This window comes from Bradyrhizobium sp. SZCCHNR1017, from assembly GCF_032381375.1.
GTDB lineage: Bacteria > Pseudomonadota > Alphaproteobacteria > Rhizobiales > Xanthobacteraceae > Bradyrhizobium.
This window is the reverse complement of record NZ_JAUHIR010000018.1, coordinates 55,484-111,350: the sequence shown is the minus strand read 5'-3', so window position 1 is coordinate 111,350 and position 55,867 is coordinate 55,484. Positions and strand designations below refer to the sequence as shown.

53 protein-coding genes and 1 riboswitch are annotated in these 55,867 nt (G+C 66.1%); of the genes, 23 read left to right on the top strand and 30 right to left on the bottom strand.

Going from position 1 to position 55,867, the window contains the following annotated elements; genetic code table 11:
• Window positions 1-79: 79 nt before the first annotated feature.
• Window positions 80-298, bottom strand: a complete 219-nt coding sequence (locus QW863_RS31045) for a hypothetical protein (RefSeq protein ID WP_315717844.1) — start codon at window positions 296-298, stop codon at window positions 80-82.
• A 304-nt stretch (window positions 299-602) separates the two neighbouring features.
• Between QW863_RS31045 and ettA the strand changes: the two genes are divergently transcribed.
• The 3 genes from ettA (at window position 603) to QW863_RS31030 (ending at window position 4,292) form a co-directional block, all read left to right on the top strand.
• Complete coding sequence (ettA, locus tag QW863_RS31040; protein ID WP_315717864.1) at window positions 603-2,252, top strand: energy-dependent translational throttle protein EttA; 1,650 nt, start codon at window positions 603-605, stop codon at window positions 2,250-2,252.
• Between the two features lie 142 nt (window positions 2,253-2,394).
• Window positions 2,395-2,973, top strand: coding sequence for a TIGR00645 family protein (locus QW863_RS31035; protein WP_315717843.1), 579 nt, complete (start codon window positions 2,395-2,397; stop codon window positions 2,971-2,973).
• A gap of 131 nt (window positions 2,974-3,104) precedes the next feature.
• Window positions 3,105-4,292: a lytic murein transglycosylase gene (locus QW863_RS31030; protein WP_315717841.1), complete on the top strand. Its 1,188-nt coding sequence runs from the start codon at window positions 3,105-3,107 to the stop codon at window positions 4,290-4,292.
• Between the two features lie 87 nt (window positions 4,293-4,379).
• On the opposite strand, the gene QW863_RS31025 is transcribed toward QW863_RS31030, so the two are convergent.
• Together QW863_RS31025 and QW863_RS31020 are read right to left on the bottom strand one after the other, a co-directional pair.
• Entirely contained in the window at window positions 4,380-4,661 is a 282-nt protein-coding gene (locus tag QW863_RS31025) for a hypothetical protein (RefSeq protein WP_257169446.1), read from the bottom strand.
• Between the two features lie 215 nt (window positions 4,662-4,876).
• Window positions 4,877-5,197 (bottom strand): hypothetical protein, encoded by a 321-nt coding sequence (locus tag QW863_RS31020; protein WP_315717840.1) that lies wholly within the window; start codon window positions 5,195-5,197, stop codon window positions 4,877-4,879.
• Window positions 5,198-5,366: 169 nt separating this feature from the next.
• Here QW863_RS31020 and QW863_RS31015 point away from each other — a divergent pair, with 169 nt between their 5' ends.
• The 3 genes from QW863_RS31015 (at window position 5,367) to bfr (ending at window position 6,717) form a co-directional block, all read left to right on the top strand.
• Window positions 5,367-5,636, top strand: coding sequence for a hypothetical protein (locus tag QW863_RS31015; protein WP_315717839.1), 270 nt, complete (start codon window positions 5,367-5,369; stop codon window positions 5,634-5,636).
• Window positions 5,637-5,826: 190 nt separating this feature from the next.
• Window positions 5,827-6,111, top strand: coding sequence for a bacterioferritin-associated ferredoxin (locus QW863_RS31010; RefSeq protein ID WP_315717838.1), 285 nt, complete (start codon window positions 5,827-5,829; stop codon window positions 6,109-6,111).
• 120 nt (window positions 6,112-6,231) lie between these two features.
• On the top strand, window positions 6,232-6,717 hold the full coding sequence (gene bfr, locus QW863_RS31005; protein ID WP_315717837.1) for a bacterioferritin: 486 nt from the start codon (window positions 6,232-6,234) through the stop codon (window positions 6,715-6,717).
• A gap of 95 nt (window positions 6,718-6,812) precedes the next feature.
• On the opposite strand, the gene QW863_RS31000 is transcribed toward bfr, so the two are convergent.
• From QW863_RS31000 to QW863_RS30980, 5 genes are all read right to left on the bottom strand, one after another.
• The gene (locus tag QW863_RS31000; RefSeq protein ID WP_315717836.1) at window positions 6,813-7,124 is read right to left on the bottom strand and encodes a DUF3240 family protein; all 312 of its coding nucleotides are present in this window, start codon (window positions 7,122-7,124) and stop codon (window positions 6,813-6,815) included.
• On the bottom strand, window positions 7,121-10,195 hold the full coding sequence (locus QW863_RS30995; RefSeq protein WP_315717835.1) for a CusA/CzcA family heavy metal efflux RND transporter: 3,075 nt from the start codon (window positions 10,193-10,195) through the stop codon (window positions 7,121-7,123). The genes QW863_RS31000 and QW863_RS30995 overlap by 4 nt, the downstream gene beginning before the upstream one ends.
• Window positions 10,196-11,317 carry an efflux RND transporter periplasmic adaptor subunit gene (locus QW863_RS30990; RefSeq protein WP_315717834.1) on the bottom strand — a complete coding sequence of 374 codons (1,122 nt, stop codon included), beginning with the start codon at window positions 11,315-11,317 and terminating at the stop codon, window positions 10,196-10,198. It lies immediately after the preceding gene.
• Between the two features lie 187 nt (window positions 11,318-11,504).
• Window positions 11,505-11,858 (bottom strand): hypothetical protein, encoded by a 354-nt coding sequence (locus tag QW863_RS30985; RefSeq protein ID WP_409977983.1) that lies wholly within the window; start codon window positions 11,856-11,858, stop codon window positions 11,505-11,507.
• Window positions 11,859-11,879: 21 nt separating this feature from the next.
• On the bottom strand, window positions 11,880-12,941 hold the full coding sequence (locus QW863_RS30980) for an alpha/beta fold hydrolase (RefSeq protein ID WP_315717833.1): 1,062 nt from the start codon (window positions 12,939-12,941) through the stop codon (window positions 11,880-11,882).
• A 96-nt stretch (window positions 12,942-13,037) separates the two neighbouring features.
• Between QW863_RS30980 and QW863_RS30975 the strand changes: the two genes are divergently transcribed.
• Window positions 13,038-13,310 carry a DUF2277 domain-containing protein gene (locus QW863_RS30975; protein ID WP_315717862.1) on the top strand — a complete coding sequence of 91 codons (273 nt, stop codon included), beginning with the start codon at window positions 13,038-13,040 and terminating at the stop codon, window positions 13,308-13,310.
• A 30-nt stretch (window positions 13,311-13,340) separates the two neighbouring features.
• Here the strand turns inward: QW863_RS30975 and QW863_RS30970 are convergent, their stop codons facing one another.
• Window positions 13,341-13,868, bottom strand: a complete 528-nt coding sequence (locus tag QW863_RS30970) for a collagen-like protein (RefSeq protein WP_315717832.1) — start codon at window positions 13,866-13,868, stop codon at window positions 13,341-13,343.
• A 161-nt stretch (window positions 13,869-14,029) separates the two neighbouring features.
• Window positions 14,030-14,299, bottom strand: coding sequence for a helix-turn-helix domain-containing protein (locus QW863_RS30965; RefSeq protein WP_315717831.1), 270 nt, complete (start codon window positions 14,297-14,299; stop codon window positions 14,030-14,032).
• Between the two features lie 449 nt (window positions 14,300-14,748).
• Between QW863_RS30965 and QW863_RS30960 the strand changes: the two genes are divergently transcribed.
• Window positions 14,749-15,189 carry a hypothetical protein gene (locus tag QW863_RS30960; protein WP_315717830.1) on the top strand — a complete coding sequence of 147 codons (441 nt, stop codon included), beginning with the start codon at window positions 14,749-14,751 and terminating at the stop codon, window positions 15,187-15,189.
• Between the two features lie 996 nt (window positions 15,190-16,185).
• Here QW863_RS30960 and QW863_RS30955 read toward each other — a convergent pair.
• The gene (locus tag QW863_RS30955) at window positions 16,186-16,692 is read right to left on the bottom strand and encodes a mismatch-specific DNA-glycosylase (protein ID WP_315717829.1); all 507 of its coding nucleotides are present in this window, start codon (window positions 16,690-16,692) and stop codon (window positions 16,186-16,188) included.
• 109 nt (window positions 16,693-16,801) lie between these two features.
• Between QW863_RS30955 and QW863_RS30950 the strand changes: the two genes are divergently transcribed.
• Window positions 16,802-17,422: a glutathione S-transferase gene (locus QW863_RS30950; RefSeq protein ID WP_315717828.1), complete on the top strand. Its 621-nt coding sequence runs from the start codon at window positions 16,802-16,804 to the stop codon at window positions 17,420-17,422.
• A 33-nt stretch (window positions 17,423-17,455) separates the two neighbouring features.
• Here QW863_RS30950 and QW863_RS30945 read toward each other — a convergent pair whose 3' ends face one another.
• From QW863_RS30945 to QW863_RS30935, 3 genes are all read right to left on the bottom strand, one after another.
• A complete protein-coding gene (locus QW863_RS30945; RefSeq protein WP_315717827.1) occupies window positions 17,456-17,725 on the bottom strand; it encodes a hypothetical protein in 270 nt (89 codons plus the stop codon).
• Between the two features lie 194 nt (window positions 17,726-17,919).
• Window positions 17,920-18,174, bottom strand: a complete 255-nt coding sequence (locus QW863_RS30940; RefSeq protein WP_315717825.1) for a hypothetical protein — start codon at window positions 18,172-18,174, stop codon at window positions 17,920-17,922.
• Between the two features lie 226 nt (window positions 18,175-18,400).
• Window positions 18,401-19,660 carry an acyltransferase gene (locus QW863_RS30935; protein ID WP_315717824.1) on the bottom strand — a complete coding sequence of 420 codons (1,260 nt, stop codon included), beginning with the start codon at window positions 19,658-19,660 and terminating at the stop codon, window positions 18,401-18,403.
• A 662-nt stretch (window positions 19,661-20,322) separates the two neighbouring features.
• On the opposite strand from QW863_RS30935, the gene QW863_RS30930 reads away from it, so the two are divergent.
• Window positions 20,323-20,667: a hypothetical protein gene (locus QW863_RS30930; RefSeq protein ID WP_315717823.1), complete on the top strand. Its 345-nt coding sequence runs from the start codon at window positions 20,323-20,325 to the stop codon at window positions 20,665-20,667.
• 288 nt (window positions 20,668-20,955) lie between these two features.
• Here the strand turns inward: QW863_RS30930 and QW863_RS30925 are convergent, their stop codons facing one another.
• The 7 genes from QW863_RS30925 to QW863_RS30895 all read right to left on the bottom strand — a co-directional run bounded on the left by QW863_RS30925 (window position 20,956) and on the right by QW863_RS30895 (window position 27,792).
• Window positions 20,956-21,342 carry a RidA family protein gene (locus QW863_RS30925; protein WP_315717822.1) on the bottom strand — a complete coding sequence of 129 codons (387 nt, stop codon included), beginning with the start codon at window positions 21,340-21,342 and terminating at the stop codon, window positions 20,956-20,958.
• Between the two features lie 572 nt (window positions 21,343-21,914).
• The gene (gene thiC, locus QW863_RS30920; protein ID WP_315717821.1) at window positions 21,915-23,816 is read right to left on the bottom strand and encodes a phosphomethylpyrimidine synthase ThiC; all 1,902 of its coding nucleotides are present in this window, start codon (window positions 23,814-23,816) and stop codon (window positions 21,915-21,917) included.
• Window positions 23,817-24,140: 324 nt separating this feature from the next.
• On the bottom strand, window positions 24,141-24,749 hold the full coding sequence (locus QW863_RS30915; RefSeq protein WP_315717820.1) for a thiamine phosphate synthase: 609 nt from the start codon (window positions 24,747-24,749) through the stop codon (window positions 24,141-24,143).
• Entirely contained in the window at window positions 24,736-25,518 is a 783-nt protein-coding gene (locus QW863_RS30910; protein WP_315717819.1) for a thiazole synthase, read from the bottom strand. Before QW863_RS30910 ends, QW863_RS30915 begins: the two co-directional genes overlap by 14 nt.
• A 103-nt stretch (window positions 25,519-25,621) precedes the next feature.
• Window positions 25,622-25,819 (bottom strand): sulfur carrier protein ThiS, encoded by a 198-nt coding sequence (thiS, locus tag QW863_RS30905; RefSeq protein ID WP_315717818.1) that lies wholly within the window; start codon window positions 25,817-25,819, stop codon window positions 25,622-25,624.
• On the bottom strand, window positions 25,810-26,823 hold the full coding sequence (locus QW863_RS30900) for an FAD-dependent oxidoreductase (protein ID WP_315717817.1): 1,014 nt from the start codon (window positions 26,821-26,823) through the stop codon (window positions 25,810-25,812). Before QW863_RS30900 ends, thiS begins: the two co-directional genes overlap by 10 nt.
• Window positions 26,811-26,921, bottom strand: a riboswitch (TPP riboswitch). Its footprint overlaps the gene before it by 13 nt.
• A gap of 79 nt (window positions 26,922-27,000) precedes the next feature.
• A complete protein-coding gene (locus QW863_RS30895; RefSeq protein WP_315717816.1) occupies window positions 27,001-27,792 on the bottom strand; it encodes a lytic transglycosylase domain-containing protein in 792 nt (263 codons plus the stop codon).
• A 216-nt stretch (window positions 27,793-28,008) separates the two neighbouring features.
• Here QW863_RS30895 and QW863_RS30890 point away from each other — a divergent pair, with 216 nt between their 5' ends.
• From QW863_RS30890 to QW863_RS30880, 3 genes are all read left to right on the top strand, one after another.
• Window positions 28,009-29,523: a hypothetical protein gene (locus QW863_RS30890; protein ID WP_315717815.1), complete on the top strand. Its 1,515-nt coding sequence runs from the start codon at window positions 28,009-28,011 to the stop codon at window positions 29,521-29,523.
• Between the two features lie 122 nt (window positions 29,524-29,645).
• A complete protein-coding gene (locus tag QW863_RS30885) occupies window positions 29,646-29,912 on the top strand; it encodes a hypothetical protein (RefSeq protein WP_315717814.1) in 267 nt (88 codons plus the stop codon).
• 460 nt (window positions 29,913-30,372) lie between these two features.
• A complete protein-coding gene (locus tag QW863_RS30880) occupies window positions 30,373-30,903 on the top strand; it encodes a PRC-barrel domain-containing protein (RefSeq protein ID WP_315717813.1) in 531 nt (176 codons plus the stop codon).
• 68 nt (window positions 30,904-30,971) lie between these two features.
• Here QW863_RS30880 and QW863_RS30875 read toward each other — a convergent pair whose 3' ends face one another.
• From QW863_RS30875 to QW863_RS30860, 4 genes are all read right to left on the bottom strand, one after another.
• Complete coding sequence (locus QW863_RS30875) at window positions 30,972-32,384, bottom strand: ATP-binding protein (RefSeq protein WP_315717812.1); 1,413 nt, start codon at window positions 32,382-32,384, stop codon at window positions 30,972-30,974.
• A 24-nt stretch (window positions 32,385-32,408) separates the two neighbouring features.
• Window positions 32,409-33,149, bottom strand: a complete 741-nt coding sequence (locus QW863_RS30870) for a response regulator (protein ID WP_315717811.1) — start codon at window positions 33,147-33,149, stop codon at window positions 32,409-32,411.
• A gap of 319 nt (window positions 33,150-33,468) precedes the next feature.
• The gene (locus QW863_RS30865) at window positions 33,469-35,106 is read right to left on the bottom strand and encodes a DUF4403 family protein (RefSeq protein ID WP_315717810.1); all 1,638 of its coding nucleotides are present in this window, start codon (window positions 35,104-35,106) and stop codon (window positions 33,469-33,471) included.
• A 253-nt stretch (window positions 35,107-35,359) separates the two neighbouring features.
• Window positions 35,360-36,058, bottom strand: a complete 699-nt coding sequence (locus QW863_RS30860) for a L,D-transpeptidase (protein WP_315717809.1) — start codon at window positions 36,056-36,058, stop codon at window positions 35,360-35,362.
• Between the two features lie 357 nt (window positions 36,059-36,415).
• Here QW863_RS30860 and QW863_RS30855 point away from each other — a divergent pair, with 357 nt between their 5' ends.
• The 3 genes from QW863_RS30855 (at window position 36,416) to QW863_RS30845 (ending at window position 38,990) form a co-directional block, all read left to right on the top strand.
• Entirely contained in the window at window positions 36,416-37,471 is a 1,056-nt protein-coding gene (locus QW863_RS30855; protein ID WP_315717808.1) for a glycosyltransferase family 1 protein, read from the top strand.
• Window positions 37,472-37,522: 51 nt separating this feature from the next.
• Complete coding sequence (locus tag QW863_RS30850) at window positions 37,523-38,212, top strand: class I SAM-dependent methyltransferase (protein ID WP_315717807.1); 690 nt, start codon at window positions 37,523-37,525, stop codon at window positions 38,210-38,212.
• Window positions 38,213-38,357: 145 nt separating this feature from the next.
• Window positions 38,358-38,990: a hypothetical protein gene (locus QW863_RS30845; RefSeq protein ID WP_315717806.1), complete on the top strand. Its 633-nt coding sequence runs from the start codon at window positions 38,358-38,360 to the stop codon at window positions 38,988-38,990.
• Window positions 38,991-39,287: 297 nt separating this feature from the next.
• Here QW863_RS30845 and QW863_RS30840 read toward each other — a convergent pair whose 3' ends face one another.
• Complete coding sequence (locus QW863_RS30840; RefSeq protein WP_409977984.1) at window positions 39,288-40,952, bottom strand: aminotransferase class III-fold pyridoxal phosphate-dependent enzyme; 1,665 nt, start codon at window positions 40,950-40,952, stop codon at window positions 39,288-39,290.
• A gap of 35 nt (window positions 40,953-40,987) precedes the next feature.
• Here QW863_RS30840 and asd point away from each other — a divergent pair, with 35 nt between their 5' ends.
• The 6 genes from asd (at window position 40,988) to QW863_RS30810 (ending at window position 47,935) form a co-directional block, all read left to right on the top strand.
• The gene (asd, locus tag QW863_RS30835; RefSeq protein ID WP_315717805.1) at window positions 40,988-41,863 is read left to right on the top strand and encodes an archaetidylserine decarboxylase; all 876 of its coding nucleotides are present in this window, start codon (window positions 40,988-40,990) and stop codon (window positions 41,861-41,863) included.
• A 115-nt stretch (window positions 41,864-41,978) separates the two neighbouring features.
• Window positions 41,979-42,974: an NUDIX domain-containing protein gene (locus QW863_RS30830; RefSeq protein WP_315717804.1), complete on the top strand. Its 996-nt coding sequence runs from the start codon at window positions 41,979-41,981 to the stop codon at window positions 42,972-42,974.
• 153 nt (window positions 42,975-43,127) lie between these two features.
• The gene (locus tag QW863_RS30825) at window positions 43,128-43,643 is read left to right on the top strand and encodes a (2Fe-2S)-binding protein (protein WP_315717803.1); all 516 of its coding nucleotides are present in this window, start codon (window positions 43,128-43,130) and stop codon (window positions 43,641-43,643) included.
• Window positions 43,640-44,656: a xanthine dehydrogenase family protein subunit M gene (locus QW863_RS30820; RefSeq protein ID WP_315717802.1), complete on the top strand. Its 1,017-nt coding sequence runs from the start codon at window positions 43,640-43,642 to the stop codon at window positions 44,654-44,656. Before QW863_RS30825 ends, QW863_RS30820 begins: the two co-directional genes overlap by 4 nt.
• Window positions 44,657-44,660: 4 nt before the next feature.
• Window positions 44,661-46,865 carry a xanthine dehydrogenase family protein molybdopterin-binding subunit gene (locus QW863_RS30815; RefSeq protein WP_315717801.1) on the top strand — a complete coding sequence of 735 codons (2,205 nt, stop codon included), beginning with the start codon at window positions 44,661-44,663 and terminating at the stop codon, window positions 46,863-46,865.
• Window positions 46,866-47,041: 176 nt separating this feature from the next.
• The gene (locus QW863_RS30810; protein WP_409977982.1) at window positions 47,042-47,935 is read left to right on the top strand and encodes a DUF3313 domain-containing protein; all 894 of its coding nucleotides are present in this window, start codon (window positions 47,042-47,044) and stop codon (window positions 47,933-47,935) included.
• A gap of 113 nt (window positions 47,936-48,048) precedes the next feature.
• Here the strand turns inward: QW863_RS30810 and QW863_RS30805 are convergent, their stop codons facing one another.
• The 4 genes from QW863_RS30805 to QW863_RS30790 form a co-directional block, all read right to left on the bottom strand.
• Window positions 48,049-49,323, bottom strand: a complete 1,275-nt coding sequence (locus QW863_RS30805) for a DUF2130 domain-containing protein (protein WP_315717800.1) — start codon at window positions 49,321-49,323, stop codon at window positions 48,049-48,051.
• Between the two features lie 92 nt (window positions 49,324-49,415).
• Complete coding sequence (locus QW863_RS30800) at window positions 49,416-52,493, bottom strand: efflux RND transporter permease subunit (RefSeq protein WP_315717799.1); 3,078 nt, start codon at window positions 52,491-52,493, stop codon at window positions 49,416-49,418.
• The gene (locus QW863_RS30795) at window positions 52,490-53,566 is read right to left on the bottom strand and encodes an efflux RND transporter periplasmic adaptor subunit (RefSeq protein ID WP_315769637.1); all 1,077 of its coding nucleotides are present in this window, start codon (window positions 53,564-53,566) and stop codon (window positions 52,490-52,492) included. Before QW863_RS30795 ends, QW863_RS30800 begins: the two co-directional genes overlap by 4 nt.
• Window positions 53,563-54,684, bottom strand: a complete 1,122-nt coding sequence (locus QW863_RS30790) for an efflux RND transporter periplasmic adaptor subunit (protein WP_315717798.1) — start codon at window positions 54,682-54,684, stop codon at window positions 53,563-53,565. The genes QW863_RS30795 and QW863_RS30790 overlap by 4 nt, the downstream gene beginning before the upstream one ends.
• A 315-nt stretch (window positions 54,685-54,999) precedes the next feature.
• On the opposite strand from QW863_RS30790, the gene QW863_RS30785 reads away from it, so the two are divergent.
• On the top strand, window positions 55,000-55,638 hold the full coding sequence (locus QW863_RS30785; RefSeq protein WP_315717797.1) for a TetR/AcrR family transcriptional regulator: 639 nt from the start codon (window positions 55,000-55,002) through the stop codon (window positions 55,636-55,638).
• The last annotated feature ends 229 nt before the right edge of the window (window positions 55,639-55,867 follow it).

The window sequence follows — 55,867 nt, the reverse complement described above, 5'->3', positions numbered from 1 at the left end:
TCAGGAATGGAGCCATGCTTGCGCGCAACGCGGTGGTTGCGCAAGGCATCGTCACGCTCTCACGCGGAACCAGGAGACATCAGTCGAGGCGGGTCTTCAGCCTGAACGCGGCGTCATGGCCGTACTTGGCGCGCCAGGCGGGGCCGGGGCCGCGCATGTAGTGCAATTCTGGCCGGTACGGGTTGAAGGCGCGCGCGACGAATTCGCGCCAGAAGCCGCGGATGTCGTCCGCGATCCCAGATCGGTCTTTGCGGTGTGCCGCCGGAGCGGGCAGGGAGGCTGAGGTGAAGGCTGCCATGACGGGCTCTCGCTGTTGTCGGTCGCGGCTTTTGCCGCTTGGGCGCGCGGGGTCTTGCGGGCCGAGACCGAGTGTCCCGCCGAATTAATTAAAAGATGGTTGCAATTGTCGTGATCCGCCACACACAAGGTGATGGACCCGTATTCGTCCGTGGGCGGCAGGCCGGGCCGGCGCAGGAACGACCGTGATTCTCCCGGCATTTGTTCCCGCCGAGACCGGCTCGCCGGTTGCCCTTTGGGGACCGCGCGGTTACATCAGCGGCAACCATTTTCCGAAAATTCCGGCAGGCTTCAAGGGACACGCGATGGCGCGCCAGTTCGTCTATTTCATGCAGGGTCTGTCCAAGACCTACCCGACCCGCAAGGTGCTCGATAACATTCACCTGTCGTTCTATCCGGACGCCAAGATCGGCGTGCTCGGTGTCAACGGCTCGGGCAAGTCGACCCTGCTCAAGATCATGGCCGGCATCGACAAGGACTATACCGGCGAGGCCTGGGTGGCCGAGGGTGCCCGCGTCGGCTATCTCGAGCAGGAGCCGCAGCTCGATCCGAAGCTCACGGTGCGCGAGAACGTCATGCTCGGCGTCGGCAAGCAGAAGGCGATCCTCGATCGCTACAACGAGCTGGCGATGAACTACTCGGAAGAGACAGCCGACGAGATGACCAAGCTGCAGGACGAGATCGAGGCGCAGGGCCTTTGGGATCTCGACAGCAAGGTCGACCAGGCGATGGATGCGCTGCGCTGTCCGCCCGACGATGCCGACGTCACCAAGCTGTCCGGTGGTGAGCGCCGCCGCGTCGCGTTGTGCAAGCTGCTGCTCGACCAGCCCGAGCTGTTGCTGCTGGACGAGCCGACCAACCATCTCGACGCCGAATCGGTGTCCTGGCTCGAAGGTCACCTGCGCAATTATCCGGGCGCGATCCTGATCGTGACCCACGATCGCTACTTCCTCGACAACGTCACCAGCTGGATCCTGGAGCTCGATCGCGGCAAGGGCATCCCCTACGAGGGCAATTATTCGTCCTGGCTGCAGCAGAAGCAGAAGCGGCTGGAGCAGGAGGGCCGCGAGGATGCCGCGCATCAGCGCACTTTGGCGCGCGAGCAGGAGTGGATCGCGGCCTCGCCGAAGGCCCGCCAGGCCAAGTCCAAGGCGCGCTACCAGCGCTATGAGGAGCTGCTCAAGAAGGCCAGCGAGAAGCAGACCCAGACCGCCCAGATCATCATTCCGGTCGCCGAGCGGCTCGGCCAGAACGTCGTCGATTTCGACGGATTGTCCAAGAGCTTCGGCGACCGCCTGCTGATCGACAATCTCACCTTCAAGTTGCCGCCGGGCGGCATCGTCGGCGTGATCGGTCCGAACGGCGCCGGCAAGACCACACTGTTCCGCATGATCACCGGGCAGGAGAAGCCGGACGCTGGCACCATCACCATCGGAGAGACCGTGCATCTCGGCTATGTCGACCAGTCGCGCGACGCGCTCGATGGCAACAAGACCGTGTGGGAGGAGATCTCCGGCGGCAACGAGCTGATCCTGCTCGGCAAGAAGGAAGTGAACTCGCGCGGCTATTGCTCGGCGTTCAACTTCAAGGGCGCCGACCAGCAGAAGAAGGTCGGGGCGCTGTCCGGCGGCGAGCGTAATCGCGTTCATCTCGCCAAGATGCTGAAGTCGGGCGCCAACGTGCTGCTGCTCGACGAGCCGACCAACGACCTCGACGTCGACACCCTGCGTGCGCTCGAAGAGGCGCTGGAGGATTTCGCCGGCTGCGCCGTCATCATCAGCCACGATCGCTGGTTCCTCGACCGCATCGCGACCCACATGCTGGCCTTCGAGGGCGACAGCCATGTCGAATGGTTCGAAGGAAACTTCCAGGACTACGAGAAGGACAAGATGCGCCGGCTCGGCCAGGACAGCGTGATTCCGCACCGGGTCAAGTACAAGAAGCTGACGCGCTGATCCCTGATCTCGCGAGGCGCGACGCGGTCTCTGTTCCGAGACAAAGCGTCGCGCCCCGGCTGCGGCCAGTTGTCGCTTTTCCGCGTGCTGCGATTGCGTAGATACATGATCCGCAATCCCTCCCAGCCGCGAGATTCTTCACATGTCTTCCTCCGACGCGACCCTGTCCTCCAAGGGCGGAGCGCTGCGCCCCATTCCCATGCTGATCTTCGGCTCGCGCTGGCTGCAGCTGCCGCTCTATGTCGGGCTGATCATCGCGCAGGGCGTCTATGTCGTGCTGTTCCTGAAGGAGCTCTGGCACCTGTTCGCGCACGCGTTCGATTTCTCCGAGCAGCAGATCATGCTCGCCGTGCTCGGACTGATCGACGTGGTCATGATCTCGAACCTGCTCGTGATGGTGATCGTCGGCGGCTACGAAACGTTCGTGTCGCGGCTCAATCTGCAGGGCCATCCCGACGAGCCGGAATGGCTCAGCCACGTCAATGCCAGCGTGCTGAAGATCAAGCTGGCGATGGCCATCATCGGCATCTCGTCGATCCACCTGCTGCGCACCTTCATCGAGGCCGGCGCGCTTTCGTCGGGCAAGTCGAACTACACCGAGACCGGCGTGATGTGGCAGACGATCATCCACACGGTCTTCATCCTCTCCGCGATCGGCATCGCCGTGGTCGACAAATTGTCGAATGCCGCGATCGAAGAGACGAAGCAGGCGGGGCATTGAGCGGCAGCCTCGGGTTCCGTCGGTGGCCTGCTGACGTTCACAAGTGCCGCGGGCTATGGTAGCCCTGAGGCATGGTTCGGCAGCTGCTACTCCGTTTGCGCAGGCTCGTTCTCGTCGGTCTGGCGCTCTGCATGTTCGGCGATGGCCAAGCGAGCGCGGCTGACGCCGCCTTCACGCAGTTCATCAACTCGCTCTGGCCCGAAGCCAAGGAGCAGGGCGTCTCCCGTGCGACGTTCGAGGCGGAGACGCGCGGGTTGGAGCCTGACTACAAGCTTCCCGATCTGCTGCTGCCCGGCCGGCCCGCGACGGGGGCGCCGGCGCAGGCCGAGTTCGTGCAGGTGCCAGCCGACTACATCAAGGAAGCGTCGATCGCGCGGCTGGCCGCGCACGGCGAGAAGCTGATCCAGCAATATCGTCCGGCACTCGCCGAGATCGAGCGCCGCTTCGGCGTGCCGGGGCCGGTCGTGCTTGCGATCTGGGGCCGGGAGACCGATTTCGGCCGCTATGCGCTGCCCTACGATGCGCTGCGCGTGCTGGCGACGCAGGCCTATGTCGGCCGCCGCAAGGACCAGTACCGCACCGAGTTCATCATGGCGCTGAAGATGCTGAGCGACGGCGTGGTGTCGCGCCGCGATCTCAGGGCGTCATGGGGCGGGGCGGTCGGGCTCACCCAGTTCCTGCCGTCGGAGTACTACAAGCACGGTGTCGATCTCGATGGCGACGGCAAGGTCGATCTCTGGCATTCGGTGCCGGACGCGCTGGGCTCGGCGGCGCTGCAGCTTGCCAACAAGGGGTGGCAGCGCGGCCTGCGCTGGGCCTACGAGGTCAAGCCGCCGGCGACTGTCGACTGCGCGATCGGCGTGCCGGAGGTGAAGAAGCCGATCGGCGAATGGCTGCGCGCCGGCTTTGTCCCGGTACGCGGCCAGCGGCTCAGCGCAGCCGAGCAGCAGCAGCCCGCGTCGCTGCTGCAGCCTGAGGGCATCTATGGTCCGGCGTTCCTGACGACGGCGAACTACTTCGTCATCAAGGAATACAATTTTTCCGATCTCTACGTGCTGTTCGTCGGTCACCTCGCGGACCGCATGACGAGCCCGGCTCCGTTCGCGACACCATGGTCGGCGTCAAAGCAGCTTCGGAGCAAGGACGTCGAGGCGATGCAGAAGGGCCTGACGCGGCTCGGTCTCTACGGCGACAAGCTCGACGGCAAGGCCGGCATGCAGACCCGCGCCGCGCTCGGCGCATTTCAGAAGAAGGCGGGCCTGAAGGTCGACTGCTGGCCGAGCGAATCGGTGCTGCAGGCGATCAACGCCGCGCGCTGAGCGGCCGATTCGGTGCGAAGGCCGGAGCCGGCAGTAAAAAGCCCGGCCGCAAGGCCGGGCTTTTCGCATCGAGATGTATCGTCAGGATCAGTAGCAGACGCGAACCGGGCGGGACACCCAGCCATAGCCGTCCCAATAGCGCTCACGGCGCCACACGCACGGCGGCGGGCCCGGCGGAGGGGCTTCGACGTAGACCGGACCGCCATAGGCCGGACGGCTGGACGCGATCGCGCCGCCGAGCAGGGCGCCGCCGATCAGGCCGGCTGCCACGCCGGCACCCACGTCGCCAGCCTTGGCGGCCGGTGCCGTCACGCTCAGCGAACCGGCGATGGTCGCAACCGCAAGCACTGCGGTCAGGATCTTCTTCATGTTCCGAGATCTCCTGGAAGGCGCCCTCGCAGGCGCCGGGTTGGTGATTCACGCACGATCTGGGCCGTCAGCATCGTGAGAAAACACGACAATCCGTCAACCCTTCGTAAACTCTGTTCGACCTGATGCGACGGAAAAACGGTTTTTTCTGGCCGTGCCGGCCGCCCGTTCTCGAAATTCCGGTGCAAGGTCATGGAATTAATGAAGGTGAACGATCACTCGCAAACCCGGACGCGGCGAATCCGCCAGCCGTAGCCGTCCCAGAAGCGCTGGCGCTGCCAATAGCAGGCGTAGCCAGGATCGGCGACGTAGGCAGGCCCGCCGTAATAGGAGTAGCCCGGTTCGTAAGAATATCCGGGCCCATAATAATAGGGATTGCTGCCCGCAGCGATGGCGCCACCGATGAGGGCACCCCCGAGCAGGCCGGCAGCGACACCGGCGGCGACACGACCATTGCGCGCTTCAGCAGGAGCAGGGGCCAGCGCTGCGGTCGACAGCGTTGCGACGGCGGCCAGGGCCGCAAGAGTCTTCTTCATGACCTTAACCTCTCTCACTCCAGGTCGGCGGATCGCGTATCAAGCGATACGGCAGGTTCACACATCCCGCTTGAATGATCAATGAACGGGGGCGTCCCATTGGACGACCCAAGTCCAGGATACGTTCAATGCTGCATTGCACAAAATTCACTGCCGCATTGGAGCCGGCATGACCCCCACGATGACGATGGTCGTGGCGATCGGATTGACGTCGGCCGTCTGCTACGCGCTGTTGGTTCGTGCCGACCGCAGGCCCAACCGCCGTCGTTCGTCCGCGGACAGCACCAGCGTCGACTCCGACGGGGGGTCCAGCTCCAGTCAGGGCGGCGGTCTCGCAGGTTGGTTTTCCAATACCTCGCCGGACGTCATGGGAAACCCGATCGACGGCGGAGGTGACAGTGGCGACGGTGGTGGAGGGGACGGTGGTGGTGGCGACTGAGTTGCGCCTGCTCGATCGCCGCCCACCATTGTTATTCGGCGGTAACTTTGATCTGCGGCAAGCTCGTACAGTTGGAGGCATTCTAGATTGATCGGGAAATTGGAATAGCTTCAAAAGCGCCGTTTTCCCTTTGCGCGGGTAGCTGCGGATGACTATCGATACCTGACCAAGGACGATTGGCCGGTTTCTCATGATTGTTTGTTCCTGCAACGTCATCAGCGATCACGATATCCGCAACGCGGTGAAGTCCGCGGACGAACTGCCGCGGAACCCCAAGCAGGTCTACGGTTGCCTGGGGTGCAGCGCGGAATGCGGCCGCTGTGCGCGCACGATCAAGACGATCATCGACGAGGCGCTGGGTCCCTGTGCTCGCGCCTGCCAGGCCGGCTGTCAGCACGGCCACCACCATGGGACGACACCGGTGAAGGCGATCGATGACGACCTTCAGAGCCGTTTCGCGCTCGCTGCCTGCTGACAGGCATTGCCGTCAGTCGCATCGTTCTCCGCCCGAAAAATGCACATGAACGGGGGTCGTCTCCGCACTTCGAACCTGTTATTGAGCGCCTGCGGCCTCTAACTTTTTCGGAGCTTATCCATGCAGGGCGACCCCAAGGTCATCGAATATCTCAACAAGGGATTGCGCAGCGAGCTGACTGCCATCAACCAATATTGGCTGCACTATCGTCTGTTGAACAATTGGGGCCTTCTCGACATGGCGAAGGTCTGGCGCAAGGAATCCATCGAGGAGATGGAGCACGCCGACAAGTTCACCGACCGCATTCTCTTCCTCGACGGCTTCCCCAACATGCAGGTGCTCGATCCCCTGCGCATCGGCCAGAACGTCAAGGAGATCATCGAATGCGATCTCGCCGCCGAGATCGGCGCGCGGACGCTGTATCAGGAAGCCGCAACCTATTGTCATGGCGTCAAGGACTACGTGTCGCGCGACCTGTTCGAGCAGCTGATGAAGGACGAGGAGCATCACATCGATTTCCTCGAGACCCAGCTCGACCTCATCAACCGCATCGGTCTCGAACTCTACACGCAGAAACACGTCGGCGGCCTCGAGAGCGAGCACTGACGGCGTCGGCGAGGCGGCAGTCCGCTTCGGAACGGGAGGCGATTCAGGGCTGGTGTTTCAAGCCTTGAATCGACCGCCCCTGACGTCGAACCCGCTCACGCGATGATGCCGAAGGCGGTGACGGGTACGACCCAATAGACGAGCTGCGTTCCCGCAAACGCGCTTCTGAGCCGCTCGAGGAGCCGCTCGAGATCCTCTTCCGGCAACACGATCCGCACGACGACCTCGTCGGCATGTCCTTTCACCCGCTCTGCAGCGCTCCGCAGCCGGACGCGCGCACCGTGTCCGGCTGCTTCCGAGGCGGTGAAGCCCGTCACGAGATCGGTCTGCTCGCTCAGATGGTCGAGTACCTCGCTGTGAAGTGCATCCGGCACGATCAGGGTCAGGCAGACGGCTTGGCTGCTCATGTGGCTTCCTTCGCAGCAGCGCCGTAGCGGCGATACAGGATCGGCAACAGGATCAGCGTCAGCAGCGTGGACGACAGCAGGCCGCCGATCACGACGATCGCGAGCGGACGCTGGACCTCCGATCCGGGCCCCGATGCAAACAGCAGCGGGATCAAACCCAGCGCCGTGATGCTCGCCGTCATCAGCACAGGCCGCAGCCTGCGCTTGGCGCCTTCGACCACGATGCGCTGCTCGGGGACCCCGTGAGCGCGCAACTGGTTGAAATAAGACACCAGCACGACACCATTGAGCACGGCGATTCCGAGCAGTGCGATGAAGCCGACGGAGGCTGGAACGGAGAGGTATTCACCGCTCGAGACCAGCGCGAACACGCCGCCGATCAGCGCAAACGGAATGTTGACGAGGACGAGCAGGGCCTGGCGCACCGAGCCGAACGTGGTGAAGAGCAGCACGAAGATCAAGCCGATCGCGACCGGCACCACGACCGATAGACGCGCGGCCGCACGTTGCTGGTTCTCGAACTGCCCGCCCCATGTCAGCCGATAGCCGGACGGCAGCGGCAGCTCGGCTGCGACCCTTTGCTGAGCCGCCTGGACGAAACCGACCATGTCGCGGCCGCGGACATTGCTGCGAACCACGCTCATGCGGTTGCCGTCCTCACGATCGATCTTCACCGGGCCATCGACCCGCTGGATGCGTGCGACCTGCGAGAGCGCAACATGCTGGCCGGACGCAAGCGTCAGCGGCAGCGCCGCCAGCATCGTCGGCGCCTGCCGCGTGGCCTCACCGCCGCGGACCAGGATCGGCGTCCGGCGTCCCTCCTCGAGCGCGGTGCCGATCGTTCGGCCTTCGATCTGCGTGCGCAGGGAGGCCGAGATCGAGTCCACCGTGAGCCCGAGCCTGCCCGCCTCCATCCGGTTGACGACGATCGTGTAGTACTGCGCGCCTTCGTTAAGGGTCGTGTAGACGTCCTGGGCTCCATCGATATCGGATAGAATCGCCGACAGTTTCGCTGCGATCTCGTTGAGCTTGGTGATGTCCGGGCCGAAGATCTTGACCGCGACGTCGCCGCGGACGCCGCTGATCATCTCCTGCACGCGCATGTCGATGGGCTGCGTGAAGCTGAGCGAGACACCGGGGAAGCCGGTCAGAACCTCGCGAAGCGTCTCGAGCAGGACATCCCGGTCGCTGGTCTGCCGCTGGTCTGCCGGCTTGAGCACCAAGAACGTGTCGGTCTGATTGGGTCCCATCGGATCGAGCCCGAGCTCGTCCGAGCCGGTGCGCGCGATGATGCCGGCGACGTCTGGCACCTTCATCAACGCCGTCTGCAGCCGGGCATTGATGGCGAGGGACTCGTCGAGATTGACGGACGGCAGCGTCTCCACGCTGACGATGACGTCGCCTTCGTCCATCGTCGGCATGAAGGTCTTGCCCAGCCGGGTGTAGCCATATCCCGCGGCAACGAGGCAGACCAGCGCCGCGATGATCACCTTGCGCTCGTTGCCGAGCGCCCAGTCGAGCGCGGGCGCATAGACGCGCTGCGCTGCGCGGATCAGCAATGGATCGTCATGCGACGCGGATGTGAGCACGAAGGATGTTGCGACCGGAAGCACCGTCAGCGCCAGCAGCAGCGACGCGGCCAGGGCGAAGATGATCGCCAGCGCGACCGGAATGAAGAGCTTGCCCTCCAGCCCCTGCAAGGTCAGCAGCGGAACGAACACGATGATGATGATCAGGACGCCCGAGGCGACCGGCTGCAGAACCTCGCAGACCGAGCGGTAGACGATGTGGATCAGCGGCGTGGTGCTTGCGTGATCGTGCTTTGCGAGATTGCCGACGATGTTCTCGACCACCACGACCAGCGCGTCGATCAGCATGCCGATGGCGATCGCAAGGCCGCCGAGACTCATCAGGTTGGCGGACATGCCGACAGCCCGCATCACGATCAGCGCCATCACGATCGCGAGCGGCAGGCTGAGCGCAATCACCAGCGAGGCGCGCCAATTGCCGAGGAACAGCAGCAGCAGCACGACGACGAGCACCGTGGCTTCGCCAAGCGCCCGCACCACCGTGCCGACGGCGCGGTTGACCAGCCGGCTGCGGTCGTAGAACACGTTGATGGTGACGCTGCTCGGTAGCGACGGCTTCAGCTCATCCAGCCGCGCCCGAACGTCGCGCACCAATTGTCCGGCGTTGGCCCCGCGCAAGCCGAGCACGAGCCCCTCGACCGTCTCGCCCTTGCCGTCTTTCGTGACGGCGCCATAGCGGGTGAGGGCGCCGATCTTGACCCGGGCGACGTCGCTGACCCGGATCGGGATTCCGTCGCGGGTGTCGACGATGATCGCGCGGATGTCGTCGATGCCGCGGATGCTGCCCTCGATGCGGACCAGCGCGCTGTCCTCGCCCTGGTTGACCCGCCCGGCACCGTCGTTGCGGCTGTTGGCCTCGATGGCTTTGCGAAACAGCTCGGACGAGATGCCGCGCGCCGCCAGCGCATCGTTCCGCGGCACGATTTCGAAGGCGCGAACATAGCCGCCGAGCGCGTTGACGTCGGCAACCCCGGGCACGGTGCGCAGGGCCGGGCGGATGACCCAGTCGAGCAAGGTCCGGCGCTCGGCCAGCGACAGATCGGGACTGTCGATCGTGAACATGAACATCTCGCCGAGCGGACTCGTGATCGGCGCAAGGCCGCCGCTCACGCCCTCGGGGAAGTCGCGCGAAATGTTGGAGAGCCGCTCCGAGACCTGATTGCGGGCCCAGTAGATGTCGGTGCCGTCCTCGAAGTCGACGGTGATGTCGGCCAGCGCATATTTCGTCGCCGAGCGCAGGATCTTCTTGTTCGGCAATCCGAGCAGCTCCAGCTCGATCGGGACCGTGATGCGCTGCTCGACCTCTTCCGGCGTCAGACCGGGGGCCTTCATGATGATCTTCACCTGGACCGGCGAGACGTCCGGAAAGGCATCGATCGGCAGGCTCGGCAGGACGACGGCGCCAGCGCCGATCACCAGCAGTGTGCTCAGGATGACGAAGAGCCGCTGCGACAGCGCGAATGCGACAAGCCGCTGTAGCATCTACTGCCCCAGTCGCGAGAGGATGCCGCGCAGCGCCGAGATGCCGCCGATGGCGATCTCGTCCTTGTCCGTGAGGGGGCCGGCGATGACGACGTGATCCTGATCCTCCGCGAGCAGCGTCACGGGGACGAGCCGGAAACCGCCTTCCGTGGCGACGAACACCGAGGTCTGCTCGCCGCGACGGACGAGGCCGCTATAGGGAATCTCCCATGCGCTTTCGCCTGCCGAGATGAAGCCGATGCGAGCGGCCGCCATCTGTCCGGAATGCAGCTCACCGTTGTTTGGAATCTCGGCGCGGACGAGAATGGTCTGCGTGGCGGCATCTGTCGTCTCGGACACCAGGATGACCTGGCCCGGTGTCGCATAGCCTTCGATGTCGACCTTGGCGCCGGTCTTGATGGCGCCGATGTTGGTCGCGGGGATCGCGATCTCGGCCCATAGCGGCGACAGCCGCGCAAGCTTTACCAGGGACGCGGCCTGCTCAAGGCGCTGGCCCGGCGATACCGCGATCTCGACCACGGACGCGGCGCGTGGCGCCGTCACGGTGAGTGTCGCGCTGATCGCCGCCTCATTGCTGAGCCGGGCGATGGCTTCGTCCGACAGCCCGCTGATGTGCAGCATCTGCCGTCGTTCGGCGACGACGATGCTGGCCTGGCGCGCTTCGGCCTGGCTCGACTCCAGCACGCGTTGCGGGATGGCTTTGCCTTCGAACAGGTCGGCGTTGCGCTTCAACTGCTGAGCCGCGAGTCCCTCCTGTGCCAGCGCGTGCAGGTAATCGCGCTGGAGCGAGACGAAGCTCGGACTCTCCAGCGTGAGCAGCGGCTGTCCGACGGTCACGCGATCGCCGCGGGCAACAGCGAGGTTGGTGATCATCCCCGCGACCGGCGCGCTGACGACCCATAGTTGAGGCGTGGGAATGACGATCTGCGCGGGATAAGGCAGCGTCCTGTCCATCCGGCTGGAGATCGGATGCGTCACGCGCACGCCGAGGTTCTGCGCCTGGCTTGGCGTGAGCTTCAGCTCATCATCGGCCAACGCAGCGCAGGACGCGACGACGAGAGCCAGCGCGAGAGACGCGCGGGCCAGACGGCCTGCGGACCGGAAAAACAATCGCTTGAGCATTTCGATCAGGAATCTTCGCGTTCATGCATGACGCATTCTGCACACTATTTCGGCCAATTTCCGTATTTGTTGACCTGCGTCAACAGGGGCCGGTCACGAGCCCGCGAGCCGAGCTGAAAATCTCGCTTGAGACCTGTCTTGTCGCTAACGACTCGCAGCAGTCGCAGTCAGATGGCGCACATGCGCATCATACCGCATCGGCGGGAACGAAACAGCTGATGATGATGTCGCCGCGGTGATGGACGTACCACACCACGGCTTCGCCGATCGGGTTGCCGCGGTCGCGGATGATGGCGCGTTCCGGCACTGGCATCCACCGGCCTTCGATCGGTACCCAATAGGTGCCGTCACGGACGTCATAGGTGGTGCGGTGGCCGTCGGAGACATCGCAGCATGGCACGCCGTTCGGCGCGATCACGCTCTTGAACCACGCGCGGATGTCGGGCGGGACGTTGTCGAACTGCCCGTTGTCGAAGGCGGCCGCGACGGTCGCGCAGGCGAACGAGCCGATCGTGACAGCGGCCAGCATCGTCCTGCGCATTCGTTTGCTCCCTCCGCCGATCTACATGCCGCGCTGCGGCGCCGTCGCCAGCAAGTCGCGCAGCGGCTCGGCGTAGAACTTCGCATTTCCGGTGGTCAGGTGGCCGCGCGTTTCGGCCGAGGTCGGGATGAGGAAGAGCTTGCCGTTGGCGACGCGCTTCATCGCGTCGACCGTGACGCCGGTCTCCGGCGGATTGCGCTCGTCGTCGGCCGAGTTGATCAGCATCACGGTTGCCTTGATCTTGTCGAGATCGGCGGACGGATTGTAGTCGTGCGACGAGTCCCACTGATAGATGAAGTCGTTGGCGTCGGTGGGGATCGGCGTGGCGAGCCGCTCCTCGACCAGCTTGTCGGCCTTGGCGGCGGTCGGTGCCGTGAGCTGGTAGGCGATGGTGCCGCCGGCCGAGGCGGTGGCGTAGGCCGTGACGGCGTATTTCATCATGCGCGGCTGCGCGGTGTAGTTGCCGCCGTTGTAGTCGGGATCGTTGCGGATCGTCTCCAGCATCAGCCGGCGCAGCATCCAGTTGCGGGCCGCCATTTCGGTCGGCTGCGAGGCCATCGGCACCGCGACGTCCATGAAGTCCGGATAGCGCGTGGCCCACACCCAGCTATGCATGCCGCCCATCGAATTGCCGATCACGAGCCGCAGGTGCTTGATGCCGAGCCCCTCGGTCAGCAGGCGGTGCTGCGCGTCGACCATGTCGGCATAGTCATAGGCGGGAAATTTCGTCTTCAGCCCGTCGGAGGGTTTTGACGATTTGCCGTGGCCGATGCTGTCGGGGATGATGATGTAGTACTTGCTCGCGTCGAGCGGCTGGTCCTTGCCGAACAATTCGCCGGCGAAGGTCGGCACCAGCATGCTTCCGCCTGAGCCGCCGGTGCCATGCAGCACCAGCACCGGCTGCCCGGTCGGCTCGCCGACGGTCGTATAGTGCAGCCTCAGCTCCGGCAGCGTCTCGCCGGTGTGAAACTTGAAATCCTTGACGACGAAGTCGCCCTGCTTCGGGGCGGGATAGTCGGCGGCGCGGGCCGGCGCGCAAACAACGACGACGGCGGCAAGAACGGCGGCAAGCGGTCGAAACATGGACTCCCCCTGATCATGCGCGACTCTTCCGGTCGCGTCGGGGGCATGATAGCACGGTCTGCGACCTGGTTCAGTACCGGATTGATGGGACTCATCATGTGCCGCAACATCAAGACGCTGTTCAATTTCGAGCCGCCGGCGACGGAGGCTGAAATTCAGGCCTCGGCCCTGCAATTCGTGCGCAAGCTGTCCGGCTTCAACGCGCCCTCGCAGGCCAACGAGGCCGCCTTCGCCCGCGCGGTCGAGGAGGTGGCCGACGCCGCGCGGCGGCTCCTGACCTCGCTGCAGACCCAGGCGCCGCCGCGCGACCGCGAGATCGAGGCGGCCAAGGCGCGGGAACGCTCGGCGGCCCGGTTCGGCCCGCGCTGAGGCCCATCGTGCCCTGACGGAGGGCGAAGCTCAGAAACCCTCGTCGTCGTGGTCGTCGCGCCCCTGGGCGTGCTTGTCGTGCTTCTTCTTTTTCTTGCCCTTCTTCTTTTTCTTCTTCTTCGGGAGGTCGATGTCGTGCGGATCGTCGTCCTCGAAGGCCTCGTCCAGTGCATCGTCATGCGTGGTGGCGGCGAAGATGTCGCGCACCGCGACCAGCTCGGCCTCGCGCTCATGCGCCTCGCGATCGCGGTTGCGCTTGTAGTCGTCATAGGCGGCGAAGATCTGCTCCAGCCAGGGCATCAGCTGATCGATCGTCGGCAGCGTGCCTGGCGCTCCCGGCTCGCCCTGCGGACCTTGCGGTCCGGCAGGTCCCGGCTTGCCTGGCGGACCGGCCTCGCCGCGGGGCCCCTGCGGGCCGGGCCTGCCTTGCGGACCCGCCTTGCCGTCGGGACCGGGCTTGCCGCGCTGACCATCCGGTCCGCGCCGCCCGGGCTGCCCTTGCGGGCCACGTGGACCCACCGGGCCCTGCAGGCCGCGTCCGGCCGGATTCCTTGCCACTACCGCAACTCCGCTACACGTCTTTGATTCGCAGCGAAGCCTAACAGAGCCGCGACGACGGCAGCAATTGCAGCAGGGCTGCGAGGCCGATTGATCAACATCAATCGGCGCCGCATCCTGATGAGTTCCACGCGATGGGATATCGCGTGGTCGCCGTCGGATCAGGCCGAATAGGCCGGCACCGCGATGCCGTCGGCCGTGTAGATGCGGATCTTGTTGCGCAAGGTACGCACGGGCATGCCGAGCAGCCTTGCGGCGTGGGTACGATTGCCGTTGCAGCGCGCCAGGGTCTGCACGATCAGCTCGCGCTCGATCTCGGACAAGGGCGTGCCGATCAACAGCGGCAGGACCTCCGCCGCGGAGCGCGACGGTGGCATGGCAAGCGGCACGAGTGACGGACTTGCGGCTTCGGATGACAACTCTTGCGACATAACTCCTCCCGATCAACGCCCGCGCCGCCACTGAAACGACGCGTAAACATCGAGACCAACTAAACATCCAGCCCGTAAATCACCGTGGTCGGACAAGGTTAATGGGGCCTTAACGCCGGCGTCCGGCCGCCTCCAGCGCGCCAAATACCCCGAAATCGCCTTGGTTCTGCGCGGGTCTCGACCCATTTCGCCGGCGGCCGGCGGCACATCACGGCCCGCCCGGTCGGCATGCCCTCCGACAGCCATCGTCAATGTCGGCGGCGGGCCGTTTGCATTGCCAAATTCCTGCGGTGAGAGCGCGTCATTTCGAACACACCGGCGGCGGCGCATGCGTGGTGCCGCGCAAAGGGCTAAATTCGGCCCGATCGATTCGCTTGGTGGGGCACGATCGTCACACACGGCCATCGAATGACCTCAAGCCCAAATTCACTTCGCTGGAGACTTCATCCATGACAATTGCATCCTCGCTTCGCGGTCTGCTGGTGGCACTGACGGCTGCTTGCGGCGCCGTCATTCCGGCCACGGCGCACGCGGATGGCGGCTTCATCACGCTGACCATCTACAAGGCGGGGTGGATCATCGGCGGCTCCGGCGGCAGCGGCGTGTTGAACTTCCACGGCCGCGCCTATCCGCTGTCGACCGGCGGCCTCGACTGGGGCCTGGTGTTCGGCGGCTCGCGCACGGTGCTGCGCGGCCGCGTCAGCAACATCTGGCGTCCGTCCGACGTCGAGGGCGTCTACGGCGCCGCCGGCGCGGGCCTCGCCGTCGGCCGCGGCGTGCGCGGCATCGTGCTGACCAACCAGAAGGGCGCGGTGCTGGAACTCTCGGGTGAACAGATCGGCCTCTTGGCGAACGTCGATCTGTCCGGGCTCGCGATCACGATCAGGTAGTTGCGTCATCGTCGTCGTCATCGTGGCTGCGTAGCAACTCACAACAGGTGTCATCGCCCGCCTGCGCGGGCGAGGACCGTCGTTGCGTGCTGAGCACTGCCAACACCATCTCTCTCCCTCGCTCCTGCTCATAAGTCCGCGTTCTCGCCGCACCGCGTGCGCGAGGGATGCATCGTGCGAGCCCCATCGAAAATTGAGAGGGGCAGGGAAGGCCGGGAGCTCGCCGCTCCCATGGTCCGCGTGCAACAGATAAGCACGCGGCAGAACCACAGGTTCGGCGGAGACATCCCGGCCTTCCCTGCGCGCATGGTCTGACGGCTTATACGTGGTCTCCCTGGCGCGCCGGCTTGTTGGCCGCCATTGCACGCGTCACGCTTCCGCATGAGCACGCACGTGATACCAGCTTCGGGGTATCAGGACATCACGACTTCACCGTACGTGACAGCCGCGCTCGTCGGGCGCAGCGATCACGTCCACCGCGGCCCACCTCCACGTATCGTGACGACGCGTACGTCCCTCTGCATGAGGCGGGTTGAGCGGAAACATCGTCCTGATTTGCCCGACATGGCAAGCGCGCGGACGTGCGACAAACTAACACGACGGGCAGTTGGTGCATGGCGGGGATGCGGAGATTGCCCGTCGGGTAAGGGTCGAAAATGATAGGGCCGTTCTGAGATCGGGGCACATCAGTCGTTTGCGCTCGAGCGTTGCGCTGTACAACACAGCGCCATCGCCCCTTGTGGGAGAGGGTATCGCCGGCCCACCAACGTAATCGGTTGGGTGAGGGGGGCTCCTCCGCAAGTTGAACTCGTCGAGGTAAACCCCTCACCCAAGCGAGTTTGCCGCTCTGTCCTACATGCCCTCTCCCACAAGGGGCGAGGGCGCAGTCATTGGCACTGCGCGGAGGTCGCCAGTAGTTTGCTCGCAGTGATGATGATGTTACTCATCATCATGGGATCTGAGGTCATCATGGGATCTGAGGCAAAATCGCTTGCCTCAGATCTTTGCCACATGCGCCGCCAGCTCCAGCCACGGCTGCTCCGTCCACGCACCCGACGCCGCGCCGGACGGTGAGGCGAGGACGAACACGGTCGGGAAATCATCCTGCTCCCGCTCCGGCTGCCGCCCCAGCGCAATCGTGCCGGTCGGCTTGCCATAAAACAGGCTCGCGGCCTTCTTGCTGGTGAAGGCGACGGTTGCAGGGCGATGGTGTCGGATCTTTGCGGCGAAACCGGCGACGTCGACGCCGGCCTTCAGCGCGACATGGTCCATGCCCGCGCCCAGCTTGCACAGATCGGTGAAGCCGATGCCGAGCGACAGCAGCGCCGGAAATTCCTGCGGCTGGTACAGCCGCGGTGTCAGGCCGACCGCGAACAGCGTGCGCCAGAAACGGTTGCCGGGATGGGCGTAGTAGTGCCCGGTCGCCGCCGAGCGTTCGCTCGCGGCGGTGCCGACGAAGACGAGGCGCAGGCCGGGCTGGAGCTGGTCGGGCAGGCGGTTCATGGCTGGCGTTGTCGCATTGTTGCAGCCGCTGCAACAGCCTGTTGCAGGGAGGCCGCATTGTTGCTGCGGCGTCCCTGGTCTAGGTGACGCGGAGCCACGGGAGCACCTGATGTCGCAACGTCGTCTGTACTATTTCGCCCTCTCCGGCCACGCGCATCGCGCGCGGCTGATGCTGAGCCTGCTCGGCCTGCCTTGCGAGCTCGTCGAGGTCGACCTCAAGGGCGGCGCGCACAAGCGGCCGGACTTCCTCGCGCTCAATCCGTTCGGCCAGGTGCCGGTGCTGGTCGACGGCGATGCCGTGATCCCCGATTCCAATGCGATCCTGGTCTATCTCGCCGGCCGCTATGACGGCTCCGGCACGTGGCTGCCGCGCGATCCGCTCGGCCAGGCCCAGGTCCAGCGCTGGCTGTCGGCCGCGGCCGGTCCGCTCGCGTTCGGCCCAGCGGCGGCGCGGGTTGCGACCTTGTTCGGCGTGCCGCTGGACATGGCGCGGGCGCACCAGCTCGCCAACAGCCTGTTCGGGGTGATGGAATGCGAACTTGCCGCGCGACCCTATCTGACCGGCGCGACGCCGACCATCGCCGACGTCGCGCTCTATAGTTACACCGCGCATGCGCCCGAAGGCGGCGTATCGCTGACGCCGTACCCCAACGTGCAAGCATGGCTGGCGCGGATCGCCGATCTGCCCGGCTTCGTGCCGATGCAGGCGAGCGCGGTCAGCGCAGCCTGACCGCCGCCATGTACGACTGCGTGCGAACGCCGCTTACAGGAAGCAGCGGCGCTCGTCGCGCAGCTTGAGCTGGATGTTGGTCGCCTCGACGAAGGTCGGCACCGGCTTGGACACGATCTTGTAGGTCGACGGCCACTCCACCGGCTTCGACTGCAGCTCGGTGTTCCAGATCTGGCAGATGCCGGTGTTGTCCCAGCGGATCACGTAGTAGCCGGGCTTGGGCGCAGGCGCGGCGAAGGCGGTGGGCACGATCGAGGCGGCTGCAATGGCCGCGGCGGCGGCGAGCGTGGTCAGGCGACGCATCATCAATCTCCTCAAACAAAACAACGACAATCGCCCGCCCGCGCGGGCCACCGGCCTTGCGGCCGGACCAAGGCCAAAGTGGTGCGACAAAAGCGCGCGCAACGCAAGCCGCGCGTGCCGTCATTCACAGCGATGTCCGGGATGTGAAACGACGACTTGCCGCCGTCACGTGATGCCATAAGGCGCGCGCGGGCTCACAGCGTGCAGCGGCCCTGCTGGCGCAGCCTGATCTGCCGGGTCACGGCGTCGTTGAACGTCGGCACCGGCCGGCTGATGACCTGATAGCTCGACGGCCATGCGACCGGCTTGAAGGCGAAGGCCTCGCTCCAGACCTGGCAGATGCCGGTGTTGTCCCAGCGGATGATGTAGTAGCCGGCCTGGGCGGGCGCGGCGGCGAGCAGCGCGGCCGCGAGAGATGCAGCAAAAAAGATTGTGGTGAAACGAGGCATCGTCAACTCCGGCAACGAACTGGCCCGGCCAGCGGGTGGCCCTATGTCGGAGCGGTCTCGTTCATTTTGAAGGCAAGTCTGCAGAACGTGTGCGTCAAAAGCGCGCGATCGTGGTCACCTGATCACTCCTGATGATCCCGGCGGAAGGGGAGGCGGGTTTGCAGGCTCGGCGCGTCGACTTGATTGCGGGGCAGGCGCGGTCGTTTCGGCGACCTCGGCGCACGGCTCAGGGGCGGACGCCTTCGGTGCTCGCATGCGACGAGAAGCGGAGATCCGCGCCAAAGCTCGCTGCCGGAACCAGCACCGGAGACGCGCCCGTGACGATCGGCGGCGAGGTGACCGGCTGCGCGCGCCGGCGCAGGAAGTGGCGCTCGAGATAGGCGTAGGACAGCGTCGCCGCCACGATCGACAGCGGCAGCCCGATCGCGAGCCGCAGCGGCCACCACACGCCGTAGCTGTCGAGGAAGTTCAGGATCGGCAGATGCCAGAGATAGATGCCGTAGAAGATCCGGCCGAGGAAGATCGCCACCGGCCATTCGAAGATGCGATGGCAGATCGTGCCGTGGCTCCGCCCCAGCATGGTCAGCGCGAGGGTGCCCGGAAGCACGCCGCACACCATGCTGCCGAACAGATAGTAGTTCATGCTCGGCCCGTCCGCCGGCCAGAACAGGAAGGTGACCGTGATCCAGTAGATCAACAGCGGCCATGCGAGCTTAGGCCACAGACGATCGAGCGCGGGATAGGCGCCTTGCGGCACCAGCCTGAGCACGACGGCCATGGCGCAGCCTGCCATCAGCGCATCGGCGCGGGTATCGAACGCGGTGTAGAGCCGACGCCACTCCGCGCCATCCATCACCAGCGCCACGCGCCAGGCCCAGATTGCGGCCGCGATGGCGCAGATGGCGCCGACCAGCCGCCAGGTCACGCCGAACCGCTTCACCAGGAACGCGAAGGTCAGCGGCCACAGCAGATAGAACTGCTCCTCGGTCGACAGGGTCCAGGTGTGGCCGATGTCCTCGATCGTCTTCGGATCGAGCACGTACCAGTAGTTGGCGATGTAGGAGAGCGCGATCGCCGCGCGCTCGACCGCCAGCAGGAATGGCGGCCGCAGCAGCCAGGTGAACAGCAGATAGGCCGCGAGCATCAGGAGCAGCGGCGGCACGATCCGGGCGAAGCGCCGCGCATAGAACTGCCGGAACCTGATGTGGCCGTGCTTGTCGATGTCCCGCAGCAGCAGGCCGGTGATGTAATAGGCGCTGGCGACGAAGAACAGGTCGATATAGAGCACCGCGCCCGGCACGAGGCTGTGGGAGACATGCGCCGTGACGACGCCCAGCGTCATCAGCCCGCGCATGCCGTCATGCGAGGGAACGTAGCCGAGCGGATAGACCTGGGCCTGGAAGGCCTCCCGGATCGCCTCCCGCAATGGCGCCGTGGCGGCGCCGACGAGGCGCAACAGGGCATGGATCGGCAATGAATAAAACATCTATCGTGAAATTTTCGGAGATAATGTTTCGGACTATTAAATCTTATTTAAAATTTAAATCGACCGCAAGAGACGAAATAGCAGGCCGGGGGCCATCACGACGCAGGGTTGCGGCGGAATGAGGCAGGCCGCCGCGGTGGCGGCAAACGGCGGCGTCAGTGCAGGTGATGCGAAGGGAAACTCGCGGTGCTGCTGCGGAGCGCAACGGCGTGTTGCTCGACCGGCATCTTCCGCTCGTCGAGGTCGCGTGAACGGCAGAGCGGCGTCCGCTGATCGGCAGCACGATCGCTGGACGACGATCATAGTCATTGACCGTCGCCTCATCGGCCAAACCGTAGGGTGGGCGAAGCGACGTCTCGCTGCATCGCCGCGCGTCGGCTGACGCGTGCCCACCATGCTCTCCGCGGTAGGCGCGCCTTCGCCGCCGCTCTGCGAGCGCCGACGGCGGCTTTGCCCATCCTGCGGTGTCGCGGCCGCCGCGACGTCCTCGATCAGCATCTTCTGGAGTGGGGGCGCTAGACGGGTGAATGCGCGTCCACGACGGTGTCAGTGTCACCAACATGGAGTCACAATCATTGGTTGTAATTCACGGAATTGAAGTCTAAAATCCGCGATTGTTTGAGCGCGGCAAATTTTTGAGTTTCATTTCAACGGAGCTTGTCATGGAAGAAGCGCATATCAAGGCTTTCGAGGCTCTACCTCAGTCCACCTCATGCAGGATCATCACGTTCGACAGCGCGACCGTGGTGCCCGGCATCGTTCCGAACACCTACTTCCTGATCGTCACCGGCACCAAGCCCTGGGTCACGATGAAGGTCGAATTGCATCCGCTGATCTATATCCGGCAACCCGAATATTGGGGCATCGAGGTGGTCGGCTGCCAAAGCGGCATCGGCTTGCCGCAGACCGCGCCGTATCACGTTGTCCTCGACATCACACACGTGCGCGGCACGAAGGGGATCGAAGTGATCGGCGCCACGAGCAGGAAGCAGATCAACGTGCCGTAGGTCGGTCGACGGTCGGGTGGGGGGCATTCGCGCGCGCCGAAGCGGATCGCGCAACGCCCTCGGCCTGACCAGCTCACGTTACGACGAGCGCCGCGACACCCTCGATCTCGATCAGCATCTTCGGATCGGGCAGAACGTAGGGCGGGTTAGCGCCCGCGGGACGATTTCACCGCGGAGGGAATGTTTGCCAGGGCGCGTAACCCGCCGCCTGGAATGGTGGGTTACGCGAACGGCGTTCAGCCATGTGCGAGTGTGGAGAGATCGTCGGTTGCCGTCCGCTAACCCACCCTACCGTTTCGCGACCGCCGCGACACCCTCGATCTCGATCAACATCTTCGGATCAGGCAGCGCTGCGACCACGCAGGTGGTGCGCGCGGGGTAGGGTGCCGGCCCGAACGCCGCGGCATAGAGTCGGTTCATGGTCGCGACATCAGCGGCTCGCGTCAGCAGCACGTTGACCTTGACCAACTCGCGGATGGTCGCGCCGCCTTCGGTCAGGACGCGAGTGAAGTTGGTCACGACATTGGCGAACTGCGCGTCGAACTCGGCGGGCAGGTTGCCGTGGGCATCGAAGCCGGGAATGCCGGAGATGAAGAGGAGGTCGCCGATCCGGGTGCCAAACGACAGCGGCGGAGCCTTGATGTGGGGTGGGGCGGGGATGTGGTGGATGGGCATGGGACGTCCATTTCGATCTCGTAACTATTCACAAGAGGCGCAAAGCACGCGCTAGGACCTGGGCAGTGGATTTCGGCAGGCTACCGAAAATTCCTACTAGTGCAAAGGCGACCGGCCACAGGCAGGCGGCTAGACCGAACAACCAGTGCTGCTTTGGCTCGCGGGAAGACCGTCCGGACATCAGATTCTCCTGCTTCTTTCGCCGCGAAGGTGATGTCCTTTCCTACAAAGTACAATGATGAAATAATTTAGTTGGCGGTCGGTTTAACGGGCCACTAAACCGAAATTGACCTAATCCCTTGGATTTACTTACTCGCGTTCCTTGCGGATAGTTGTGGATTGGGAACGTGAAGGAGGCTGTTTCTGCATTCGTCGACCGTTCCTTGTCGCTGAAATTGAGAAGGCGGACATCAGCGACCTTCCGTCATTGTCGCAACAAGCGGCAACCAACGCATCAATTGCGAAATCGAAGGACCGAGCAGACCTCAAACAAGAAAGCCGGGCTTGCGCCCGGCTTCGATGGATGGCCGGGTCAAGCCCGGCCATGACGGTGGAGGTGGAGAGAGCGGGCTTCAGGACAACGCCTTGTTGCTCTCCTTCACCTTGTCCGCGTCGAGATACACGCTGCCGCCCATTTCCTTGAACTTGGCGCTCATCTGGGCCATGCCGTCCTCGATGGTGCCGGAGATGGTCATGCCGACCGTCGCCGGATCATTCAGCGTCGCGGCGTAGTCGCGGACGTCCTGGGTGATCTTCATCGAGCAGAATTTCGGGCCGCACATCGAGCAGAAATGCGCGACCTTGTGGGCTTCCTTCGGCAAGGTCTCGTCGTGGAAGCTCTTGGCGGTGTCCGGGTCGAGGCCGAGGTTGAACTGGTCGGTCCAGCGGAACTCGAAGCGGGCGCGGGAGAGGGCGTCGTCGCGCAGTTGCGCGGCGGGATGGCCCTTGGCGAGGTCGGCGGCGTGGGCGGCGATCTTGTAGGTGATGACGCCGGTCTTGACGTCGTTGCGATCCGGCAGGCCCAGATGCTCCTTCGGCGTCACGTAGCACAGCATGGCGCAGCCGAACCAGCCGATCATGGCGGCACCGATGCCCGAGGTGATGTGGTCGTAGCCCGGCGCGATGTCGGTGGTCAGCGGCCCGAGCGTATAGAACGGCGCCTCGCCGCACTCCTTGAGCTGCTTGTCCATGTTGATCTTGATCTTGTGCATCGGCACGTGGCCGGGACCCTCGATCATGACCTGGCAGCCCTTGTCCCACGCGATCTTGGTGAGCTCGCCAAGTGTTTCCAGCTCGGCGAACTGGGCGCGGTCGTTGGCATCCGCGATCGAGCCGGGGCGCAGGCCGTCGCCGAGCGAGAACGAGACGTCATACTTGCGCATGATGTCGCAGATCTCCTCGAAATGGGTGTAGAGAAAGCTCTCCTTGTGATGCGCGAGGCACCACTTCGCCATGATCGAGCCGCCGCGCGAGACGATGCCGGTGACGCGGTTCGCGGTGAGGTGGATGTAGGCGAGGCGCACGCCGGCGTGGATGGTGAAGTAGTCGACGCCCTGCTCGCACTGCTCGATCAGGGTGTCCTTGTAGAGCTCCCAGGTCAGCGCGACCGGGTCGCCGTTGCACTTCTCCAGCGCCTGGTAGATCGGCACGGTGCCGATCGGCACCGGCGAGTTGCGTAGGATCCATTCGCGGGTGGTGTGGATGTTGCGGCCCGTCGAGAGGTCCATCACGGTGTCGGCGCCCCAGCGGATCGCCCACACCATCTTGTCCACTTCCTCTTCAACTGAGGAGGTCACCGCCGAGTTGCCGATATTGGCGTTGATCTTGGTCAGGAAGTTGCGGCCGATGATCATCGGCTCCAACTCGGCATGGTTGATGTTGCAGGGAATGATGGCGCGGCCACGGGCGATCTCGTCGCGCACGAACTCCGGGGTGATGAAGGCGGGCACGGATGCGCCAAAACTCTCGCCGTCGGCAAGCGCGGCTTCGGCGCGCTCGAGCTGGGTCTTGCGGCCGAGATTCTCGCGCGCGGCGACGTAGATCATCTCCTTGGTGACGATGCCGGCGCGGGCGAATTCGAGCTGGGTGATCTTGTGGCCGTCGAGGCCGCGCAGCGGCTTGTGATGCGCGGTGAACGACTTTGCGGCCTTGTCGGCGCCGACATTGCCGTTGTCCTCGGGCTTGATGTCGCGGCCTTCGTACTCCTCGACGCCGCCACGCTCGCGCACCCAGGCGGTGCGGGCGCGCGACAGGCCGGCGTTGACGTCGATCGTCACGGTCGGATCGGTGTAGGGACCGGAGGTGTCGTAGACCGGCAGGTTCGGCTCGGAGGCCGCTTCCGAGAGGATGATCTCGCGCAGCGGCACGCGCAGGTCGGGCGCGGAGTCCGGCGTTGCGTAGATCTTGCGCGAGGACGGCAGCGGGCCGGTGGTGACGGCGGGCAGGGTGGTGTCGGGATTGGAGCGGATGTTCATGGGATCCTCCTTCTCAATTGTTGTTGTTCCGGCCAAAGCGCCCGGCGTTCAGAGGCGATGTGTTGGCGGGAGGTCTTGCGGCGAGTGCAGTGCGCCCCCCTCCCCCTTGCGGGGAGGGGTTGGGGGTGGGGGTGCCCGGAATGCGATGCTGATGAGTGGGCGATTCCTTAGAGCTGCAGCGTGCCGGACGTGACGTCACATGGAGAGCTGTGCGCGTGGACCCCCACCCCCGACCCCTCCCCGCAAGGGGGAGGGGGGCACACCGCGTTCGCGGAGGTGATCTCCTGCAACAATTCTCAGACGCATTCGCAAAATCCGCGCGCATCATGCCGGCTCCTTGGTCGCATCGAGCCACGCGCGGACGCGGGCGTCGGGGTCGGGGTTCTGCGTCACGTCGCTGACGACGGCGATGGAGTCGGCGCCGGCGGCGAAGATCTCCGCGGCCTGCTCCAGCTTGATGCCGCCGATCGCGACCAGCGGGATGGTGCCGACACGCTTCTTCCACTCGCCGATCTTCGCGATGCCCTGCGGGGCGAAGCGCATCGCCTTCAGCGTCGTCGGGAAGATCGGCCCCAACGCGACATAGTCGGGCTTGGCGGCGAGCGCGGTCTCCAGCTCGGCATCGTCATGCGTCGAGAGGCCGAGCGTCAGGCCGGCCTCCTTGATCGCGGCGACGTCGGCGTCGGCGAGGTCCTCCTGGCCGAGATGGAGGTGCTGCGCGCCGGCAACGATCGCGGCGCGCCAGTAGTCGTTGACGATCAGCTTCGTCGCCGTGCCCTTGGTGATCGCCAGCGCGTCGGTGACGATCTGCAGCGCCTCGCCGTCGTTGAGGTCCTTCGCGCGCAGCTGCACGGTGCCGACGCCGAGCCTGGTCAGGCGCTCGACCCAGGCGAGGCTGTCGACGACGGGATAGAAGCGATCAGGATACGGCATGCCAGAACGGTGTCCCAACGACAGGGGTGGAGGGCGAGGCGAAATCGCGGGCGTCCATCAGCCCGGCCTCGTAGGCGGTGCGGCCGGCTTCGACCCCGAGCCGGAAGGCGCGCGCCATCGCCACCGGGTCGGCAGCCTTGGCAATCGCCGTGTTGAGCAGCACGGCGTCGTAGCCGAGCTCGAGTGCTTCCGCCGCGTGGCTCGGCGCGCCCAGGCCGGCGTCGACCACCAGGGTGATATCGGGCAGGCGGTCGCGCAGCAGCTTCAGCGCGTCGCGGTTGATGATGCCCTTGGCCGAGCCGATCGGCGCCGCCCAGGGCATCACGACCTTGCAGCCGGCATCGACCAGCCGCATCGCGACCGTGAGATCCTCGGTGCAGTAGGGGAACACCTCGAAACCGTCCTTGATCAGGATATCAGCGGCTTCGACGAGACCAACTACGTCGGGCTGCAGGGTGTCGTTGTCGCCGATCACTTCGAGCTTGATCCAGCTCGTGCCGAACAATTCGCGCGCGAGCTTCGCCGTCGTCACCGCCTCGCGCACGCTGCGGCAGCCGGCGGTGTTCGGCAGCACGGTGACATCGAGCGCGTTGATCAGCTTCCAGAACGCATCGCCGGTCTTGCCGCCGGCGGCCTCGCGCCGCAGCGACACGGTGACGATCTGCGCGCCCGAGGCGCGGATCGCGTCCTGCATGATCGCAGGCGAGGGGTAGAGCGCGGTGCCGATCAGCAGGCGGGAGGCGAAAGTCTTGTCGTAGAAGGTGGGCATCAATGGTCTCCGTCATGTCGGACGGTGGTCGCCGCAACGAAGCCTGTCATCGCCGCGAAAGCGGGCGATGACAGTGGTGGTTGTGGCGCGAGCTCCATGAGCATCACCCTCCCTGCCGGGGGGTGATGATCTCGATCTCGTCGCCGGCCTTGAGCTGCGTCTCGGCCCAGCGACTCTTCGGCACCACGTCGTAGTTCAGCGCGATCGCGAAATGGGTGCCTTCGTAGTCGAGCTCGGAGAGCAGCGCGGCGACGCTGGTCGCGCTGATGTCGCGGGCCTCGCCATTGACGGTCACGCGCATCGCATCACCTCGTTGTCGATCTGGCCGTGCGCGAGATAGTTCAAGGTCGCCTGCGCCAGCGCCGGCGCGATCAGGAAGCCGTGGCGGTAGAGGCCGTTGACGCGGATCTCGCGCTCGCCCTTGATGGTGATGCGCGGCAGATTGTCGGGATAGGCCGGCCTGAGCCCCGAGCCGAATTCGAGGATGCGCGCCTCGCCGAACGCCGGATGCACCGAGTAGGCGGCACCGAGCAATTCCAGCGCCGAGCGCAGGCTGACGCCGGTGTCCTCGGCCTCGAGCGAAGTCGCCCCCAGCATGAACAGGTTGTCCTCGCGCGGGATCAGATAGAGCGGGAAGCGCGGATGCATCAGCCGCACGGGCCGCGCGAGCTGCACCTCGGCGGTCTCGATCAGGATCATCTCGCCCTTGACGCCGCGCAGCTCGGGCTCGGCGTCGCGCGCCTCCAGCCCGCGGCAGTCGATCACGAGGCCGTCGAGATCGTCAGCCGTGACGTCGCTGTTGAACAGCACGCGGCCGCCAGCCTCGACGATGCGCTGATGCAGCTTCGGCAGCACGCGGCGTGGCTCGACATGGCCCTCGGTCGGATAGAACAGGCCCTCGCGGAAGCGGCCCTCCAGCGACGGCTCCAACGCCGCAAGCTGCTGCGCGTCGAGCCGCTGATAGCCGGAGGTGCGGCGGGCGAAGCGGTCGTAGTCGGCGCGGTCGCGGGCATGCGCGATCACCAGCGAACCGTTGAACGGCGTGTCCGGCAGCTCGCGCCGCCAGATGTCGAGCGAGGCGAGCCCGAGCCGGCTGATGATCGGCTCGGCGACCTCGCTCTCGCAATAAGGCGCCAGCATGCCGCCGGCCCAATGGCTGGTGGAGAGCATCAGATCGGCGTCGCTGCGCTCGTGCAGCGTGACCTCGCGGCCCGCGCGCGCGAGCAGCAAGGCTTGCCAGGCACCCGCGATGCCCGCACCGATGATGGAAACGGGGACATCCCCGCGCGTGGTTGTCTGCTGCATCCCTGTCCCTTCGCCGGCATGACCCGGATCAGGTTCAAAGGGTCACCGCATCACGCTGCGGTATCTCAGCTCCCCTCGGAGCTCCCCTCGGAACGCACTTAAAATAGACCGATATCCCCCCGTGTCAACGGAGTGTCACGGAAAGACAAAGCCGGTGGCCCTTGGAACCAATGGCGATCAGTGCGCCCGCGCGTGGCGGCCGGTTGCAATCTTCGGGGTGATGTCGAGCGGGCCGCTCGTCCGCTCGGAGCGGCCGGCGGGCCGCGCGTCGGCCAGGCGCTGCCGCTTGGCCTCCTCGTAGTAGCCCCTGGCGAAGTAGAGCACGGCGCGGTCGTGATCGCCGCGGGCGGCACGGTAGGCGCCGGCGAGATAGCGCACGCCATAGGTGAGATTGGTGTTCGGATCGTGCAGGCCCTGTGCGTCGCCGGTGTAGCCCAGGCCGCGCGCGGTGCCGAGCTTGATCTGCATCAGGCCGATGCAGCCGCAGCGGCCGACCAGGTCCTTCTGGTATTTGCTCTCGCGCACGATGACGCGGTGGATCAGCGATTCCGGAATGTTGTTGGCGGCGGCGTGCACCGCCACCAGCGCGTCGATGTGCGGATGGCCGGTGTCGATGTGGCGCGGCTTGGCCTCGGCCGCCTTGCGCTCGGCCTCGCGGGGCTCGGCCGCAGCGGCCGGGATGGCATCGGTGTCGGCGGGGGCTGAGGCATTGGCGTCCATCGGCGGCGAGGTGTCGGCGCTGCTGACGGCCTCGATCGCCTCGACCTCGCGCGCGGCCTTGGTCACCGCGCTGCGTGCCGCCAGCTCCCTGGTTCCGTCAGAGCGGACATGGGCGAGCTTGACCTTGCCGGCCTTCGGTTTGGCCGCACTGTCCGATGCGGTGCTCGCATCATCGGCAGCCATTGCAGGCGGCACGGGACCAGCCATCGCGAAGCCTGCAATGCAGGCCGTCAGCACAAGACGTCTCATGTGTCAGGATCCCCCGGGAACCACACGCATGCCGAGTAGCCCCCCAGCACGCGCTTTACACTTTGCACACCGTAATTGGCGCAAACGCCGGGCGATAATGTGGCAACAATGGGGCGAAGACGCCGGGTCGGGTCCGGATGCGCCGGCGGTTTACCGCGAATTATGCCGTGCATGCTTGGCTGGGCGGAGCAATTCCGCCAACGGGGCCATGCCGCGATGACGCTGTCCGTCACCCACACCGAAGCGACCGCCGGGCGCGCGCAGGCGCTGCTGCCACTATGGGTCGGCGCCGGCGTCTATGCGCTGCTGCTGATCTCCGGCAACCGGCTGCTCAACGATCCCGACACGCTGTGGCAGATCACGGTGGGGCAGTGGATCATCGATCATCGCGCGGTCCCGGAGGTCGACGTCTATTCCTTCACCATGCGCGGCGCGCCGTGGATCTCCACGCAGTGGCTGGCGCAGGTCGCCTATGCCGCCGTTTACACGTTCGCCGGCTGGACCGGGCCGGTGGTGCTGGCGGCCTCGGCGAACGCGCTGTCCTTCGCGCTGTTCGCGCGCGCCCTCGGCCGGCATCTGCGCGACGCCACGACATTGGTGTTCGTGGTCGCGGCGTTCCTGCTCTGCCTGCCGCATCTGTTGGCGCGGCCGCATGTGCTGGCGTTTCCGATCCTGGTCGCCTGGATCGCCGGACTTGTCGATGCGGCCGATCGCAGGGCCGCGCCGCCATGGCAGCTGGTGCCGCTGATCGCGCTGTGGGCCAATCTGCATGGCGGATTCGTGTTCGGCCTGTTCTTCATCGCGCCCGCCGCGCTCGACGCGCTGGTGAATGCCGATCGCTCGGTCCGCTCCGGCCTGGCGCTGCGCTGGGCCGGGTTTGCGGCGCTCGCGCTGGCGGCGAGCTGCTGCACGCCCTATGGCTGGAATGCGCTGCTGGCGTCGCAGAAGATCCTCTCGCTGGGCCAGGCGCTGCCGTTGATCGTGGAATGGAAGGCGACCGACTTCCAGGGGCTCGGTCCGTTCGAGATCTGCCTGCTGATCGCCATCGGGGTCGCGCTGTTCCATGGTCTCAGGCTGCCTCCGGTGCGGATCCTGATGCTGCTCGGCCTGCTGCACATGGCGCTGGCGCAGGCGCGCGCGGCGGAGATCCTGGCGTTGGTCGGCCCGCTGGTGCTCGCCGCACCGCTGGCGCGGCAGGCGGGCGCGTCGCCCGTGCTGCCGCCGGGGCGCGCGTCGGGAGCGGCGCTGACGGCGGCAGTGATGCTCGCGCTCGGCGCCGGCACGGTCGCCTCGGTTTCGATCCTGAACTACACGCCAAACATGCGCGGCACCCCGGTCGCGGCCGTGACCGAGCTGAAGAAGCTCAACCTCACGCGGGTTCTCAATGACTATGATTTCGGCGGCTACCTGATCTCAGCCGGTGTCGCGCCGTTCATCGACGGCCGCACCGAGCTCTATGGCGAAAAGTTCTTCGTCGATCACAACGCCGCGTCCGGCCTGATGGAGCCGGACAATCTGTTCCGCCTGCTCAAGGACTACGACATCGAGGCGACCCTGCTGCGCACGCAGAGTGCTGCGACCAAGCTGCTCGATCACGTCGACGGCTGGCAGAAGGTTTATGCTGACGACATCGCCACCATCCATCTGCGCAAGGCGGGTGCCCGTCATGTCGCGGAACCGGCGGTCTCTCCGGCGGCAATTGAATCAAACGCGTTGATCCCATCTCCGTGAGGTCGGATGTCGCGCGGCATCCCGGCGCGTGCAAAACAACCGCCGCGCGGCTAAGATCAGGGCCGTCAGTTCGACAGCATGCCTGACTCATTCAAGAAGACTGAACAGAGAGGGAGCGCGTCATGGCCGTGAAGGCAGCCGACGATCATTCACCCAGCATCGACCATTCATTCGATATCGACGCGATGCCATCCACGGTTCGCGTCGTGGATCTGCCGCGCAACAATCCCTGCGCCCAATGTGGCGAGGCGATCGCATTGCCGTCCTGGGTCGAAAAGGATGGCCGCCGCACCGCCTATCTCTGGCACTGCCGCCTCTGCGACTATCGCTACGAAACCATCGCCTTCTATGCCGAGTCCGTCGACGAGAACGGCGCGATGGCGGCGTAGGCTCGATTGACTATTGCGGGACGTTGCAGCGCTGACGGTCGGCTCCCTCTCCCCGTTCTTACGGGGGCGCGACGAGCTTCGCTCGCGCTGAGAGGGTTGGGGGGAGGGCAGACCCACGGGAAGCGCCGATGGGGAGATCTGTACCCTCTTACCCGGATCGCAACTGGCGATGCAATCCGACCCACCCCGCAGGCGGGGGAGAGGTGAAACCGAGCTAGCAGCAATAGGCTTACACCAGCTCCAGCCAATGTAGACCTGTTAGTCGGGCTCCCGTGCTAGGCGCGGCGGTGCGGCTTGGCGATGTGAGCGACTTCACCCGGATCCCCCGAACGTCACAAAGTGACACTGCCGCGGCGCACTGAGGCTGCTTGTCGCGCAGCATGACGAAATCGTGGTTCCCGCGGAACGCCGACTGTCCATTGCCGTTCTCTCGTCACCATCCACCTAGAGGAGACACCACATGATGATGAAGACTGTTGCGGCCGGCCTCGCCGGTTCCCTGCTGCTCGCGACCGCCGCCTTTGCTGCGGAGAGCACCACCACCACAACCAACACCACGATCAAGAGCGACACCACCGTCGCGTCCTATCAGGGCGACTGGCGCAGCTCCAAGCTCGTCGGCGTGAAGGTCTACAACAACAACAACGAGAATGTCGGCTCGATCGACGATCTGCTGATCGACAAGAGCGGCGCAGTCAAGGGCGTCGTGATCGGCGTCGGCGGCTTCCTCGGCATGGGTGAGCACCTCGTCGCTGTCTCGTTCGACCAGATCAAGTTCTCGGACCAGCCGGTTCAGGCCAACACCGCCTCCAACGCTCCGGCCTCGGGCAAGGCGACCACGCCGCCGGCCACGACGACCGGCGCCGCCACCGGCACTTCGTCATCCTCGTCGATGAGCTCCTCGAAGAATCGCTGGTATCCCGACCATGCGATGATCAACGCCACCAAGGACCAGCTGAAGTCGATGCCCGAGTTCAAGTACTCAGAGTAAACGGCGTCACTGACGTCTAGCTGACTGCCCAAGCGGCGCGCCCGGATCCGTCCGGGCGCGTTCGCGCGTCATGCTGCGGGGCGCAAGGTGGTCTGGCCGAGCGGCAGCTCGATGCGGGCGATCAGTCCGCGTGGCTTGCGATCGTGCAATGACAGCTCGCCGCCATGCGCCTGGACGATCGCCTTCGCGATCGAGAGGCCCAGGCCGAACCCGGTGGCCTCGTCCATGTTGCGGGCATCGTCGCCGCGCACGAAGGGCTCCAGCATGTCGGGCTTGCGCGCATCGGCGATCCCGGGTCCATCATCCTCCACGTCGATCGTCAGGCACTTCCCCGACGCCACCAGTCTGATGACGGTTTCCTTGCCGTACTTCACGGCGTTCTCGACCAGGTTGGTGACCGAACGCATCAGGTCGTCGGGACGCACCGTCGCCATCGCGTGCGCCGGGCCGATATAGGTGACGCTGTGGCCGACATCGGCGAATTGGTCGGCGACGAGCTGCAGGATGCTCGCGATATCGACCAGCGTCATCGGCTCGAGCTTGCGGCCGTTGCGCAGGAATGACAGCACCGAGCCCAGCATCGCATGCATCTGATCGAGATCGGCCAGCATGCGATTGCGCTGCAGCTCGTCCTCGACGAACTCACAGCGCAGCCGCATGCGGGTCAGCGGTGTCCGCAGATCGTGGCTGATGGCCGCCAGCATCTTGGTCCGGTCGTTCATCAGCGCCGTGATGCGTTGGCGCATACGGTTCAGGGCGCGCGCCAGCGACCGGATCTCTTCCGGTCCGCGCTCGGGCAGGGCAGTGGCATCGCCATCGAGGCTGAAGCTCTCGGCAGCCTTGGCGAAGCTCGACAGCGGTGAGGTCAGCGCGCGGGCCGCCCACAGGCCGAGCAGTGTCGTGCTGATCAGCGCGAACATGATCGTCGTCAGCCATGGGGCGCCCCAGAACGGTGGCCGGTGCGGCCGGTCGGCCATTCGAGCCGAAACCATGTTGCCATCGGGCAGAGCGAAGATGACGGTGCGCGTCTGGGAGCCGGGCGGCGGCATGAAGACGCGATAGCCTGGGCCAAGGCCACGAAAGCCGCCTGGACCGTGAGGCCGTCCGTCGGCGAGCTCCGGAGGGGCCGGCCGTCGCTCGTCGCCACCGGTCCCGGCCTCGACGTCGGGGCCGGCCGGCTCGCGCCGGCGGCCGGAAGCACCCGGCAGAGGCCCCACGTGAGGCTTGAGCTCGAACTCAGGATAGGCGCGGGCAATGTCGGAGATCAGTCGAGGCCGTTCGGCAGCGGGTGCGCGTCCAAGAATGCGGATGGCGGTCGCGAGCTGAAGTGGCCCGACTTCGTTTTCGGGGTCGGGCTGCTCGGCGCGATAGATCAGGAACGTCGCCGTGATGATGGCATGGAGCGCCACGATCGAAATGGCGACCAGCGCCGTGATCTGGCCGCGGATTCCCTTGAGGTTGAGAAAGCCGAACGACATCATGACATCGCCATTCGATCGGGCCGGTCAATGGCTTTGCGGGCCAGTCACCACCTCGACGACGGGTGTGAACATGTAGCCGCCGGAGCGCACGGTCTTGATCATGGTGGCCTCCTGCGGGTCCGGCTCGATCTTGCGGCGGATGCGGCTGACCAGCACGTCGATCGAGCGCTCGAACGAGCCGGCGCTGCGGCCCTGCGTCAGGTCGAGCAGGCTGTCGCGCGACAGCACGCGGCCCGGCCGCTCGCAGAAGGTGCGGAGCAGATCGAACTCGGCGCTCGTCATCGCGACGCGTGCGCCTTCGGGATTGCGTAGTTCGCGCAGCCGGAAGTCGATCGTCCAGCCGAGGAAGCTCAGCGCCGTCGCGCCTTCGGTTGCGCTCGCCGTCATCGCGGCCGCCTGCCGGCGCAGCACCGCGTTGATGCGGGCGAGCAGCTCGCGCGGATTGAACGGCTTTGGCAGATAGTCGTCGGCGCCCATCTCCAGTCCGAGGATGCGGTCGACGTCCTCGCCGCGCGCGGTGAGCATGATGATCGGCACCTGCGATTCCGCGCGCAGCTTGCGGCACAAGGTCAGGCCGTCCTCGCCGGGCAGCATGACGTCGAGGATCAGGAGATCGACACGGTGGTCGCCCATGATGCGGGTCATCTCGCGGCCGTCGGTCGCGGTGGTCACGTTGCAGGCATTGTTGCGCAGATATTTCGCGATCAGCGTCCGCGTCTCGCGGTCGTCCTCGACGACAAGAATGTGTGGTTGTGTCTGGGCCATACCGACAAGTGACCTAGAATCGCGGCGTTTTGCGAAGATTTTTGTTACGGAATATTTCCTGCGACGGGCGCGCGGAAAGGGCCCGACAACGTCTCTCTGCGCCGTGTTGCGGAATTCGTGAGGGCGCGTCAAGCCTCGCGAAACGTATGGCCTCGGGGCCGCCGCACGCTCGCGCGATACGGCTGCATCGGGTTACCGGAAACGGCGCGGACATTCGTAAGTGTCGCCAGACCAGGGCAGGTCCGATTGAATCATTGCCGGTCGTTGCACGGTCCGCAAACGCGTGCAGCGACGGGATGCGACGTTCCGAAACGGCCCGTCACAGTCCTGGCAATGTATTGACTCGAACCGACATCGTGCCCTCCGCCGAGGCGATCACGCGCAGCACGGTGGCGTCGAAGGCGATGTCGGTCAAAGCGAGGTTGTTGATGTCGGTGTCGACGCGGATGCCGTTCTCGTTCTTCTGCAACTCGGAAATCGCGGTCGCGATCTTGTCGCGGACATTGTCGGCGAACGGCTTGAGATCGACCACCGACCGCTCTAGCAGCGCGCGTTGCAGATGTGGCACCACGGCGCGCGCGGCGGCGCCGAGCAGGCCGAACGCCGCGTCGGATTCGACGGCGAGCTGCAGGTCGGACAGCCGCAGGATCTGCTGCGCCTGATCGACCATCGGCCGTCCCCAGATGTGCACCGTCGCGTCGGCGCCGAGGCCGAAGAAGCTCTCCTTCTCTTTTCCCTTCACCTGCAGCGAGATCAGCAGCCGGTTGCCCGAGGGCACGACGGTCGCATGCTTCACCGTGACCGTGACCGGGCCGGAGCCGTCCTCGGGGAACGTCCGCCCGGCGAGCTGCGAGTCGACGAGCTTGCTGAGCTCGGTGAATGGGACATCGATCGGAACCGCGACGTTGACGGTGCCCGCGGTGGGCGGAACGATCGTGATCTTGTCCGGGAACGGGCACTCCGGCTTGGTCTCGGCCGCCGTGACCCGGGTCTCCGCCTCGATCCCCATGGTGACGCTGACGACGTTCGCATCGATCGCGGGCTGCGCGGCCAGCGCCCGTGTCGGCTTGATCTCGAGCCAGACGGCGGGCAGTCCCGGCGTGGTGCCCTGAAGCGGCACCGAGCGGCAGGCGCGGGCCCACTGCGCCTGCGCCACGCGCCGCATGGTCGGGTCCTTGCGCAGCCTGTCGCTGAGCGCGCTGAGCTGGTCGTTGACGGTCTTGTCGATGACCGGCTTCATCTGCGCGGGCACGTTGACGCGGGCGCCGGCGACGGTCAGCGCGGTGTCGCCGAGATTGACCTGGGCGGTGAAGTTCGGCTCGACATACCAGGAGGCGGCCAGCCGTGGCCGCATCGCGATCAGGACGTTGCCCTTGATGTCGGCGGTGGCGTTCAGGTTCTTGATGTTGATGCCGCCAATCTGCTTGGCGGCATCCGCGCCGAGCAGGCCGCCGATGGCGTCGCCGAGCGCGCCGGTCGCTTTGGCGGACAGCGATCCGGTGACGTTCAGCCGGCCCGAGAGCGGCGTCGCCAGCGACAAAGTGTCCTGGGTGCCGGTGGCGGCGATGGCGCCGCGGGTGACCGTCCAGCCGATGTCGGCATTCTGCAGGATCTGGTTGACGGGGTTGTCGGCCTTGCCGGAGAAATTGCGCGGCGTGGCCTTTTCGGCGGCGTCACGAATCGCGCCGAGCGAGATCGAGACCGGCGTCATGATGATCGAGTTGCGCGTGGCCGGCGGCAGCGGCGGCAGTTGGGTCAGCTGCGGCGCCGGCGTGCTGCCCGAGAACAGAAACACCTCCACGATGATGATGCCGATCAGCACGACGGCGGCAAGGCCGGCGGCGCCGATCAGGATCAGCCGCAGCCGAGGCGGCGAGCGCCGCGGCGGCCGCTGCGTTTTCGGGGCGAGCGGATGCGGCCTGCTCTGCCAATCCGGTCGCGGTGTCGGAAGGTTCATGTCGGATCCACGGACTCCAACTGCCGCGCCGGCCCATGCCGGAAGCGGCGAGATCGCGGTTAATACAAGATTGCCGAGCTTACAGGGCCGGACGGAGGCGCGCCAGGGCAGCCCGTGACGCGGATCATCATCAATCGGCCGTGATGGTGAACGGCGGCATGCGCGCAAAGAAATGACCGCCGCGGCTTTCGGGCCTCGGCGGTCCAGTCAGGGAGGATCCGGGAGAAGGAACGAGCGGTGCGGCCCGCGCAGGTCAGCGGGTCATGCGGCCGAGATCGGCGCGGCGCTCCATCGGCAGCACGATCACCTTGGCGCCGACGCTGACGCGGGCATAGAGGTCGATCACGTCCTGATTGGTCAGACGGATGCAGCCCGACGACACATGCGTGCCGATCGTCTCGGGCGCGTTGGTGCCGTGAATGCGGTAGACGGTGCCGCCGAGATACATCGCGCGGGCGCCGAGCGGATTGCCGGGACCGCCGGCCATGTGACGCGGCAGATAAGGCTGGCGCGCGATCATCTCCGGCGGCGGCGTCCAGTCCGGCCATTCCGCCTTCCTGGTCACCGACTGCACGCCGGACCAGGTAAAGCCGTCGCGGCCCACGCCGATGCCGTAGCGCATCGCCTGGCCGCTGCCGAGCACGTAGTACAAATACTTGTTTGGTGTGTCGATGATGATCGTGCCGGGTGCCTCGCGGGTGGCGTAGCTCACGACCTGGCGGCGCAGGCGCGCGGGCATCTCATAAGCGGTCGCCTCGTCCTCGCGCGGCGTGATCAGTTGCGGCGTCGTTGCCGGCGGCTCGTAGGTCGCCATCGGCGGCGGCAGCAGGAAAGGGAACGGGAGCGGGGCCGGAGGCGCGGCTTGCGTCGGCGTTGCCGCAGCGAACGTACCGACGATCAGCGCAGCGAACAGGATGCGGGATCGCGAACCGACTGTGCCTGACGTGAACATGGACGTCCCCTCGTTTGATCGCTTGGTGCGCGCCGTGCTTGTCTCGACCGGCGTCGTCAAAATCAGTTGCCTGTCATCATTCTCTGCGGCGCATTGACCCGCGCCCGATGCTGCAACTCATAGGGGAGAAAAGTTTCGTTGCGTTTGCGCGCTGCGCGCAAAAAGGTTTCGTCGGCTTAACCGTTTGTTTCATGACGGTTTCACGACAGCAGCCGCGCGGGACAGCCACAGATCGCGGGGAAAACAGCAGTTGGCGGGCAAAAAGACCCTTCGACAGTTCGATGACGTCACACGCCTGAAATAACAATGTCGGAATTTGCGGCTGTTCAGAATCGCTGCAACTTTCCGGATCGCCTTATGCGGATCTTAATCGCAACCGACGCCTGGCACCCGCAGGTCAACGGCGTGGTGCGCACGCTCACCTCGCTGGCTCGCGCGGCCGCCGGCCTCGGCGCCGACATCACCTTCCTCACGCCGGAAGGCTTTCCGTCGTTCGGCGTGCCGACCTATCCGGGCCTGCGGCTCGCCGTGACCAACGGCCGCGAGATCGCCCGGCGCATCGAGGCGGCGGCGCCGGATGCGATCCATATTGCCACCGAAGGCACGATCGGCTGGGCGGTGCGCCGCTACTGCCTGCGCCATGGCCTGCCGTTCACGACGTCCTACACGACGCGCTTTCCGGAGTACGTCGCTGTGCGCACCGGCATTCCCGATGCCGTCGGCTATTGGGTGATGCGCCGCTTCCACGACGCCGCCGCGATGACCATGGTCGCGACAAATTCGCTGAAGCAGGACCTCGCGTCGCGCGGCTTCAAGCGGCTCGGCTTCTGGACCCGGGGCGTCGATACGAAGCTGTTCAATCCGGACGCGCCGGTCGCGCTGGATCTGCCGCGTCCGGTGTTCATGACCGTCGGCCGCGTCGCGGTCGAGAAGAACCTGGAAGCCTTCCTGTCGCTCGACCTGCCGGGCTCGAAGGTGGTGATCGGTAACGGCCCGCAGAAGGCGGAGCTCGAGCGTCGCTTCCCGGCGGCGCATTTCCTCGGCGAGAAGACCGGCAACGATCTGACCGCGCACATGGCGGCCGCCGACGTCTTCGTGTTTCCGAGCCTGACCGATACGTTCGGCGTCGTGCAGCTGGAGTCGCTGGCCTGCGGCACGCCGGTCGCGGCCTTCCCCGTCACCGGTCCGCTCGACGTCATCGCCGATCATCCGATCGGGGCGATCGACTGGGACCTGCGCGCCGCCTGCCTGAAGGCGCTGACCATGTCGCGCGAGACCTGCCGGGCATTTGCGCTCGACCGCTCCTGGGAGAACAGCGCGCGCCAGTTCATCGGCAATCTCGCCGTGCTGCAGCCGTCCCGCGTCGTGCGTCCGACCCCGGTGCTGGCCGGTCAGAGCGCCGTCCGCGGCTGACGGCGAACTTTGCGTCACTCCATCAATTCCAAACCCAAGTGAGATGTAACGATGGCAGAAACCATGAAGCTCGGCGGCGCGCGGGAGCTCGACTTCGATCGCGAGCAGGTCGAGCAGGCCTATGACCGCTGGGCACCGATCTACGACCTCGTGTTCGGCGGCGTGTTCGAGAAGGGCCGCAAGGCCGCGATATCAGCCACGAACAAGCTCGGCGGGCGCGTGCTCGAGGTCGGCGTCGGAACCGGCATCTCGCTGCCGCTCTATGCGCCGCATGTCCGCGTGTTCGGCACCGACATCTCCGAGGCGATGCTCGGCAAGGCGATGCGGCGCGTCGCCGACCAGCGGCTGAAGAACGTCGAGGGTCTCGCGGTGATGGACGCCGAGCAGCTCGACTTTCCCGACGATTCGTTCGACGTCGTTATGGCGCAATATGTCGTCACCGCGGTGCCGAACCCGGAGGTCGCGCTGGACGAGTTCGCGCGCGTGCTGCGCCCGGGCGGCGAACTGATCATCCTGACCCGCGTCAGCGCCGATGACGGCCTGCGCCGGGTGATCGAGCAGGCGCTGCAGCCGGTGGTGCGCCGGCTCGGTTTCCGTACCGCCGAGTTCGGCTGGTCGCGCTACCTGCGCTGGCTCGCCGGCGCCGAGCGCATGGAGCTGGTCGAGCGCCGCCTGATCCCGCCGCTCGGCCATTTCTCGCTGGTCCGCTTCCGCAAGCTGGAGCGTGCCGCCGCGGCCTGAAGCCGCGGCCGCCCTCTACCGCCTCCGCGACGTTCTACGTAGTCCGAAACGTTTCGCTGCGTCCGATCGCATGACATCTTGATGATGTCATGCGATCTACACCGAATCCCTGTACAAGACCTGCAACTCATTCTTCGGAGCAACCATGATCAAGCATTTCCTGGAGCAGCTGCGGATCCAGCGCTGGGACGACCATCGCTACTATCATCACAGCCGTATCAACCAGAGCCTCCACTTCGTCAGCGCGCTCAGCTTCATGATCGCCTATGTGATGATGGTGTTCGACCCGCTGGTCTCGGCGCTGATCGGCTGGCTGGTGTCGATGACCTCGCGCCAGGCGGGCCATTTCTTCTTCGAGCCGAAGGGCTACGACCACGTCAACCAGGCGACCCACGAGCACAAGGAAGAGATCAAGGTCGGCTACAATCTGCAGCGCAAGGTCGTGCTGATGTCGATCTGGGCCGCGGCCCCCGTGGTGCTCTATCTGCAGCCGACCCTGTTCGGCCTGCTGCCGCCCTGGACCTCGGCGATGGAATTCGTGCGCGAGACCGCCAAGCTGTGGCTCGTGATCGGTATCGGCGGCCTGCTGTTCCGCACCATTCATTTGTTCTTCATCCGTGACGTCGAGACCGGGCTGGTCTGGATGACCAAGATCATCACCGACCCGTTCAACGATTTCATGCAGTACCGCGCGGCTCCGCTGGCGCTGCTGCGTGGCGAGCTGATCGACCCCGGCCTGCACCTGATGAACGAAGGCCTCGAAGAGCAGCACGCCTGAGCCGGCTTGAAGCCCAGAGTAAAGCGATGCCCGGGCCGGTCCCGGGCATCGGTGTTTGTGGGGGGCTGTGAGGTGAAATCGAGCGAGCTTGCAGCCATGCGGCACGTGCCACCTTCCCCTGGAGGGGGAGGGGGAGGGGGAGGGTCGACGCGTGCGAAGCGCGCGTCGGGGTGGGGTGATCTCTCCACTTGCTCACCCGCACCTCATGTGCGGACAGGCCGTCACCCCACCCCGGCGCGCATTTCGCTTCGCTCATGCGAGCCGACCCTCCCCCTTCAGGGGAGGGTGGTTGCGCCGTCAGCGCCCGAATGCGGCGCCGAGCATCTCTTTCAGAATCTGGCGCTTGATCGCCTTGTTGGTGAGCGTGCCGTCGTTCCACCACCAGCCGTCCTGCTTCATCTTCTCGGCCGCCGAGACGAAGCGCTTCGTCACCTCGGCAAAATCGGCGTCGGTGTAGTTCAGGCTGAAGATCAAGCGGCCGGTGCCGACCCAGCTCAGCGCCAGGCCCTCGGCACGCAGGTAGTATTGCAGCATCCAATTGTAGCGCGACGGCACGGTGTATTCGACCAGCCAGATCGAATGCATATTGGAGACGCGCACCGGCAGGTCGTGCTCGGCCAGCGCGGCGTTGAGCTGCGCGGCGCGGCCATTCCAGGTTTCATCCAGGCCGTCGTAGATGGCGCGGAGGTTCGGGCTGTCGAGCCGGCTCAGGAACTCGTCCATCGCCGCCATCACATAAGGATGCGAGTTGAAGGTGCCGCGGGCGAAGCAGATGTCGGCCGGGCGGTCGTCGCGGAAGCGGCGCATCAGCTCGCGCTTGCCGCAGACGACGCCGATCGGCAGGCCGCCGCCGAGGCTCTTGCCGTAGGTCACCATGTCGGCTGTGATGCCGAAATACTCCTGGGCGCCGCCCGGCGCGAGCCGGAAGCCGAGGAACACCTCGTCGAACAGCAGCACGATGCCGCGTTCCGTGCAGACCTCGCGCAGCTGCTTCAGCCAGGCGGTGTAGGCTTCGCGGTCGTAGCGACCCTTGCGCGAGGAATCGACCAGCGCCGAGTCGCCGGGCGCATTGCCGTTCGGATGCAGCGCCTGCAGCGGATTGACCAGCACGCAGGCGATGTCGCGCCGCGTGCGCAGGACGTGCAGCGTGCGCTCGGACATCTCGGCCAAGGTGTAGGTCTCGTGCGGCGCGATCGGGTTGCCGACGCCGGGCTGTACGTCGCCCCACCAGCCGTGATAGGCGCCGGCGAAGCGGACCAGATGCGTGCGGCCGGTGTGGTAGCGGGCGAGCCGCACCGCCTGCATCACCGCCTCGGTGCCGGACATGTGGAACGAGACCTCGTCCATGCCGGACAGCTCGGTCAGGCGCTTCACGTTGTCAGCGACGACCGGGTGATAGAGCCCGAGCACCGGGCCGAGCGCGCTCGCGCGCCGCTCGGCAGCCGCGATGCACTCCTTGTAGAAGTCATAGCCGAAGATGTTGACGCCGTAGGAGCCGGTGAGATCGTAGAACCGGTTGCCGTCGAGATCGGTCAGGGTCACGCCGGAGGAAGCCTGCATGAACGAGCCGGCGCCGAGCTGCTCCTTGACCAGACGGCTGTACTGGAACGGGACCCGGTAGCTCTGGGTGAACTGCAGGTCGGAGATGCGGCTTGCGGCTTCCGCCGTCAGCGCGCGGCTCTTGGCGAACTTCTCCTGGAACAGCGCGCCGAGCCGGAAGAAGCCGTCCTGGCGCTTCGTGGCGATCGCCTGCGGTGCGCCGTCGGAGCGGAAGAAGTCGTCGATCTCGAACTCATAGCGCGGGATCAGCCTGGAGATCCGGCGCGACATCTTGGAATGGCCGGCCAGCGAACGGTGCTTGGCGCGCGACAGTTCGATGCGGGCCTTGACCTTCGGGGCCATGGCGGCCGTCACGGCAGCGCCAACGGCGAGCGATACATAAGGAATCGAGTTTTCCATCATGTCCAAAAGCGCTAACCCCTCCTGCTGACAGATTCATGACAGTCAAAAGCCTGATCGCCTCCGTCACCCAACAGGAAGACCTCAACTTCCTGCTCACCAACCGCGTGCCGCGCGCCGCGCTGACCCGCTTCATGGGCTGGTTCTCCAAGATCGAGAACCCGCTCGTCCGGGACGCGTCGATCGCGCTCTGGAAGCTGTTCTCCGACCTCGATCTCTCCGAGGCTAAGGAGAGCCGCTTCAAGAGTCTGCACGCCTGCTTCACGCGCGAGCTGAAGCCCGGCCTGCGGCCGTTCGATCCGGATCCCGCCATCGTCACCAGCCCGTCCGACGGCATCATCGGCGCCCACGGCCTGATCCGCGACGGCGAGCTCTACCAGATCAAGGGCGCGCCCTATTCGCTGCGCGAGCTCGTCGCCGATCCGGCCGTGGTCGAGACCCATCGCAACGGCAGCTTCGTCACCTTGCGTCTGACCTCGAGCATGTATCACCGCTTCCACGCGCCGGCCGACATGACGATCGAGCATGTCAGCCTGATCCATGGCGACGTCTGGAACGTCAATCCGATCGCGCTGAAGCGGGTCGAGCGGCTGTTCTGCAAGAACGAGCGCGCGGTGATCCGCACGCATCTTGCCTCCGGCGAGCCGTTCACGATCGTGCCGGTGGCGGCGATCCTGGTGGCGAGTATCCGCCTGCATGCGCTCGACCGCGTATTGAACGCGCAGACCGAGCGGCCGCTCGCCTACGCCTGTAACAACAATGTGCGCAAGGGCGACGAGCTCGGCTGGTTCGAGCACGGCTCGACCATCATCCTGCTCGCGCCCGGCAACTTCACGTTCTGTCCCAATGTCACGGAGGGTGCTCACATCCGCGCCGGCCAGCCACTGTGGCGCAGGCGCGTCGCCGCCGGATGAATGTCAGGTCCACGCTTGCGGAATCTCGATTTCGGCGTTGCGCAGTCCTATATCGGAGCGTTCAACTGGCGAATCGGACCGCGGGAGTTGCGGTCGTTGCGGCTCGGGAGAGGCGATGGCGAGAGCGCCGATCATGGCGGCAGGTGGCATCGTGCTGCGGCGGGAACAGCCGCCGCGCATCGCGGTCGTGCGCCTGCGCAAGCGCGACGAATGGGTGCTGCCGAAGGGCAAGCTCGACGACGGCGAGACGCCGCGCGACGCCGCCAGGCGCGAGGTGCTGGAGGAGACCGGCCACAAGGTCACCGTGCATGAATTCCTCGGCACCCTGGTTTACGATACCGGCACGCGTGCCAAGGTCGTGCACTATTGGCGCATGGAAGCGGCCGGCGAGCCGTCGCAGCCGCTGATGGACGATGTCCGCGCCGTCGACTGGCTGCCGCTCGATGCGGCGGTGGGGCGGCTGTCGCGCGATCATGAGAAGACGTTCCTGGAGACCGTCGGGCCGTACGCGCTCGCAGGTCTGATCCGCAAGACCAAGGCGAAGTCCGCGCCCGAGGTGGTGGCGAAGACCGCCGCTGACAAGAAGCCGGTCGAGAAGGTCGCAGCGGAGACGGCGGCGGTCGCGGCAAAGCCTGCAACCGCCAGGAAGCGCCGCAGCCGGGTCGTGGAGCAGCCCGCCCCAGCGCCGGCTCCGGAGATCGCCGACCTCGCGATCGCAGTGCCGGGCGAGCAGCCCGCCGAAGCCGTGCTTGCGGCTGCGGCGCCCGACCTCGGTCAATCCGAACCGACTGCTTCGGATCCGGCGGCAGTGCCGGTGGAGGCCCACCCGGTCCCGATGGCGGCCGAACCCGCTGCAAGCGCGCGTGAGCCGGCGGACCTCGAGCGTATCGAGGCCGTGGCCGCAGCGATCAAGTCGCTCGTGCCGAGCAAGGCCGCGCCGGATGCCGAAAGCAGCCCGAGTAAGGACAGGCCGTCGGACGTGCCGAATGCCGGCGCAGAAGCCGCTGCGCCGCGCGAAGACGTGGCCGCCGCGGATGCGGAGGCGCTGGATGGTGCGCCACGCCGCAGCCTGGCGCAGAAGATGCGGGCGTGGCTCGGCCGCGCCGCCTGAGTCTGGTTGACGAAACGATTGATCGGCAAGCGGTTCTGCCGTGCGCATTCTGCGCGTGCCGGCTGAGCAATTCCTGCTGTCCGCTGCTCGAAGATTGCCAAGAACCATTCGCGCCATCGCGGGTTGATGCGGGTCCGTCAACGGAGACACCGCATGAGCCCGTCGCCACCGCGCCAGAGCGCCGCGTCCACCGCAAAGCCTGCCCCTCTGTCCGTCACGCTTCAGATCAATGGCCAGTCGCACACGCTGCCGGTGGCGCCCTGGACCACGCTGCTCGATCTGCTGCGCAATCATCTCGACCTCACCGGCACCAAGAAGGGCTGCGATCACGGCCAATGCGGCGCCTGCACCGTGCTGATCGACGGCCGCCGCGTGCTCTCCTGCCTGACGCTCGCGGTCATGAAAGACGGCGCCGAGATCACGACCATCGAGGGACTCGCCAAGGGTGATGAGCTGCACCCGCTGCAGCAGGCCTTCATCGATCACGACGCCTTCCAATGCGGCTATTGCACGCCGGGCCAGATCTGCTCGGCCGCCGGCCTGATCGCCGAGGGCAGGGCGAAAACGAAGGGCGAGATCCGCGAGCTGATGAGCGGCAACATCTGCCGTTGCGGCGCCTATCCGAACATCGTCGGCGCCATCGAGCAGGCGATGGGAGGCAGCCGATGAACAATTTCGACTACACGCGCGCCAGCGATGTCGCCGAGGCCGTCAAGCTCAAGGTGGCGACGCCGGAGGCCAAGTTCATCGCCGGCGGCACCAACCTGATCGACCTGATGAAGTATCACGTCGAGCAGCCGCGTCAGCTGATCGACATCAGCCGCCTGCCGCTGACGAATGTGGAGGAGACGAGCGCCGGCGGCGTCAGGATCGGCGCGCTGGTCCCGAACAGCACGCTCGCCTATCACCCCCTCATCGAGAGCCGCTATCCGCTGCTGGCGAGCGCGATCCTCGCCGGCGCCTCGGCGCAGCTGCGCAACATGGCCTCGACCGGCGGCAATCTGCTGCAGCGGACGCGCTGCGCCTACTTCTACGACGTCGCCACGCCCTGCAACAAGCGCACGCCCGGCGCCGGCTGCTCGGCGGTCGACGGTCTCAACCGCAGCCATGCCATCCTGGGCACCAGCGCCGATTGCATCGCGACCCACCCCTCCGACATGTGCGTGGCGCTCGCCGCGCTCGACGCCAAGGTGCTGGTCGCGGGCTCCTCGGGCGAGCGCGTCATCGCCCTTGCGGACTTCCATCGGCTGCCCGGCGACCGGCCGGAGCTCGACAACACGCTGCGCGTCGACGAGATCATCACCGCGATCGAGCTGCCCCCGCAGGGCTTCGCCGCGAATCACAGCTATCTGAAGATCCGCGATCGCCTGTCCTACGCATTCGCGCTGGTCTCGGTCGCCGCTGCGCTCGAGCTCGACGGCGGCCGCATCGGCGAGGCGCGCCTGGCGCTCGGCGGCGTCGCCCACAAGCCGTGGCGCAATGAGGCGGCCGAAGCCGCGCTGCGCGGGCAGGCGCCGGATCCCCAGGCGTTCGGCCGCGCTGCGAACATCCTGCTGAGCGATGCGAAAGCCGCCACGCACAACGCCTTCAAGATCCCGCTGGCGCGCCGCGCCATTGTGCGCACCCTGACCCAGGCCGCGAACGCAACGCCCCAGATTCAAGCCATCAAGACCATCCGGTGATGTCATGACAGCTCGCATCGGCACAGCCACCTCCCGCATCGACGGCCGCGCCAAGGTCACCGGTGTCGCCAAATATGCCGCCGAGTTCACCGCGCCCGATCTCGCCTTCGGCGTCGTGGTCAATTCCACCATTCCGAAGGGGCGGATCGTGCGCATCGATACCGGTCGCGCCCTGGCTGTCGACGGCGTCCTCGACGTGCTGACCCACGCCAACCGGGTCAGGATGGCGGACAAGGATGACGCCTATCGCGACGAGGTCGCGCCGGAGGACGGCTCGCCCTATCGTCCGCTCTATGACGACCGGGTGCATTTCAACTACCAGCCGGTGGCGTTGGTCGTCGCCGAGGACGAGGACACCGCGCGTTTCGCGGCGACGCTGGTCGCGGTAGAGTATCTGGCCGAGAGCTTCGCGACCGACCTGCATGCGCGGCGCGAGCAGGCTTTCAAGGTCGACAAGCCGCTCAAGCCGCGCGGCGACGCGACAAAGGCGCTTGCCGGCGCAGCCGTGCGTCACGATGCCGACTATGGCGTCCCGATCGAATATCACAACCCGATGGAGCTCTACGCGTCGACGGTGCTCTGGCGCGAGGGCGGCAAGCTCGTGGTCTACGACAAGACCCAGGGCGTGCAGAATGTGCAGCGCTACGCCTGCAGCGTGTTCCAGCTGAAGGAGGACGACGTCCAGGTGATGTCGCCGTTCGTCGGCGGCGCATTCGGCTCCGGCCTGCGGCCGCAATACCAGGTGGTGCTCGCCGCCATGGCCGCGCTGAAGCTGAAGCGCGCGGTGCGCGTCGTGCTCAGCCGCGCCCAGATGTATGGCCTGTGCTATCGCCCTGCGACGATCGAGCGGCTGGCGCTCGGCGCCCGTGAGGACGGTACGCTGGCGGCGCTGACGCACGAGGCCGTTGCGATGACCTCGCAGCACGAGGCGTTCTCGCGCAACGACATCGGCTGGGGCGATGTGCTCTACACCTCCGCTACTTCGCGCGCGACGCACCGCCTCGCCAAGCTCGACGTGCCGACGCCCGGCGACATGCGCGCGCCCGGCGCCGCCAGTGGCGTCTACGGGCTGGAATGCGCGATGGACGAGCTCGCCGTCGCGCTGAAGATGGATCCTCTCGAATTGCGCCTGCGCTGCTATTCTGATCGGGATCAGGACAAGGATCTGCCGTTCTCCAGCAAGCGGCTGAAGGAGTGCTATCAGCAGGGCGCCGAGGCGTTCGGCTGGTCGAGGCGCAATCCCGAGCCGCGGTCGATGCGTGACGGCCGAGAACTCGTCGGCTGGGGCATGGCGAGTGGTGCCTGGGAGGCATTGCAGATGCCGTTCGCGACGCGGATCGTGATGACGGCGAATGGACATGTCGAGGTGGCGAGCGCGACCTCCGATATCGGCACCGGCACCTACACGATCATGGCGCAGGTCGCCGCCGACATGCTCGGCGTGCCGCTCGACAGCATCAATGTGAAGCTGGGCGACTCCACGCTGCCCAAGGCGCCGGTAGAGGGAGGTTCGTGGACCGCAGCCTCGATCTCGCATGCGATCGTCAACGCCGCCGATGATATCCGGGCGGAGCTGTTGAAGATCGCGCACACCATCCCGGGCTCGCCGTTGCAGGGGCTCACCGCCGACGAAGTGACGCTCGCCGATGGCGCCATCGTCGCCATCTCCGATCGCAGCCGGTCGTTGGCGATGTCGGACGTGATGCGTCACGGTGGCAAGGACCGCATCGAGAAGGAGCGCGGCTCGGATTTCGAGGACGACGACAAGCACGCCCACAACGCCCACTCGGCGGTTTTCGCCGAAGTGAAGGTCGACGAGGAGCTCGGCGTCATCAGAGTGACGCGCATCGTCAATGCCGTCGCCGCCGGGCGCATCCTCAACACCAAGACGGCTTCGAGCCAGATCATGGGCGGGGTCGTCATGGGCATCGGCATGGCGTTGCACGAAGAAGCCCAGATCGACCAGCGGTTCGGGCGCATCATGAACGCCAACATCGCCGAATATCACATGCCGGTGAATGCCGACGTTCACGATATCAAGGTGATCTTCGTCGACGAGGAGGATCGCATCATCAACAAGATGGGCATCAAGGGCGTCGGCGAGATCGGCATCGTCGGCGTCGCCGCGGCGATCGCCAACGCGGTCTATCACGCCACCGGAAGGCGCATACGGGATTTGCCGATCACGCTGGACAAGCTGGTGGGGTGAACCGTCTTCTCTCGGCCATAATGGCGCCGGAGCGAGCCGCGCTCGCCACACCGTCTCCCTTGTTGGTGCCGTTTCGAAACATCTCTCCATTCTTCCGCCCCACGCCGTCCGAAATCTCGGAGAAGGATGCGCCGCCCGCGAGAGGGCGATCATCGTGGGCGTGAGGCGGGAGAAGCATGGTCGAGATCGACGTCGCGGCTTTCGTGAGATCCTGTACCCCCGCCACCATCCGCCTGATGATGCTGTGCGCGGCGCTCGGCCTGTCGGGCTGCGCCACGGCGCAGATGACGCAGAGCGGCGCGCTCGCATCCTATCAGTCGCTGGCGGAATCGAACGGCCTGCTCGCCAAGTCGCAGCTCAACGTCGACAAGGACAATGTGCTCGCGGCCCAGACCGTGCGTATCATGCCGACATCCTTCTCGGGCCAGGCCGGCGCGGTGCTGACGGACCAGCAGCGGCAGCTCGTCGCCAATGCCGTCGACCGCGCGCTGTGTCTCAACCTGAGCGAACGCTTCACGGTCGTGGCGCCCAATCAGAGGGCCGATCTGACGACGCGCACCTTCATCACCCAGGCGACGCCGACCGATCCGGTCGCCGCCGGTGCGTCGAAGGTCGTGTCGGCCGTGCCGGGCGCGCTCGGCGTTCCCGTTCCGGTGCCGCGGCTGCCGATCGGGCTCGGCAGTCTCACGATCGAGGCTGAGGCACTCGACCGCAAGGGCCGGCAGCAGGCCGCAATGGTATGGGCGCGCGGCGCCAATTCGTTCACCAACTCGCCGGTGCTGTCGCAGGCCGGCGATGCCTATGATTTGGCAGGTTCGTTCAGCGCCGATTTCGGCCAGATGCTGGTGACCGGCGAGACCCCGTTCGGAAAGGTGCCGAAGCTGCCGTCGATCGAACGGATCGGCGCGGCGCTCGGCGGCAAGCCGAAGAACGCGGCGTGCGAGGCGTTCGGCAGGGATCCCGGGGTCATCGGCATGGTCGCCAACCGTCTGGGCGCACCGCCGGAATGGGTCGACAAGGGCGCTGTGCCAAGGGACGCACAGGCGAGCACGCAGATCGCGAAGCAGTAGCGGTCATCTGCATCCGCATGCCGCCGTGGGAATGCGAGACGCGGCCGCGTCGGAAAGCATAAGCGCGCAGCTGGTGCTGGCACACCTCGGATCGGGGCGGCGGCCGGTGTGCGCTACTCCGCCGCCTCGCTCTTGCCCTCGATCAGCAGCACGTCGAGGCTCTCGATCTCCTGCATCGCGCGGCCGGCGATGCCCTGCAGGTCGCCATACAGGCCCGCCGTCGAATCCAGCACGCTGCGCAGTTGCTCCTCGCGCTTGGCCCACAGCCGCATCATGGTCTTGCGCTCGCGGTCGAGATCCGACTGCATCTCGGTGAAGCGCTCGACGATGGCGTCGATGCGGTGGCGGAAGCGGGGCCCCGTGAGATAGGCGTAGACCATCTCCATCTTGGTCTGCTGGCCCTCCTGCGCGAGCTTGCTGCAGGCGACGTCGATCAGCGACTGCCGCAGTGCCAGCGACAGTGGCAGCGCGAAGCGCGGCTCGGCGACCCAGACGCCGTCGATCAGGTCGAAGCCGTCGACCCCCTTGGGCAGCGCGCTCGAGACGATCAGCGCGATGTCGGCCTTGGCGGCGCGCAGGTCGTCGCGCAGCTTCACCAGCCAGCCATCGCTCCAGTTCTTGGTGCGCTTGGATTCCCACAGGATCGCGCCGCAGGCCTGGCCACCGGGGCCGACCACGCGATGGATCACGTCGCCGCCGAACTCGCCCTTCGGAACCGGCTCGACCAGGTCGCGGGGAAAGCGCGCGCGCAGTTGTGACTCCAGCTCGATCTCCAGTGCCTCGCCCTGCAGCTGCTGCGAGCCCTGCTCGGCCTTGCGGCGAAGCTCCTCGATCTGGCGCTGCATGCCTGCGATCTGGGTCTCCTTCTCGGCGACCTTGGCCTTCAGAGACTCCTCCGCCTCGAGCCGCGCCTTGTCGCGCACCGCGACGAGATTTTCCTGCACCTTGGTCTCGATGGTGAGATCGAGCTCGCGGCGGGCCTCGTCGAGCTCACGCTGCTTGCGCATCATCTCCGCCTGCGCCTTCTGCGCATCCGCCAGCTTGGCGTCCTTGCTGACGATGGCCTCGTGCAGCTCGGCGAGCTGGCGATCGCGGTTGCCCATCTCGTCGGCCACCGCCTGTCGTGCCTTCTCGGCCTCGGCCTGCGCGATCGCAGCGCGTTCGGCCTTCAGCTTGGTGGCGACCTGCTGGTCGATCGCAGCCTTGGCCTGCGCGATCTGCTCCTGCGCGGCCTTGAGCTGCGCCTCGCGGCGGCCGAAATCGGCTTCTTTCGCCTGGAGCTGCCTCTCGAACTGCCGGCGCGTCTCCGCGATCAGGGGCGCTGCGAGCTGCTCGGTCAGCTTGATCTCGGTGCGGCAGGAGGGGCAGACGATCTGAGGATCGGTCATGATTCGCTTCCTTCCATGAAAGCCGAATCTAACCGGCCGCCGCGTGGCGTTTAACCCACGCGAACGGCTTATCCCACGCAATTATCCGCGATTCACGCCCCGTGCGGCGTGGCCTCGGACGTCGCCGTCGTGTCCGGCGCCTTGATGCGGAACCAGGCGACGTAGAGCGCCGGCAGGAACAGCAAGGTCAGCACGGTGCCGACGATGATGCCGCCCATCATCGCATAGGCCATCGGACCCCAGAACACTTCGCGCGCGATCGGGATCAGCGCCAGCGAGGCCGCGGCCGCCGTCAGCATGATCGGCCGCATGCGGTGCTCGGTCGCCTCCATTACGGCCTCCCACGGCGGCCGTCCTTCTTCGCGCAGATGCTCGATCTGCACGATCAGGATCACCGAGTTTCTGATCAGGATGCCGATCAGCGCGAGCACGCCGAGGATGGCGACGAAGCCCAGCGGCGCGCCGCTCGGCAGCAGTGCTGCGACGACGCCGATCAAGGCCAGCGGGGCCACCGCGAACACCAGGAACAGCCGCTGGAAGCTCTGCAGCTGCAGCATCAGGATGGTGGCCATGGTGAACAGCATGATCGGGACGACCGCGATGATCGGCGCCTGGCTCTTGGCGCTCTCCTCGACGCTGCCGCCGGTGACGACCTTGTAGCCGGCTGGAAGCTTGGCGTCGAAGGCCGTGATAGCCGGCTTGAGCTGATCGACCACCGTGTTCGGCTGCACCTGATCGATCACGCTGGCCTTCAAGGTCAGCGTCGGCAGGCGCGAGCGGCGCCAGATTTCCGGCTGCTCGATCTGGTAGCGCAGGGTCGCGAGCGCCGCGAGCGGGATCGACTGGCCGTTGGATCCGGAGAGCTGCAGGTCGCGCAAGGTCTCCAGCGACTGCCGTTCCTTGGCCTGGGCGCGGCCGCGTACGTCGATCAGATAGATGTCGTCGCGCACCTGGGTGATCGAGGTGCCGTCGAGCACGCTGTTCAGCGCATTCGCGATGTCCTCCGAGGTGACGCCGAGCTGGCGCGCCTTGTCCTGCAGCACGTCGACCTTCACGACGCGCGCCGGCTCCATCCAGTCGAAGATGACCGCCCCGAGATGGCTGTTGCCGCGCAGGACGCCGGCCAATTCCTGCGCGATCTCGCGCACCTTGGCGACATCGGGCCCGCTGACGCGATACTGCACCGGGCGGCCGACCGGCGGGCCGATGTCGAGCAGATGCACATAGGCGTCGGTGCCGGGGAACGTCTTGGTCAGATAGGCCTGCAGCTTGGCGCGGGCGCGGTCGCGCGCCTCGAGGCTCCTGGTGACGATGATGATCTGGCCGAACGACACGTCGGCCGGCTGCACGTCGAACGACAGCACGAAGCGCTGGGCGCCGGAGCCGACATAGGTCGACCAATGGTCGATGTCGGGATTGCCCTTCAGCGCCTCCTGCTCGAACTGCGCCATCTGCGCGTTGGTCTCGGCGATCGAGGAGTTCTGCGGCAGGTTGAAGTCGATCACCAACTCGGTACGGTCGGAGGAGGGGAAGAACTGCTGCTGCACGAAGCGCATGCCGAACACCGACAGCCCGAAGATCAGGACCGTGGCGACGATCGTGGTCCAGCGGTTCCGCATGCAGGCATTGAGCATGGCGCGGAAGATCCGCGTCAGCCGGCCGCCCTCGGCATGGTGACTCGGCAAGGTCGCGGGCAGGATGGTGACGCCGAGCAGCGGCGCGAACAGCACGGCGACGATCCAGGACACGACCAGCGACACCGCGATCACGACGAACAGCGTGAAGGTGAACTCGCCGGCGGCGCTGTTGTTGAGGCCAATCGGAATGAAGCCCGCGACCGTCACCAGCGTGCCCGTCAACATCGGGAAGGCGGTCGAGGTGTAGACGTAGGTTGCGGCCTTGCGCAAGGAGTCGCCGACCTCGAGCCGCGCCACCATCATCTCGACCGCGATCATGGCGTCGTCGACCAAGAGGCCGAGCGCGATGATCAGCGCGCCCAGCGAGATGCGCTGCAGCGAGATGCCGGTGTAGGCCATGAACAGGAAGGTGATGGCGAGCACCAGCGGGATCGAGATCGCGACCACGAGGCCGGCGCGGACGCCGAGGCTGACGAAGCTGATCGCGAGCACGATGATCACGGCCTCATAGAGCGCCTTGGTGAAGCCGCCGACGGCTTCCTCGACGATCTTGGGCTGGTCCGAGACGAGATGCACGCCGACGCCGACCGGCAGGTCGGCGATGACCTTGGTCATCTCCTCCTTCAGCGCCTCGCCGAAATCGAGCAGATTGGCGCCGGCCTTCATGCCGATGGCAAGCCCGATCGCCGGCTGGCCGTTGAAGCGGAACAGCGACGTCGGCGGGTCCTCATAGCCGCGGGTGATGGTGGCGACGTCGGTGAGCGGGAAGAAGCGGTCGTTGATGCGCAGGTTGATCGCCTTGAGACTCTCCTCGGAGGTGAACTGGCCGGAGACGCGTACGGCGACGCGCTCGGGGCCGGCCTGCAGCACGCCGGACGGCGACACCGCATTCTGCGCCTGGAGCGCCGTCAGGATGGTGCGCTGGTCGATGCCGAGCGCGGCCACCTTGCGCGGCGAGAATTCGAGATAGATCACCTCGTTCTGCGCGCCGACGATGTCGACGCGGCCGACATTGGGCACGGTCAGCACCTTGGCGCGAACCTCCTCGACGCGGTCGCGCAGCTGGCGCTGGCTGAGGCCGTCGCTGGTGAAGGCGTAGATGTTGCCGAACACGTCACCGAAGCGGTCGTTGAATCCCGGCCCGACGACGCCGGACGGGAAGTCGCCCCTGATGTCGTTGATCAGGTTGCGCACCTGCAGCCAGGTCGGGACGACGTCGCGTGCCTTGGTGGTGTCGCGCAGATTGACGAACACGGTGGTCTGGCCGGGCACCGTCAGGCTCTTGGTGTAGTCGAGCGCCGGCAGCTCCTCCAGCTTCTTCTCGATGCGGTCGGTGACCTGGCGCGTCATCTCCTCGGCGGAGGCGCCGGGCCATTTGGCCTGGATCAGCATCGTCTTGATCGTGAAGGACGGATCCTCCTCGCGGCCGAGATGCACGTAGGAGAAGAGGCCCGCAGCCATGAAAGCGATCATGAAATACCAGACGAGCGAGCGGTGCTCGAGCGCCCAGTCGGAGAGGTTGAAGGACTTCACGGTTGAGATTCCTGATCGATGCGGACGGACTGGCCATCCTTGAGACTGTGCACGCCGGCGGTGACGACGCGCTGCCCGGCTTCGAGGCCGCCGGTGACGCGGACGCTGCCGTCCTCGTTGCGGGCGATCGTGATTTCCTGTCGCTTCACCGTCTTGCTGGTAGCGTCGACCAGCCAGACGAAGCTCTTGTCGTTCTGCTCGAGCACAGCCGAGCGCGGCAGCCGGATGACGGTCTTCTGCTCGATATCGAGCGAGGCGGTCACCGTGGTGCCGAGCCGCATGATCTCGGGCGGATTGTCGAGCGTGATGCGGATGCGGCGCGTGCGCGTGGTGGCGTCGGCGCGCGGCGCGATCTCGCGCACCTTGCCGGCGGCGCTGACGCTGGGATCCACCTGTAGCCGCACGGTGAACGGCGTGCCGGCCTGCAAGGCCCCGGCGATGTCGTCGCCGACATCGATCACGGCCTCGCGGATGTCGGGCCGCGCCACCGTGACGACGCTCTGTCCCGGCGAGACGACCTGGCCGACCTCCGCGCCGACGGCGGTGACGATGCCGGCGAAATCCGCCTTGAGCTGGGCGTAGCCGAGCTGCTCACGCGCCTTGGCGAGATTGGACTGCGCCTTGACGACGGAGGCCTGGGCGGCCGCGCGCGACTGCTCGGCGCTCTCCAAGGTCGCCTTGGTGGTGGCGTCGGTTTCCAGCAGGGTGCGCTGCCGGCCCTCGGTGCCGGTCGCATTGGTCAGTTGTGCCTGGCTGCGCGAGACCTCGGCGGCCGAGGCACGCACGGCGAGCTCGAGCGCGGCGGGATCGATCGCCGCGACGACCTGGTCCTGCTTGACCATGTCGCCGACATAGACGGGCCGGGCGATCAGCCGTCCGAGCACGCGGAAACTGAGATCGGCCTTGTAGCGCGGCTCGATCGTGCCGGTGACGGCCGAGCCGTTGGCCGCCTGCGGCTCGATCTTCATCGACAGCACCGGCCGGACCGGCTCGGGAGCGGCGGCCTTTTCGTTGCAGCCGGCGAGCAGAGCGAGCGCGCCGAGCGGAAGAACACAACGCATGGGCGTCATCACGACCGCTTCTCCTCGTTGAATACGATCTGTTGGCCGACGCTGAGCAGCTTGCCGCCATCGGTCACGACGCGGTCACCCGGTTGCAGCCCGGCCGACACCACGATCGCGCCGGTCTCGTAGTCCTCGATCGTGATCGGCTTCAGCGACACGGTCTTGTCGGCGGCATCGACCAGCCACACCGCCGGTTTCTTGCCGGCCGCGGTGAGCGCGCTCCAGGGCAGCACAATGCGTTGCTCCGGCTTGATGAAGCCGGTGACGCTGACGGCGCTGCCGAGGATCATCTCGGGCGGCGGATTTTCGATTGCCATCTTGACACGGACGGTCCCGGATTTGGGATCGATGGTCGGCGAGACTTCGCGCACTTGACCCTTGGCCGTCACCGAGGGATCCGAGAGCAGCGCAATCGCGGCCTTGGTGCCGTCGAACTTCAACGACAGCGCCGCCTCGTAGACGTCGACCACGGCATCGCGATCGCCGTCACGCGCGAGCGTGAACACGGACTGCGCCGCCTGCGCCACCTGGCCGACCTCGATATTGCGCGCGGTGATCGTGCCGTCGGCGTCGGCGCGCAACTCGGTGAAGGTGAGCGCGTCCTTGGCGGTGTCGCGCTGGGCCTTGGCGGATTCCAGCGAGCCTTCCGCCGTCCGCAGCGTCTCCTGGGCCTGGTCGAAGGTGGCGCGCGTCGTGAAGCCGCTCGAGAGCAGCGTCTGCTGCCGATTGAAGTTGGAGGTCGCGACCTTCACCTGCGACTCCGCGGCGGTCACGGCGGCCTCGGCGGAATCCAGGTCGGCCTGCTGCTCGGCCGGATCGATCCTGGCGAGCAACTGTCCGGCCTTGACGTGCGCGCCGACCTCGACGAGGCGCTCCGTGACGCGGCCGCTGACCCTGAACGACAGGTCGGCGAGCACGCGCGCCTGGACGTCGCCGGTCAGCGTGATCGATTGCCGGCGCTCCGACAGCTTGACCACCTCGGTTCGCACCAGCCGGGACGGCGGTGCGGTTGCGGCCGTTTTCTGCTCGCAGCCGGCCAGCAGCAGGCCGACGGCAGCACAGCCGGCCGCGGCCAGCAGGCGTGAGCCCGGCGCCCGAAGGAAGGGGAATCCTGTGATTGGAGACATGGTCGTATCTTCGGCCCGGTTGGGTGGTGGCGATCATTCCCATCCTGCCGCGCAAGCACGCAAGGACCGGAAAGCGCCTGTTGGTCGTCAGCAGCGCGCAGAACCCGCGCAGCCGCCCGCCGTTGCAGGCAAGGTTCACGCGAAAGTTGAACACCATCCTCTTGACAGTGCGTGAATTAGACAATCAAATCTAGAATAATTCGTCTAGTAACATTCTCGTGGCGGTTTCGAATTCCCCCTGTGTGGGTTGCCGGGCGCTCCCGTTGGGACATCGGCCATCGCTGCCGCCGCGGTGAGCCAAGGCATGACGCGAACGTGCGACGCAAAGCTGCGACTGACCTGAATGACCCCGCGCGCACGACATCACGTGCGCCGCGCCAGGCGCGGGGCCGTGAGCGGCGCGAGCAGCTGCTCGACGCCGCAGCCGCCATCATCGCCGAGTCCGGGATTGGTGCCGTCAGCATGCATGCCGCGGCCCAGCGCGCCGGCGCCTCGATCGGCTCGGTCTATCACTTCTTCCGTGACAAGGATCAGATGCTGGATGCGCTCGCCGAACGTCACGATGCCGAGCTGCAGCCGGCATTCGATCGCGTGCTGCAGCGGAGCGATGCGGAATGGGCAGCGTTGGCGCCCGCAGAGGTCATCGAGCAACTGATCGGCTGGGCGATCCGCTACTTCGTCCGCAATCCCGATGCGCTGGCGACGCTCGATCTGCACGACCAGACCGTGCATGCCGAGTTCAGGGCCGTCATCGACCGCGTCATGCGCGCCAGGCTTGGCGACGAACTGGGCAAACAGGCGGCCACTACGCTCGATGCCGTCGTGCTCGGCACCCTGCTGTTCACGCGCGAGCAGGATCCGCGCAGTCGCGACGTCGTGGTCGCCGCGTTGCCGGAGATGATGGCTACCTATCTGAACGCTCTCGAGGCGAAGCGGAAGCGGACGAAGGCATGAGGTACAGGCGGCGTATCGATGCGATCAGGGCGGCTATCTGAACGGCCACGCGCTGCTCTTCCGATGCATCGCCACTGTGCGCGGCGTCGCCGTGTCCGCGATCGGCTGGGCCGGAAGGACGATCCGGTCGTCGACGTTCCAACGGTCGAGCTCGTAGCGCCATTTGCCATTCTCCGATGTGCGATAATCGCAGTCCTTCAGCGCGCGATCGCGAGACGGTGGATCGATG

Coding starts and splice junctions, on each gene's coding strand:
- QW863_RS30850 (WP_315717807.1), top strand. CDS start 37,523: ATGGCAGAAACCATGAAGCTCGGCGGCGCGCGGGAGCTCGACTTCGAT.
- QW863_RS30815 (WP_315717801.1), top strand. CDS start 44,661: ATGACAGCTCGCATCGGCACAGCCACCTCCCGCATCGACGGCCGCGCC.
- QW863_RS30910 (WP_315717819.1), bottom strand. CDS start 25,518: ATGCCCACCTTCTACGACAAGACTTTCGCCTCCCGCCTGCTGATCGGC.
- QW863_RS31015 (WP_315717839.1), top strand. CDS start 5,367: ATGACCCCCACGATGACGATGGTCGTGGCGATCGGATTGACGTCGGCC.
- QW863_RS31025 (WP_257169446.1), bottom strand. CDS start 4,661: ATGAAGAAGATCCTGACCGCAGTGCTTGCGGTTGCGACCATCGCCGGT.
- QW863_RS30890 (WP_315717815.1), top strand. CDS start 28,009: ATGACGCTGTCCGTCACCCACACCGAAGCGACCGCCGGGCGCGCGCAG.
- QW863_RS30875 (WP_315717812.1), bottom strand. CDS start 32,384: ATGATGTCGTTCGGCTTTCTCAACCTCAAGGGAATCCGCGGCCAGATC.
- QW863_RS30955 (WP_315717829.1), bottom strand. CDS start 16,692: ATGAACCGCCTGCCCGACCAGCTCCAGCCCGGCCTGCGCCTCGTCTTC.
- QW863_RS31035 (WP_315717843.1), top strand. CDS start 2,395: ATGTCTTCCTCCGACGCGACCCTGTCCTCCAAGGGCGGAGCGCTGCGC.
- QW863_RS30855 (WP_315717808.1), top strand. CDS start 36,416: ATGCGGATCTTAATCGCAACCGACGCCTGGCACCCGCAGGTCAACGGC.
- QW863_RS30825 (WP_315717803.1), top strand. CDS start 43,128: ATGAGCCCGTCGCCACCGCGCCAGAGCGCCGCGTCCACCGCAAAGCCT.
- QW863_RS30860 (WP_315717809.1), bottom strand. CDS start 36,058: ATGTTCACGTCAGGCACAGTCGGTTCGCGATCCCGCATCCTGTTCGCT.
- QW863_RS30930 (WP_315717823.1), top strand. CDS start 20,323: ATGGAAGAAGCGCATATCAAGGCTTTCGAGGCTCTACCTCAGTCCACC.
- QW863_RS31020 (WP_315717840.1), bottom strand. CDS start 5,197: ATGAAGAAGACTCTTGCGGCCCTGGCCGCCGTCGCAACGCTGTCGACC.
- QW863_RS31045 (WP_315717844.1), bottom strand. CDS start 298: ATGGCAGCCTTCACCTCAGCCTCCCTGCCCGCTCCGGCGGCACACCGC.
- QW863_RS30945 (WP_315717827.1), bottom strand. CDS start 17,725: ATGCGTCGCCTGACCACGCTCGCCGCCGCCGCGGCCATTGCAGCCGCC.
- QW863_RS30950 (WP_315717828.1), top strand. CDS start 16,802: ATGTCGCAACGTCGTCTGTACTATTTCGCCCTCTCCGGCCACGCGCAT.
- QW863_RS31030 (WP_315717841.1), top strand. CDS start 3,105: ATGTTCGGCGATGGCCAAGCGAGCGCGGCTGACGCCGCCTTCACGCAG.
- bfr (WP_315717837.1), top strand. CDS start 6,232: ATGCAGGGCGACCCCAAGGTCATCGAATATCTCAACAAGGGATTGCGC.
- thiS (WP_315717818.1), bottom strand. CDS start 25,819: ATGCGCGTGACCGTCAATGGCGAGGCCCGCGACATCAGCGCGACCAGC.
- QW863_RS31000 (WP_315717836.1), bottom strand. CDS start 7,124: ATGAGCAGCCAAGCCGTCTGCCTGACCCTGATCGTGCCGGATGCACTT.
- QW863_RS30915 (WP_315717820.1), bottom strand. CDS start 24,749: ATGCCGTATCCTGATCGCTTCTATCCCGTCGTCGACAGCCTCGCCTGG.
- QW863_RS30840 (WP_409977984.1), bottom strand. CDS start 40,952: ATGATGGAAAACTCGATTCCTTATGTATCGCTCGCCGTTGGCGCTGCC.
- QW863_RS30845 (WP_315717806.1), top strand. CDS start 38,358: ATGATCAAGCATTTCCTGGAGCAGCTGCGGATCCAGCGCTGGGACGAC.
- QW863_RS30965 (WP_315717831.1), bottom strand. CDS start 14,299: ATGTCGCAAGAGTTGTCATCCGAAGCCGCAAGTCCGTCACTCGTGCCG.
- QW863_RS30885 (WP_315717814.1), top strand. CDS start 29,646: ATGGCCGTGAAGGCAGCCGACGATCATTCACCCAGCATCGACCATTCA.
- QW863_RS30900 (WP_315717817.1), bottom strand. CDS start 26,823: ATGCAGCAGACAACCACGCGCGGGGATGTCCCCGTTTCCATCATCGGT.
- asd (WP_315717805.1), top strand. CDS start 40,988: ATGACAGTCAAAAGCCTGATCGCCTCCGTCACCCAACAGGAAGACCTC.
- QW863_RS30975 (WP_315717862.1), top strand. CDS start 13,038: ATGTGCCGCAACATCAAGACGCTGTTCAATTTCGAGCCGCCGGCGACG.
- QW863_RS30810 (WP_409977982.1), top strand. CDS start 47,042: ATGGTCGAGATCGACGTCGCGGCTTTCGTGAGATCCTGTACCCCCGCC.
- QW863_RS30925 (WP_315717822.1), bottom strand. CDS start 21,342: ATGCCCATCCACCACATCCCCGCCCCACCCCACATCAAGGCTCCGCCG.
- QW863_RS30895 (WP_315717816.1), bottom strand. CDS start 27,792: ATGAGACGTCTTGTGCTGACGGCCTGCATTGCAGGCTTCGCGATGGCT.
- QW863_RS30870 (WP_315717811.1), bottom strand. CDS start 33,149: ATGGCCCAGACACAACCACACATTCTTGTCGTCGAGGACGACCGCGAG.
- QW863_RS30820 (WP_315717802.1), top strand. CDS start 43,640: ATGAACAATTTCGACTACACGCGCGCCAGCGATGTCGCCGAGGCCGTC.
- QW863_RS30935 (WP_315717824.1), bottom strand. CDS start 19,660: ATGTTTTATTCATTGCCGATCCATGCCCTGTTGCGCCTCGTCGGCGCC.
- QW863_RS30830 (WP_315717804.1), top strand. CDS start 41,979: ATGGCGAGAGCGCCGATCATGGCGGCAGGTGGCATCGTGCTGCGGCGG.
- QW863_RS30985 (WP_409977983.1), bottom strand. CDS start 11,858: ATGCGCAGGACGATGCTGGCCGCTGTCACGATCGGCTCGTTCGCCTGC.
- ettA (WP_315717864.1), top strand. CDS start 603: ATGGCGCGCCAGTTCGTCTATTTCATGCAGGGTCTGTCCAAGACCTAC.
- QW863_RS30880 (WP_315717813.1), top strand. CDS start 30,373: ATGATGATGAAGACTGTTGCGGCCGGCCTCGCCGGTTCCCTGCTGCTC.
- QW863_RS30980 (WP_315717833.1), bottom strand. CDS start 12,941: ATGTTTCGACCGCTTGCCGCCGTTCTTGCCGCCGTCGTCGTTGTTTGC.
- QW863_RS31010 (WP_315717838.1), top strand. CDS start 5,827: ATGATTGTTTGTTCCTGCAACGTCATCAGCGATCACGATATCCGCAAC.
- QW863_RS30995 (WP_315717835.1), bottom strand. CDS start 10,195: ATGCTACAGCGGCTTGTCGCATTCGCGCTGTCGCAGCGGCTCTTCGTC.
- thiC (WP_315717821.1), bottom strand. CDS start 23,816: ATGAACATCCGCTCCAATCCCGACACCACCCTGCCCGCCGTCACCACC.
- QW863_RS30790 (WP_315717798.1), bottom strand. CDS start 54,684: ATGTCTCCAATCACAGGATTCCCCTTCCTTCGGGCGCCGGGCTCACGC.
- QW863_RS30865 (WP_315717810.1), bottom strand. CDS start 35,106: ATGAACCTTCCGACACCGCGACCGGATTGGCAGAGCAGGCCGCATCCG.
- QW863_RS30960 (WP_315717830.1), top strand. CDS start 14,749: ATGACAATTGCATCCTCGCTTCGCGGTCTGCTGGTGGCACTGACGGCT.
- QW863_RS30940 (WP_315717825.1), bottom strand. CDS start 18,174: ATGCCTCGTTTCACCACAATCTTTTTTGCTGCATCTCTCGCGGCCGCG.
- QW863_RS30805 (WP_315717800.1), bottom strand. CDS start 49,323: ATGACCGATCCTCAGATCGTCTGCCCCTCCTGCCGCACCGAGATCAAG.
- QW863_RS30990 (WP_315717834.1), bottom strand. CDS start 11,317: ATGCTCAAGCGATTGTTTTTCCGGTCCGCAGGCCGTCTGGCCCGCGCG.